The organism is Pseudoalteromonas sp. Ps84H-4, assembly GCF_024124645.1.
GTDB lineage: Bacteria > Pseudomonadota > Gammaproteobacteria > Enterobacterales > Alteromonadaceae > Pseudoalteromonas > Pseudoalteromonas lipolytica_C.
This window is the reverse complement of record NZ_JAMXSK010000003.1, coordinates 1-57,671: the sequence shown is the minus strand read 5'-3', so window position 1 is coordinate 57,671 and position 57,671 is coordinate 1. Positions and strand designations below refer to the sequence as shown.

Below are 57,671 nucleotides of genomic sequence, written 5' to 3'. Positions count from 1 at the left end.
ATTTCACCAATTCTATTACCCCATTTGTAGTCATAGAAAGGTCGTTCCCCCTGAGAGCGCCATGTAACAACACATGATGCATCAGTAGTACGACATACTGCTTCATTACTTTGTGAACCTATAACACCTGACTCAGTTAAAACGGTTGATTCAACACCATCACTATTGAATTGATTAAATTGGTCACCAAAATAAACTGTCAGGTTATTAGTGACGCCATTATAATTTAATGCATTTGGATTTAAGACTTCTGGGCTTAAGTCAAAACTGTTTTGATCTGTAACACCAGAGTATAAAGCAAGTTGAGATGACACTGCGTTAATTTGCTCAGTTAAAGGTACTAAGTGAAGTGTCCCTGCTGGGCAAATTTCATTGCTTGGTTCAGCTTCGCATAGTTCAACTTCATCTGTCCAACAAGATAAATCATCACCTTCAGGCAAGGCAGCAACATCTTCTTTAGAAACAAAACATGCTTTAACGACAAGTGGCCCAGGAACGATGCCTGAAGTCACTGTTGTTTGTACAACACCATTGTTGTCTGTATTAGCAGTTCTTTGCGTTAATTTTGCTAAACCTACTGAGTCCGTCAATTTAAAATCAATACGTTGCTGTGCAGAAACAATACCATCCGCATCAAGTAATCTGAAACGAACGACTGATTGTGTTGGTAAACCACCTTCACCAGGTGGAAGCGCAATCACTGGCTCCGAAACATCAAGAAATTGTATTGATTGAACAGCCGATACTTCAACAGGTATAACAGTAGACGCCGTAAAATTTTTGCCGCCCGTTTCAACTGTAATATTAACCACATCATTGATTGAACAGCCGTTAGCACGGTATGTTGAGCTTGCAATACCTGCTGACGATTGTACTGATGCATCAATTGTCGAGTCATTATTTGAAACACACGTAGAGTTAAATTCTACTTCTGTAGGCGTGGTAAATAAATTACCTTGCTCGTCGCGAAGGGTAACTTCAATAATAGTACTACCACCCGCTTTCAAAGGAATTGTATTGCCTTCACTATCTGTGTTTAGTCCATTATCAACTTCTAACACTAGATCAGCGATACCAACAGCAAAGTTAAGATCTGCACTTTCACCTAACGATGACACCGAAATAGTACCAGCACCGCCTGTATTTCCTGGCTGTAATTTTAAAAGTGCAACACCAAAGTTATCAGTCAGAGCTCGACCTGAAGAAGGTAATACAGAACCAAGATCAGTTGTTACATCAACCAATGAGTTAGCAACACCATCACCGCCTTGGTCATTTATTACTTCTACAAATAAATCACCTAACTCGGTTGATGAAATTGAATTAGTAATAGTACAGCCAGAAGCTTGCGAAGTTGGATCAAGCTTCACATTATTTCGATTTTGATCCCACGAAGGGTTGCAGCCTGTTAGCATTAGAACAGACACTGAGTATTGGGCAGCATCAGAAGAAGCATCATCACCATTTGATATAAAACCTACCCTTTTCGTAATGGTGTTATCATTTTCATCTGTATATGTTGCGATAACTTGACCAGCGCCTTTTGAATCGCCACTACTTAAAGTGACATTTGCTTGGCCATTTTCATCTGTTAGCGCAGTACCTAGTACGGGTGTAATTTTACCTGTGAAGTTTGTAGTAAACGAAATCAATTGGCCAGCAATTGGAGTGCTTTCATCAAGTAAAGTAGCTGTAACCGTTCCTTTGTTGTTTTTACTAACCGGGTTGTCTGAAGAGAAAGGTAAACCAGAACTGTCAACAATCGAAAGCCCTAATGAAACTGTGCCACTGCTATCACCCGTTTGTGAACCATCGGATGTGAAACCAAAAGTATCACTAAAAGTCTCTTCACCAACTATGTAGGATGCAGTAATGATACCAGCTCCTGCCGTATCACCTGCAGTGACAGTAATTGATGCAACACCATTTGAATCGGTCAAGCTAGTACCAGAAGCAGGTGTTATCAAGCCAATACTACCATCAAGACTAAAAGTTATCACTTCACCAGATACAGCAACCCCCTGATTGGTCAGAGTTGCTGAAATAGTTAATGGTGATTCGACCGTTACAGAACTCGACTCTTCATTTGTGCCCGCTGTATAACCTTTCACAGATACAGAGTAACTTGGGGTATCAGTCGTACCACCATCCCCTCCATCAAGTGAACCGCTATCGTTCTCTAACGACCCACCGCCGCCACAGGCAACTAACAATGAGCTGAAAACTATAATACTTAGCCATCGCAATAAAGGCATTGACCTCTCCCTAGTTAGCTATTTTAAATTTATTTATATATTTACCTAATATTAACCTAAAAATTGAACGAATATCATAATTTTTTTATCAGATTTACAGCGAATTAATTTAAAATATTTGTCGAATTTTCCTGTATAAAAATCTTCAGGCTGGTAGGCTATGGCGAAATTTATAAAAATATAGACTAGGTATATGTCAAAAGTACGATCTTTAAGCCTTACGTCTCGTATCATGGTAGGTATGGTACTGGGTGTGCTTGTTGGTTTTATCTTTCAAGCGATTTTAGCGGGTGAAGACGATTTCCTAATTCCACTAGGATTATTCTCTTTACCAATTAAAGCATTTTTTGTGGATGGTATCTTCCATGTAGGTGGGCAAATATTCATCGCAAGTTTAAAGATGCTGGTTGTTCCATTGGTTTTTGTATCGCTGGTGTGTGGTACATGTAGCTTAAGTGACCCTAAAAAACTAGGTCGATTGGGTGGAAAATCAATCTTACTCTATCTAGTAACAACAGCAATAGCGATCACCGTTGCTATAACACTAGCGCTATTAGTTAATCCTGGTGAAGGTATTAACCTACCATCAGATGCGACCTACAGTGCTAAAGAAGCACCTACCCTTGCACAAGTCATTATTGGAATGTTTCCTACCAACCCAATTGATGCAATGGCAAATGGCAATATGCTGCAAGTTATTGTGTTTGCTTTGTTATTTGGTGTGGCGATGGCTTTAAGCGGTAAAGCAGGTAAACGTGTTGCAACCGTGTTCGAAGACTTAAACACCGTTATTTTAAAACTTGTTACCCTACTGATGAATATCGCCCCTTACGGTGTATTCTTTTTAATGGCTAAGTTATTCACAACTATAGACTTTAAACTCATCACAAGCCTTGCCTTATACTTTGGCGTGGTGGTCTTCGCGCTCTTAATTCATGGCTTTGTAAACTATAGTATCTTATTAAAAGTATTAACTGGTTTAAATCCAGTGACGTTTTTAAAGAAAATGAAAAACGCCTGTTTGTTTGCGTTTAGTACTTCAAGTTCAAGTGCAACAATGCCTATTACCCTTGAAACTGCTAGCAAAAAACTTGGTGCTCACAACTCAGTTGCTTCATTTACGGTACCTTTAGGCGCAACTATTAACATGGACGGCACAGCAATTATGCAAGGTGTTGCTACCGTGTTCATTGCACAGGTCTTTTCAGTTGATTTAACAATTTCTGATTATTTAATGGTTATTTTGACCGCGACACTAGCATCTGTTGGTACTGCCGGTGTGCCAGGTGTTGGCCTTATCATGTTAGCGATGGTGTTAAACCAAGTAGGCTTACCTGTAGAGGGTATTGCTATCATCATTGGTGTTGACCGTTTACTTGATATGACACGTACCGCTGTAAATGTTACAGGTGATTGTATGGTGACCTGTGTGGTTGCAAAATCTGAAGGTGAATTTGATGAGGACGTATTTAACGATCCAAATGCCGCTAAAGATTTAGAAGACTATCATAAGTCGATTAAGTAATAATTTACTTATGAACGACTCATAAAAAACCCGCTTAAATAGCGGGTTTTTTATTGCCTACATACTTTTTAAAACTGAAGTTTAAGGGTTTAAGCCTTTAAAGCGCGACATTAAACTCACACCTGCTTTACTCAAACCAGTGCTTAAGCCCACCGCTAATTTATCGCTCAAATTCTTCTTAATACGGTATTTCACTTTGAAGATTTGACGCTCTTTTGCTTGGCTCAATAAAATATCATCGCTTGTTTCAATTTTATCAACTAAGCCTTTATCAAAGGCTTGAGTAGCAAACCAGTGCTCACCTGTTGCAACCATATCTATATCAAGTGAAGGGCGTTGTTCACTAACAAATGTTTTGAATAAGCCATGCGTTTCTTCTATTTCCTGTTTGAATTTTTCGCGACCTTTGTCTGTATTTTCACCAAATAAGGTTAATGTTCGCTTGTATTCGCCTGCAGTAATTTGCTCAAAGTCCACATCATTCTTTTTCAAAATTTTATTAAAATTAGGAATCTGCGCAATAACCCCAATTGAGCCAACAATTGCAAATGGTGCAGCTACGATTTCATCAGCAACACATGCCATCATATAGCCACCACTCGCCGCTACTTTATCAATGGCTACAGTCAAATGCACTCCTGCATTACGTAAGCGTTGTAGTTGAGACGCTGCAAGTCCGTAACCATGCACTACACCTCCGCCACTTTCTAGACGAACAAGAACACGATCTTTTTCTTTATCTGCAATAGTTAAAATAGCTGTGATCTCTTCACGTAAGCTTTCTACTTCGTGCGCATCTACACTGCCATTAAAGTCAATTACATATAGACGTGACTTAGGGTCTTCACTGTGTTGTTTTTTTGCGGCTGCTTTTTGTTGTTTCTGGTGAGCTTTTAACTCTTTCTTTGAAAGTGTGTTTTCGATAAAGCTTTGTTTTAAATCATCAAGCTGTTCACTTAAATCATCAATGGTTATCTCGCCCTTCTTCGCTTTAGGTTTTACTGCAGCTCCCATGATAATGGCAACAATGACAGCAATAGCGATGACAAATGTGAGGGTTTTTGCGAAAAATAACCCGTACTCATATAAAAATTCCAATCAAACTCTCCACTTATTAATTATTCGCCACAATTTACCATGCTTTAAAGCAAAAAAAAGCCACATGATGTGGCTTTTTACTTAATTGGTTATTACTTAATTAATAAGTTTCAGTTATTCAGTGACAACATCTGAGTTTGTAACCTGAAGATACTGACCACGGCTTGCTAAGAAAGTCGCAATTTGCAGTTGCATCTCAGCTGTAGCTGCTGCACTTTCTTGTGCTGTAGCACCTGAGTCAGCAGTAGCTACAGGCGTTAACACTGAGCTGTGATGACCTTTCGTGAATTTAACCACATAGCTCATCGCATCAGCAGTTGGACCTTGTGTCTCAGCAACCGTTGATAAGCCCATTAAGTTGGCAAGAGGTAAACTACCAGCAATTGGATTACTCGCCACCATTGGTGGGATAACCATATCAGCATTGTTATTTTCACCGTCACCCACGACAACACTCATGTAGACTGGTGTGCCAAGCGCTGCAACTGATGCGGCGTAGTTTGAAGGATCACCACTATCAAGCGCCGTTTGTGCAGCAAAAGCAAACTGAGTAATAATGCTTTGAATATTAGCAAGTTTGACAGTTTCACCAGCCATAGTTAGCGAACCAATGTACTCTTTATACGCACATGTAACAAAAGCTGTTTGGTTAGAAGCAAGTGAACCACAGTTAGACAGCGCTTCATTTTGAGCATAAGCACCAAACTCTGCAGATTCAGCTGTGCCTGCTGCAAGTAAAACAGAGCCTTGCACAAAAGGACCAAATGTATTTGACTCAATTAAGAAACTGGCGATACCACCGCCACCACTGGCAAGTGCAACACTCTTCACGTTGAACATTGGATCAACTTGCTCAGCTAGCGGTGCATTAGTCACAGCAACAAATGCTGGAGCAACTACAGAGCCTAATGAATGGCCTAAGAATGAAACATCTTGGGCATTTAAATCAGCAGCACCAGTAAAGTTAAGACCTAAACGTAACCCCAGTAAATCAGCAACTGATTGACGTAAGCTATCACGCGCAACTAATAATGACTGTAAGTTCATGTAGCTTAAAACTGAGCCTGTAGAAGCATTAAAGTCATCAGTACCATCGCCGTCTACATCTACACCACGCTCACCATGCATTGGGTGGTCGATTGCAGCCGTTGCAAAGCCTTGCATTGTTAATTGTGCTGTAATTGCTAGCATATCTTCTTTTTTAGAAGTAATACCGTGCTGAAGAATCACTACTGGCCAACCACCTTCAGGCATTACCAGAGGATCCAATCCTAACTGACCACGTATTGCGTTGATCACAGGTAAAATTGGTTTAGTAACTTGTACTGGAACGTTAGCAATGCTTTGTGTTTTTGGAATTGTGTTGTATTTGGTTAAGTGTTTAGTTTGATCTAAACCTAAATCACGCAGTTTTCCACCACTTAGCGCCATACATAAACCATCAGTTTCGCTGATTGGATCTGTTGGGAATGAGTCACCTGCAGTAGATGCATAGCCAAGTACAGCAACACCACTGTCGCATAGCCCTTGCCAATAAGTTGCTGATAAATCATCAACCGTTTTGCCTGTAGGCGTTGCTAAATACATAGGTAACATCACGCTACCCTTTTGATATTGCACACCACCAAATACTGGTGAAACACCTGTAATACCTTGTGATGCGAATACTTGCTCAACTGTAATTACAGGTTGCTCAGGAATTTGAACCATCGGTGTTGGTAAGGCAGGTTGCGAAAGGCTAGCTGCTAAAAGCTGCTTAACAGTACCTAGTACTTGACCTGCTGATTGCATTGTCATCGCAGCAGAGTAAATAATTTCATCTTTTGTAATTGCGCCACCTGAGGTGACTGCATTTTCGTAGCTATTAATCACCGCTTGCAGAGATTTTTGTGAATCAGTAATTAGCGGTGTTTCTTCACTAACAAGTGCATAAGTTGAAGATGGTTCGATTGAACGCCCTTCTGAGTCCATTAAAGACGTTGTTAAAACGTTTATGTAGGTGCTACCCGCTTTAAAAGGTTTAAGTGGGATCACAGCAACTGCATCACCAGAACCTTGTGTAATGAAGTCAACACCAAAAGTAAGCTCAGAAACCAACTTACAGGCAATGCCTGCAGGTACTTGCGAACAGGTTTCATCTGTTTGACTTGCGCCCATCACTACTTCAAAAATACGAACTGCACCAGGTGAACCGGCAGAAGCCATATCAAGTGAGATACCCGCAGGGAATGCTAAATCGATTTTAAACGGAGTTTGTGTTGACCAGCCATCAAGGGCACCTAGTGCAAGCTGAGGATCAGCATAGGCTGCGCGTTCAACACTAACATTGTTGTCGTCTAATTCACCCGGCATATTTAAAGTGCCATCAAGTGTACCACTCATCAGTAAGTCATTAGGTACCGAGATAACGCTATTTGCAGGGTCAAATTTAACGGTCGCGGTTGGGATGACAGGTGGGGTGTCATTTTTAACATCTTCTAATGTTTCTCCTCCACCACAGCCGGTAATGACTGACGCAATGGCTAGTGAGAGTAGCATTTTTTTCATAATTTCGCTCCGCGCAAATCTTATTGTTATTGTGTGTTCAAAGTTAAACGTAGTTGTTCTACTACCTTTATTCTAAGTTAAATTAATGTAATTAGATTATTAATAAGACATTAGACCAGTTAAAGTTAACGTAAAGTTTCAATTTTCGCCACCTTAATTTGCAATAAATTCGATAACTTGGCTTTTTGCTATGTTAAAATAGCAAAAAATCTAATTGATGGTACTTTTATGCACACTTATAAAGCCGCAGAGAATGCGCTAAAAGACAAAGTAATTCTAATAACAGGTGCGGGTGATGGCATTGGTCGCGTAGCCGCATTAACTTATGCCAAGCATGGTGCCACTGTTATATTACTTGGTAAAACAACTAATAAACTCGAATGTGTCTATGATGAAATCGTGAACGCAGGCTACCCACAGCCGGCTATCGTGCCGATGGATTTAAAAGGTGCAACAAAACAAAACTACCGCGATTTAGCCGCAACTATAGAAATGCAGTTTGGCAAGTTAGATGGTTTATTAAACAATGCAGGTATTTTGGGTTCATTAGGGCCGCTTGAACATTTTTGTGTTTCTACCTTTGAAAACATTATGAAAGTGAATGTGACTGCGCAAGCCATGATCACTAAATTTATGTTTCCATTATTGCGAAAGTCACCAAGTGCATCTGTTATTTTTACATCCTCTGGTGTTGGTCGCAAAGGCCGTGAGCATTGGGGTGCATATGCAATCTCAAAATTTGCTGTTGAAGGCATGATGCAAACTTGGGCCTGTGAAGTGGGCAAAACCAATATTCGCGTGAACTGTATCAACCCTGGTGCAACTCGCACATCTATGCGTGCTTCTGCATACCCTGGTGAAGATAGAGATAAATTAGCAACGCCAGAAGATTTAATGCCAACTTATTTATACTTGATGAGCGACGACTCTAAAGAGGTGAACGGCCAATCTTTAGATGCTCAACAGAAGTAAGCTAATAGCTAGACACAAAAAAGCAGCTTTCGCTGCTTTTTTTAATCTTTAAGCCCACTAAATAAAGCGTTTGATAATAAAATCTACTTTTACACGCTTTGCCTGACCCAAAAGTTTCTTAACAGGCGCAGGATAATCATCCATTGTCTCTAAGTCTTGCGGGCCATTTAAACGACGACAGTGCTGCAAAATAGCGTGTTTTTCGTTTTCTATTTGCTCAAGAATATTTTGCTTCGGATCGTCAATTAAAATCCCGTTTTCGATATCTAAACCCCATGCTCGTGGATTCAAATTATGTCCACTAAGCAAATGTAAACGCTTATCTGAACAAATTCCTTTTAAATGGAAAGAGTTGCTTTCATGCTTCCATAGATAAACATTTAAATTGCCATTTGCGATGTGGCGCTTCTGAGACTTTAAAAATTTAAGTAGGATTGTTTCATATAAATAAGGGAGTGCACCAATCTTACTAAAAGGCTCACTAGGAGGCAGATAAAAATCGTTCGCAGTTTTATCACCTACCACAATTGTTACTTGCTTACCTTGTTTTAGTAATCGACGTAAAGAGCGCATTAATGGTGCTGGGAAATTAAAGTAAGGCGTATAAAGTACTAATTCTTCTTCCGTGGTATCAAATAATGACTTAATCAAACGATTTAGTTTATTACTTCGACGGCCTAAGCCTAAGAAAAGACGAACACCTAATTCACCCGCACTCGCCTCTGCTGCACTTTCATAACTTGCTGATTTAAGATCACGCATTAACTGCTTTTGCGCATTTTTAATATCGTTGAAGTTAACTAGAGGTCGCTTATCAATACGAGGAACAGCCTCAGAACTTAATAAGTGTGATTCAATAAACTCTACCACTGAGTTACACAAACCAGCCTGATGCACTAAAAAGTAGCGATCTAAACGATAACGGTCGTCCTGCTGCAAATAGACATTGTTAAGACTTGCACCGCTGTACAATAAAGTATCGTCAATCACAAAGCCTTTTAAATGTAACACGCCAAAAAGCTCTTTCGCTTTAACAGGAACACCATAAACCTTTACATTAGACTGGTATTTTTCCTGAAAGTCACAATACATACTGGCATTGCCATCAGATTTTGCAGCGCCAATTAAACCTCGCTGAGCGCGATGAAAATCAACCAGTACTTTTACCTCTAAATCTGGATTAGCTAATGAGGCTTCGTGTAATGCCGTTAAAATTTCTCGACCTGCTTCATCATCTTGAAGATACAAAGCAGTTATATAAATTCTTTTTGTCGCTGAACGAATTAAACGCAATAGTTCAATGCGATACTCTTTTGCATTGGTTAAGACCTGTAAGTCTTCCGTAGTCAGCCCGAATGCGGGCTTTTCCTGCCAAAATACCATAATTGCCTGTTCATTTATTTAGCTCATAACTAAAGCTAATATCAAAATTAGCTAAAACATACCAAAAAAATATTGCTTGGTCATGAATAAACGTACTTTGAAGGCATAACAATTGAGAAATAGTTCATTTAACAAGCAAAAAGAGCAGCTTAAATCATAATGAGTAAGGATTATTTGACAGCTTTGCGATTTACCAAAAAAAATAATCGAGCCTTTTGTTTACATCCGCCTTGTTTTTCTTAGAATCGGTCGCATAGACATCGTATTGAAACGTTTTTAGGAAAAACCATGAGTGACGCTAAACACTGTAAACTATTAATTTTGGGTTCTGGACCTGCGGGCTACACGGCGGCAGTTTATGCTGCACGTGCCAACCTTAACCCTGTTCTAATCACAGGAATTCAACAAGGTGGTCAATTAACAACAACGACCGAAGTTGAAAACTGGCCTGGTGATGCGCATGGCTTAACTGGCCCTGCATTAATGGAACGTATGAAAGAGCACGCTGAACGTTTCGAAACTGAAATTATCTTCGATCACATTAACAAAGTTGATGTTACTAAGCGCCCTTTCACTTTAACAGGTGATTCAGGCACATATACTTGTGATGCATTAATCATTGCAACAGGTGCGTCTGCTAAGTACTTAGGTTTAGAATCTGAAACAAACTTCCAAGGTCGTGGTGTCTCTGCTTGTGCAACCTGTGATGGTTTCTTCTATCGCGGTCAAAAAGTTGCTGTTGTTGGTGGTGGTAATACGGCAGTAGAAGAAGCTCTTTACTTATCTAACATCGCCGACGAAGTACACGTGATCCACCGTCGCGATAGCTTCCGTAGCGAGAAGATTCTGGCTGATCGTTTAAATGAAAAAGCGGCAAACGGTAATGTTGTTTTACATTACAATCGTACTTTAGATGAAGTTCTTGGTGATGAAATGGGTGTAACTGGCATCCGCATTAAAGCAACTGACTCAGAAGAGACCGAAAACCTTGACCTTGCTGGTGTATTCATCGCAATTGGCCATAAGCCAAACACTGACATGTTCGAAGGTCAGCTAGAAATGAAAGATGGCTACTTAGTAGTTGAATCAGGCTTAAACGGTAATGCGACACAAACAAGCGTACCAGGTGTATTCGCTGCAGGTGATGTGTGTGATCACATTTATCGTCAAGCAATCACATCAGCAGGTACAGGTTGTATGGCTGCCCTAGATGCTGAGCGCTTTTTAGATAATCTATAATCTATTGCTAAATACTAGCTTTGTAAGGGGTTGTCGAAGAACAGCCCCTTTTTTATGGCTAAAATTTTGCTAGAATCATAATAAATAACAACGATAATGCTGATATGATCAAGCAACTTTATCAGCTCTCACCCGAGAGTGTAGATTTCCCAAATCCTGAATATGCCCTCGATGAGCCTGATGGTTTATTAGCTATTGGCGGTGATTTATCAGTTAACCGCATTAAACATGCTTATAAAAATGGTATTTTCCCATGGTTTAGTGATTACGAACCAATTATGTGGTGGTCACCTAGCATGCGCGGTATTATTGAGTTAAATGAATTTCATGTCAGTCGTAGTTTAAAAAAGCACTTAAAACGTGCTCCGGTTCGAGTCACTGTTAATCACGCTTTTTCGCACGTTATCAATGCTTGCCGTGAGCAACGACTCGACGCCGAAGGAACGTGGATCACAGAGCAAATGATGCATGCTTATATCGAAGCACATCATCAAAATATTGCTCACAGTGTAGAGATATGGCAGGAAAACGAACTAGTTGCTGGTTTGTATGGCATCATGCAAAATGGTATATTTTGTGGTGAATCCATGTTTCATACCATCAGCAATGGTTCTAAACTTGCGATGTGGGCATTAGTTAACTGGCTAAAAAAACACCACGCCCATTTTATCGATTGTCAATTAGAAAACCCCTATTTGATCACTTTAGGCGCAAAAGTTATTCCACGTAGAGAATTTTTAACTAGACTTAAATTAGCCCATAGCTATATCCCCACAGCAAGTATGTGGCAACCGCAAGAGTTGATTGATATTTATGACTGAGCATTTACCCGCAAGACTAGGTTTAAGCCAACAATTTGATTGTAGTTATTTACCAAATCGCCAAGAACAACTATTGGTTATTCTTGATCCAAGTTGTTATGGCCCTGATAGGTTTGAGGAACTACTTGCTTTAGGGTTTAGACGAAGTGGTGATCAGATTTATCGTCCCCACTGCCCAAGTTGTAATGCTTGTAACTCAGTGCGGGTGCTTGCACAGCAATTTACTCCTTCAAAATCGCAAAAGCGTAAAATGAATAAAGCCAAAAAGCGCTTTACTGTTAGCTATAGTGATCATGAACGTGCTGAGTATTACCCACTGTACAGTAAGTACATCACGCAAAGACACCAAGATGGCTCTATGTATCCTCCCGAGCAAAATCAATACGCGAGCTTTTTATTTTGCAAATGGCTTCCTGTGACTTTTATTGAGTTGCGTGATGAGGATCGGTTAGTCGCAGTCGCGGTTACCGATTGTATGAAGAATTCACTTTCAGCTATTTATACTTTTTTTGACCCAGATTATGAACAATACAGTATCGGCAGTATTATGATCATGGAACAAATTGAGTTTGCAAAACAACAAGCAAAAGAATTTGTCTATTTGGGTTATCAAATCGATGAATGCAACAAAATGAAATATAAAACTCAATTTTTGCCGGCACAAAAGCATATTGGCGATCAGTGGTTGGCGATTTAATTGACAAATTTGAGCCCTGTAGCTTTACTTATTGCCGTATTTTCGGCAAAATCTGCAGCGTTTAACTATTAAAGAGGTGTTACGCTAAACATGGCGAAAGAAGACGTAATCGAAATGCAAGGTACGGTCCTTGATACTTTACCAAATACAATGTTCCGAGTTGAGCTAGAAAACGGTCACGTAGTTGTGGCTCATATCTCTGGTAAAATGCGCAAAAACTACATCCGCATTTTAACTGGCGACAAAGTAACCGTAGAAATGACTCCTTACGATTTATCGAAAGGTCGCATCGTATTCCGTGCTCGCTAAGTTAGTGCGATAACGAGAAATTTAGCTTTTTGCTGCTTTGAGTGAGCAGGTGTGTTTATTACAAAGAGCTAAAAGCGTTTGTTAAATGGTGTTAAAACTAACTTAGTTTTAATTCCATTTAATAAACAAAAAGCCCAGCAATTGCTGGGCTTTTTGTTTTCAGCTAAGAATCAACTTAAGCTGTTTCTAGGCTTGTCTCAAAGTCAAAGTGAATCTTTTTATCCTTCACCGAGACCTTAACCGAACCACCATCGGCTAATTCACCAAATAAGATTGCATTTGCCAGTGGCTTTTTAAGCTCATCTTGGATAACACGTGCCATCGGACGTGCCCCCATTGCCTTATCGTAGCCTTTATCTGCCAACCACTCTCTAGCTTTAGAGGTAAGCTCAAGATTAACTGACTTCTTATCAAGTTGCGCTTGTAATTCAACAATGAATTTATCAACCACTTGCAAGATAACCTCTTTCTCAAGGTGGTTAAACCAAATGATATTATCTAAACGGTTTCTAAACTCAGGCGAAAATACCTTGTTAATTTCACTCATCGCATCATGAGAGTGATCTTGCTCAGTAAACCCGATTGATTTACGAACAGTCTCTTGCACACCAGCATTAGTTGTCATAACCAGTACAACATTTCTGAAGTCTGCTTTACGGCCATTGTTATCGGTTAATGTGCCATGATCCATAACCTGCAGTAGAATGTTGTAAATATCGGAATGAGCTTTCTCAATTTCATCCAAAAGCACAACCGCATGCGGGTTTTTAATCACTGCTTCTGTCAGTAGGCCGCCTTGTTCAAAACCTACATAGCCAGGAGGCGCACCAATCAAACGGCTCACCGCATGACGCTCAACATACTCAGACATATCAAACCGTATAAACTCAACGCCCATGCACTTAGCAAGCTGCTTAGTAACCTCTGTTTTACCAACCCCTGTTGGGCCAGCAAACAAGAACGAGCCAATCGGTTTATCTTCATTGGCAAGACCAGAACGAGATAAGCGGATAGCAGATGTCAGTGCATCGATAGATTGGTCTTGACCAAACACCAGCATCTTTAAGTTGCGATCAAGATTTTTCAGCGTTTCTTTATCACTTGACGAAACACTTTGCTGCGGAATACGAGCCATTTTAGATACAATTAACTCAATATCTGCCACACCAATGGTTTTTTTACGTTTTGATGCTGGTTGCAAACGTTGATTTGCACCAGCTTCATCGATGACATCAATTGCCTTATCGGGTAAATGACGCTCATTAATGTACTTTGCACTTAACTCAGCAGCCGCTTTAAGCGCTTTTTGCGTGTAACGAATACCATGATGCTCTTCGTAACGTTCTTTTAAGCCGTTAAGAATTTTTGTGGTATCAGCCACGCTTGGTTCAAGCACATCAATCTTTTGAAAACGACGTACTAAAGCACGGTCTTTTTCAAAGATATTTTTAAACTCGTTATAGGTTGTAGAACCCATACAGCGAAGCTTACCGCTTGAAAGCAGCGGTTTAATAAGGTTTGATGCATCCATTACCCCACCCGATGCAGCACCTGCACCAATGATAGTGTGGATTTCATCAATGAATAAAATTGAGCCAGGTTTTGCTTGTAGCTCTTTCAATAGTGATTTGAAACGTTTTTCAAAATCACCCCGGTATTTAGTACCGGCAAGCAACGCCCCCATATCAAGTGAATAAACCACCGCGTCAGCGATGACTTCTGGCACTTCTTTATTGACAATGCGATAAGCAAGGCCTTCGGCAATCGCTGTTTTACCAACCCCTGCTTCACCAACCAGTAGTGGGTTATTTTTCTTACGACGGCATAATACCTGAACCGTTCTTTCAACTTCGTTATCGCGGCCTACCAATGGGTCGATGTTACCGTCGATAGCTTGTTGGTTAAGGTTCGTTGTAAAGTTTTCGAGTTTTGTTGGTTCTTCACCCTGCACTTCTTGCACTTCTTCATGGATATCATCATGGTCTTCACCACCAAGATCGTCATCAGTTTTAGAAATACCATGCGAAATGAAATTCACAATATCCAAACGGTTAATGTCGGCTTTTTTCAGTAAATAAACCGCTTGGCTTTCTTGCTCAGAAAAAATAGCAACCAGCACATTCACGCCAGTAACTTCATTTTTGCCTGATGATTGCACATGAAATACAGCGCGCTGTAATACTCGCTGAAAACCTAATGTTGGCTGTGTTTCTCTGTCTTCTTCAAGATCAGGAATCACAGGCGTAGTTTCATCAATGAATTCTGATAATTCAACTTTTAATGCGCCCATATCAACACCACAGGCGTTTAGCGCTTCTCCAGCAGAAGGGTTATCGAGCAGCGCAAGTAAAAGATGCTCGACGGTCATAAATTCATGCCGACGCGTTCTCGCTTCGCGAAACGCCGCATTCAGAGTTAGTTCTAAGTCTTTGTTTAGCATTGGCAACCCCTTACTGAGATAATATTTTATATACCGTTGTGACGGGTTAATCGGTTCACCCTACCTTGGTATTTATTCCTGCTCACAACTACAAAGCAGTGGATGCTCGTTATCTCGTGCGTAACGATTAACTTGCTCAGCTTTGGTATGGGCTACATCGGCACTGTAAACACCGCATATTGCTTTACCGTTATGATGAACTTGAAGCATCACATCTGTTGCTCTATCGCTATCCATATTAAAAAACGTCATAAGTACTTCTATCACAAAGTCCATAGGCGTGTAATCATCATTGTTTAAAATGACTTTATATTTTCGCGGCGGCTGCAATTTTTGCTTTTCACTATCGCGAACTGTATCAATAACACCAGAATCTTTCATACCACTCATAATAAATATAGTCTTGTCTTTAGAACTCAAGCAAACTTGAATAAAAAAATAAATAAATAGTTAAAAAATAGCCCAAAACACTTGACTGATTGGCCAAATAAACTACAGTCAAAGATAGATTGATTAATCATTAGTCAGTCTAGCAAATTACACGGTTTAGAATAACTAAATTAGTCAACTTATAGAAGGATGTAGAAGTATGGCTTGTGGAAAAGTCAAATGGTTCAACAATGCCAAAGGTTTTGGTTTTATCGTAGAAGACGGCAGCGAGACTGATATATTCGCTCATTACTCAACGATTGTAATGGACGGTTATAAAACACTTAAAGCTGGTCAAGATGTAACATTCGAATTGCAACAAGGTCCTAAAGGGTTACACGCAACGAATATTGCGCCTAACGATGAGATCTCTTAGGTGAACCTATTCGAGTACCAAGCGAGCGACCTTGTTAAGATCCTCGCTTACTTCCCTATCTCCCACTGATTTTTATTTTCAACTTGAAATTCCATTTCTTTACCCCAATAGTTTAATTGTTATTAGCCCTTTAGAGCCAAGCTTGTTACACTCTTGTTGCTTAAATTTAGCTTTTTCGTCATTTTGACGTAAGGCTTTTGGCTAATTTCAAAGCTAGCTTATTTGAGCTATAAGAATTTTATGCCTTTTTGCATAATTAAAAGATCTATTTTGCAAATTGGTATTACAGTCTGTCAGCTGTGGTTATTTTGATACTCTGTATTAAGTTGCAACAGCTAACAGACTGCTTGCTGTCGTTATATCGAAATACTTATATTTAAGACTTGATATACCATAGCAGTATAATTGCATTGTTGAATATGGCTAATTAAGGGTTACTGTTAGCGCAGTTACAATCAAACATTACGCCAACTATCTAGGAATGATGATGACATCAAAAATTATCTATACTAAAACAGATGAAGCGCCAGCTCTTGCTACGTATTCATTGTTACCAATCATCCAAGCGTACACAAACGCTGCAGGTGTTGAAGTTGAAACTCGCGATATTTCATTAGCGGGACGTGTAATTGCCAACTTCCCTGAGTATTTAACTGAAGAACAACGAATTGATGATGCACTTGCTGAATTAGGTGATATGGCTAAAACACCTGAAGCTAACATTATCAAACTACCAAACATCAGTGCGTCTATTCCTCAGTTACGTGCTGTAATTAAAGAGTTGCAAGCTAAAGGCTACGCTTTACCTGATTATCCATCAGAGCCGAAAACTGATGAAGAAAAGAAAATCAAAGCAACTTACGACAAAATCAAAGGTTCTGCTGTAAACCCGGTTCTTCGTGAAGGTAACTCTGACCGTCGTGCACCTGGTTCAGTTAAAGAATACGCTCGAAACAATCCACACTCAATGGGTGCGTGGAGCAAAGATTCTCAATCTTACGTTGCAAGCATGGAAGAAGGTGACTTCTTCGGTTCTGAGCAATCAGTAACGGTAGCTGAAGCAACTGACGTGCGTATCGAACATGTTGCTGAAAACGGCGATATTACGGTTCTTAAAGCAAGCACGCCACTATTAGCTGGCGAAGTTATTGATGCTTCTTGTATGAGTGCCGCTAAACTTCAAGCTTTCCTTGCTAAAGAAATTCAAGCTGCGAAAGACAAAGGCGTGTTGTTCTCGTTACATATGAAAGCAACCATGATGAAAGTGTCTGATCCAATCATCTTCGGTCATGCTGTAAAAGTATTCTTCAAAGACGTATTTACAAAACACGCTGATCTTTTCAAAGAACTAGATGTTGACGTAAACAACGGCTTTGGCGATGTATTCTCAAAAATCGAAAGCCTAGACGCAGCTAAAAAAGCTGAAATCGAAGCTGATATCCAAGCTGTATACGACAACAACCCTGCTATTGCTATGGTTGATTCTGACCGTGGTATCACAAACCTTCACGTTCCAAGCGATGTAATCATCGATGCATCAATGCCTGCTGCAATTCGTTCTAGCGGTCAAATGTGGAACAGCGAAGGCAAATTACAAGACACAAGCTTTGTAATTCCAGATCGTTGTTACTCAGGTGTTTACCAAGCAACTATCGATTTCTGTAAAGAAAACGGTGCATTCGATCCAACAACAATGGGTAGCGTACCTAACGTTGGTCTTATGGCGCAAAAAGCTGAAGAGTACGGTTCACACGACAAAACGTTTGAAGTTACAGCAGCTGGTAAAATCCGTGTAGTAGACACAGCAGGCACAACATTACTTGAGCATGCTGTTGAGCAAGGCGATATCTGGCGTATGTGTCAGGTAAAAGATGCACCAATTCAAGATTGGGTTAAACTTGCTGTTAACCGCGCTCGCGCAACTAACACACCGGCAGTTTTCTGGTTAGACGAAAACCGTGCACACGATGCTGAATTAATCAAAAAAGTAAACGCGTATCTGCCACAACATGATACTGATGGTCTTGAGATCCATATTTTAGCACCGATTGAAGCGACTAAATTCTCATTAGAGCGCATCAAAGAAGGTAAAGACACAATTTCAGTAACTGGTAACGTTTTACGTGACTACCTAACTGACTTATTCCCGATTCTTGAGCTTGGTACAAGTGCTAAAATGCTTTCAATCGTACCACTTATGAATGGTGGTGGTTTATTCGAAACAGGTGCAGGTGGTTCAGCGCCTAAGCACGTTCAACAATTCGAAAAAGAAAACCACTTACGTTGGGATTCTTTAGGTGAGTTCTTGGCGCTTGCAGCTTCTTTAGAGCATCTAGCGGTTAATACAGGTAACAAGAAAGCTCAAGTACTTGCTGATACACTAGACAAAGCTACAGGTACTTTCTTAGCTGAAAACAAATCACCTTCACGTAAAGTGAAAGAGATTGATAACCGTGGTTCGCACTTCTTCCTTTCATTATTCTGGGCACAAGAACTTGCTGCACAAAATGATGACGCGGAATTAAAAGCGCAATTCACGCAAATCGCTACTGATTTAGAAGCTCAAAAAGAGCAAATCATCACTGAGTTGAACGATGCACAAGGTTCAGCAATGGATGTGGGTGGTTATTTCCAACCAAATGATGAGCTTGCATTCAAAGCAATGCGCCCAAGCACAACATTTAACGATATTTTAGCAAAATTAGTGTAATTCGTTAGAACTCGCTAATCTTCTAAAAAATAAGAGAGTTATCTCGATTGCTGAGGCTCTATGAGCCTTAGCAAAAGAGCAACTCTCTTTTTTATACCAATTCGCTTAATTAAACCGTCTACTTTGATGCAAAAAACTGGCTGATAACAAAACACAAACTTCGTTATCTACTTGTTCTCGAAAATTGCCTCAACATTGTGCTAATTACTACATCCATACAGTCATAAATAAGTAATTTTTAAAGCTGTTAAAAAGCTTTAATCTCTTAAATGATTAAGCATGACTGCCAACTGATATTATTCCTTCCACCTAGTCAGCTGTTCATAAACCACAACATATAACAATGGCTTCGATTCAGTTTTAACTTATAACTAAGCGTTTGCTGTTTTCGCCTTTTTGTTTTTAGCCATACATTTAGCGCGTTTAATGGCAGATTTTTTTGATGCTTTCTTTTGCGCTATCTTGAGCACTATGGCCTCTTTTAGTTGCTTTTTAGCTGCTTTAAGACGTTTTTGAGCATTCTTAGCAAGACTTTCAGCTTCGTTTGCTTTATCAACGGCTGCTTGGGCTTGTTCAGCAGCCTCTTTTGCAATCGCAGCGGTTCTTTGTACTTCTTTTTTACTTTTAGCGAGGCTCTTCTCTAACTTTGCTAGGCGCTCGTCATACATTGGATCTGTAATTTCCATTTCACTCTCCTAATCTTAACGTTGAGATATTTTTGTTGGTTCACCAACAATTAATGGGTCAACTTGATCAACAATTTCATGGTCTTTGCCTGGATAATCTAAACAACTTAAAAAGTGACGCATGCAGTTAATACGACCACGTTTTTTGTCATCAGAACGAATTTGAGTCCACGGTGCGTCTTTAGTATGGGTATGAAACATCATGGCGTCTTTTGCTGCACTGTAGTCATGCCATTTGGCTAATGATGCCATATCAACCGGGCTCAGTTTCCATTGCTTTAGAGGATCGTTTTGGCGTGATTTAAAGCGTCTAAATTGCTCTTCTCTACTCACAGAAAACCAATATTTAAATAATTTAATACCACTGTTAACTAACATGCGTTCAAGCTGAGGTGTTTGCCGCATAAATTCGAGGTATTCTTGGTCTTCACAAAACCTCATGACCTTCTCTACGCCAGCGCGATTATACCAAGAACGGTCAAACAAAATTATTTCTCCCTTTGCAGGTAGATGATTGATATAACGTTGAAAATACCATTGATCACGTTCACGGGTAGTGGGTTTTTCAAGTGCTACAACATGCGCCCCACGCGGATTTAAGTGCTCCATAAAGCGCTTTATTGTTCCACCCTTTCCTGCTGCGTCACGGCCTTCAAATAAAATAACAATTTGTTGGTTAGTCTCTTTCACCCAACCTTGCATTTTTAATAGCTCAATTTGAAGTTCATGTTTATGGCGCTCATACTCTACAACGTCCATTTTACGCTTGTATGGATATAGGCCATCAGCATTCCATTTTAAATTTGGGTTCTTTACATTTAAGTCAAATACAACATCCTGTTTAGTTTTTCCCTTACTTACTTTTGTAGGCTTAATTAATACTGATTCGACGTTTACTGTCTGCATGGCAACTCCTTTTTAGTAAATATTTACGTACCTTCATTAAGAACTGTATATTTTTACTTTATGCCAGTTGCAGCATTATTTATTGATCTACATCTATTATTTATCGATATAGAAAAACCTTAAAAATATTTAATTTAGTTATTTTTTACTAACAACACCAAGGAGTATATTTAATAATTTTTAGTTAGTTTTAAATTAGCAAACAAAATTACTAACATTAAATATGTCAAGAACATAAGTAATTAATAAATAATAATTAAATTTCACACCTTAAGATCTTTTATTGTAAGAAAACTACCTAAATTAGTTGAAGCTATATTTTTTTACTCATTATTTTTATCTTACCTAACTTAAAACCAACAAAATAAGAGTAGTAAAGAAAATAAAAATAGAGAAGATAGTATTAGAACAATACTTGTTGATGAAAGGGTTAATTAAATATAAAAGCAAGCTAAAATAAATGAGGGAGCATAAAAAGCTCCCTCATATAGCACACTTTACATACGCACAGGGCATGTTGTTGATGCAGTTATTTAACAATCCATGGGGTTGCGCTGATCAACCGAGCACTTGTTTGCAGTTTTGTTTGATTGTCTTGCCAATCATCAGTCACCATTATTGCACAACGGCTTTGCTTGCAATTATCAGCCTCTGATATTGCCACATTTTCATCCGCAAATTTAAGCACAACTCCCTGTTGCTCTGGCAACAAAAACCACATTAATTTACTGACGAAGAATCCTGATAAATCAGATAGCAATTCATCAAACTCTTCATTTAACTTATAAAGGTTTGCTTTTGTCAGTGCAAAGTCACTCAGGTTGGTTGCTTCAATTTGTAGCTTTAATTGGCAATCATGCTGAGGATTCTCAGGTTGTACGACAATTACCGCCTTATCTGTATCGAGTTGTTTATCAAACGGTAGCAACAACTGGGCTTGATCTGTATAGGTAAGATCAAATTCTTGTTGTTCTGTTATTATTTTCCCTGACTTAATTTTGCATACATCATTTGTAGCAATGTCAGATAAATAAAAGTTTACTTGCGCGTACTGAAAGTCACCTTTGTTAACCACTTTAAGGCGGTCATAAAAGCCATCGTATGCAACAACAAACTCGCCTGCGGTTGCTGATCCTACAGAAGCACCTAAGGTAGCGGCAAACACTACCGCCTTGAAACATGACATAACTTTATTCATCAAAATATGCTCTGTTTTGATTTATCATTGTGTTTAACTCTTCAATGTAAGCTTCTCGTCGCTCAGAATAAGATAACAAGCCCTGCGTTAAAACTGTGGCTTCAATAGGCTTTTGTTGACGGCGTAAATCTGCTCTGATTGAACGTAAATCTTTGTATGCCGCATGAGTATTAATGTTTTTAAAGTAAGAGCTTACAGCAGCTCTTACAGACTTAAAAGCCGTTACTTCATGGGCAGCTTCATCAGCACGACGGCGTGGTACCATACCGCAACCTTTTTTGTAGCACCACTGACCAAAAAAGTTAAGGCCAATTCGCGCAAATCGCGATGTTCCCCAAGCCGATTCATTCGCAGCCTGCATCAAAGCAAGTTCTTTTGGAATAATATCAACACGGCGTAATGCCTGGGATAGTGACAGTACATCAATCGTCGTCGGCAGCTTATAACTGGTAAGGATTTTCTTTATATCTGATTTTTGTTTAACTGTTAAAGGCTCATTATATTCCAGCATCATGCGAGCTATTTCTAATGTTGCTCTTTGCTGCAAAATTTTCTTATTTTCAGCCTCAACATGCGGGCGTATAAAATCAAAAAATGCATGTTTCTTCTCTTTTACATCACTGAACGCAGCAAAATCAGGGAGTTTAACATTATGTAATGGCTTCTCTTTTTTTATAGTTTTCTGGCTGCCCTTGCTAGTTGCAAGGTCTTGTGAAGATACGTCAACATCACTTTCATTATCTATAAAAGGTGACAACAGTGCCCAAGTAAAAAAGGCAGCTAGTAAAATTTGAAAAACGTATTTAAGCATGTATTCTCTCAAGTAAACTACTACTCATGTGCGGTAACATCACACACATACAAAGGCGGAGTATATCAAACAAGCCAATCTTTGGCGAATTCGGTGCTATTTTTTTCACCTCAATCGTATTTAAAAAGTCTCATAATACATTCAATATACTCGCAATTTTCAAGCGGTTGCGTATACTTTCATTAACTCAGTCGCGAAACCATAGGCTTTTTTATTATGTGCCAACCTTGGCAAGCACGAATTATAGATCAACAAAAATATCGTCCCAATGACAACCGCTCACCATGGCAAGTTGACCGCTCTCGAATAATCCATGCCGCTGCTTTCAGACGTTTACAAGCAAAGACTCAAATTATGGGTATTGGCTTAAACGACTTTTACCGTACTCGCCTAACCCACTCTCTTGAAGTTGCACAAATCGGCAGTGGTTTGCTGCGCCATTTAAAAAAACAGCACCCTGAATTTGAACACTTCCCGAGTGGCAGCTTGCTCGAAACCTTATGTCTTGCTCACGACATTGGCCATCCACCTTTTGGTCATGGTGGTGAAATAGCTTTAAACTACATGATGCGCGAGCATGGTGGATTTGAAGGCAATGCGCAAACTTTACGCATTGTTTCTAAACTTGAACCCTACAGCAACGGTTATGGTATGAACCTAACGCGCCGGACTTTGTTGGGATTTATCAAGTACCCTGCGTTTATTGATGATGTATGGCATACCATCCCACCATTATCTGATACGCGAAGTTTCATAAAAGCCGATCACTGGCGACCGGCTAAAGGGCTTTACAAAGATGATAACGATGTTTTTAATTGGATTATTGCGCCGCTATCACAAAATGACAAAGCATTATTGACTAGCCACTACAAGGTGGATGAGTTTAGGTCTAAAACTCATTATAAGTCTATTGACTCTGCAATAATGGAATTGGCAGATGATATTGCCTATGCAGTTCATGACCTAGAAGATGCGATTGCCACTGAAGTACTAACGTTTGCTGATTGGCAAAACCATGCACTTATTCAGTTACAAGAACTCAATTCACCTTGGTTAACAACTCATTTAAGTGCAATTACCGCAAGGCTTTTCTCACATCATGAATATGAACGCAAAGACGCCATTGGTGAGTTAGTAAATACATTTATTATCCATGCCTCTTTAGAGGTACAAAATAACGAATTCGAATCAGAGATTTTACAATATACTGTTAGCCTGCCTGATGAGTTTTCAAAAATACTCAATGTGCTCAAACAATTTGTATTCAAGCGTTTAATTCGTGAACCTAAAATGCAACAGGTTGAATTTAAAGGTCAAAACCTGCTTATAGAATTATTTAGCGCTTTTGCTAGCGACCCGATGCGTTTATTACCAGAAACAACTCAAGAGATGTGGTTAAACGCACACAACAATAACGGTAATGCAATGCGGGTGATCTGTGATTACTTATCAGGTATGAGTGACGAGTATGCATATAAAACCTATCAACGATTATTTTTACCCTCAGCCTAACTATTTTTTGAACAGCTAAATATTATGTTCTAAAATTAAGTAGGTTATTTTAGCAAATAACCTACTAATTCTTTATGGATTTTAGCCAATCTGCTTACCTTATGGGCAGCTTGAGACACGAATACTTTGATGAGCTTTGTAGGTATTCCTGCTCAATTTGACCCTAAAGTAATGTGGGCTGGTTTTATTAAACATGGATTGAAATAATGCTCAAAAAACACCTGCTTCTTGGTTTATTAGTTGCTAGCCCATTTACAGGCTATGCGGCAGAATCACTTCCTGATCCACTACTTGAAGAACGCGGCATAATCATAAAAGATGCCACTCATTTTGATTGGATCCGACTTAACTCTGGTGAATGGCTCAAAGGTGAGCTCGTTTCAATGTACGATAAGGAGCTCGAATTCGATAGCGACGTACTCGATACCCTGATGATCGACCGCGAAGATATCTACATGATTATTTCTGAACGTCATCACACAGTTCGTTTTAATGATGGTGAAGAACTCAGCGGCACACTAAATATATCGGGTGGTTATGTAAAAGTAGGTGATGCTCCTGCTAAGTATCGTTATCGTGATTTAGTCTCTATCGCTCCGTCAATTGATAGTGAGCTTAGTGCTTGGACAGTAAAAATATCATTGGGCGCCGACCTATCTCGAGGTAATACTGATCAAACTGAATATTCAGCCAGAGCCGATATCAAACGCAGAACAGCGTCGAGTCGCTTTTTAGCTGAGTTTTTAGGGTATCGCACCACCAGCGATGAGCAAGTCACTAAAAATAACATACGAGCAAATGGAACCTTCGACTGGTTTTATACGCAAAAAATGTATTTTCGCCCTATTTTCTTTGAATACTATCGTGACCCATTTCAAAACATTGCCAATAAATACACTGTAGGTGCTGGTGTAGGTTATTACGTAATGGATACCGACAAAATTGAGTGGGACTTTTCAACAGGTCCTGCTTATCAAAAAACAGAGTTTGATACCGTTGCAAATGGTGAAGATAAATCAAATTCTTCAATGTCTTATTTTGTTGGCACTAATTACGAACTGGAAGTAACCAAAAATATCGATTTTAGTTTTAACTATCGATATTTGACGGCTAGTGAAGACACTGGTGGCGATTCACAGTATGCAATGGCAAGCTTTGAAATAGACGTTACTGATGACATTGATTTTGATATTTCATTAGTCTGGGATTATCTATCCGACCCGATAGCCGATGAAAATGGTGTAGTCCCCGAAAAAGAAGATTACAAAATGATTTTCGCACTGGGTATAGATTTATAGCAATTGCTATAAAAACGCCGAGCTTAAGCTCGGCGTTTTTATTTTATTTGAGTAAATATTATCTTATAGCGATTTAACACCCATGTTGTATAAGGTAAAGCCATAAATATCAGCGTATTGATCAATAATTTTACTGGTTGGTGTTCCTGCACCATGACCTGCATTTGTTTCAATACGAATTAGATACGGATTTTGTTTCGCACCTTTTTCTTGTAGCTCAGCCGCAAACTTAAATGAATGCGCAGGCACAACACGGTCGTCATGATCCCCTGTTGTCACTAACGTTGCAGGGTAGCTAACACCTTCTTTAACATTGTGAACTGGCGAGTAGCCTTTTAAGTACTCGAACATTTCTTTACTTTGCTCACTGGTGCCGTAGTCATACGCCCAACCAGCACCGGCAGTAAAGGTGTGATAACGCAACATATCTAATACACCTACAGCAGGCAGTGCTACTTTAAATAGCTCAGGGCGCTGCGTCATAACCGCACCAACTAATAAGCCACCATTAGAGCCACCACGTACCGCTAGGTAATCAGGTGAGCTGAATTGTTTTTCGTTAAGGTATTCTGCAGCAGCAATAAAATCGTCAAAAACATTTTGCTTTTTAAGCTGTGTACCATTTACGTGCCACTCTTTACCGTATTCACCACCACCACGAATATTAGCAACAGCATACACGCCACCATGCTCAAGCCAAGCGGCAACAGTTGGGCTATAGCTTGGTGTTAAACTTACATTAAAACCACCATAGCCATATAAAATTGTTGGATTTTTACCGTTAAGCTCAGTGCCTTTTTTATATGAAATTATCATCGGAACTTTAGTGCCATCTTTTGATGTGTAGAACACTTGTTCAGATGTGTATTGTTCACTATTAAATTGAGCGCCCGACTTGCGATATACATCAGACTGGCCAGAATCAACATTAAATGAATAAATGTTACCTGGTGTGGTGTAATTGGTAAATGAATAATAAAGCGTTTCAGCGTCGTGCTTACCGCTAAAGCCATATGCGGTGCCCACACCCGGTAAACGAATGTCACGCACTAGTTTACCTGACTTATCGTACTGTTTTACTTGCGAAATCGCATCAACCATATACTTAGCAAAGAAATAGTCACCGCCTTTTGAAATACTAAGTACATGGTCAGTTTCAGGAATTAAATCTTGCCAATTTTCTGGGCTTGGATCAGCGGCATCAACTGTCACTACACGCATATTTGGCGCATTTAAGTTAGTCACTAAATACAGTTTCGAGCCATCATTATCAATAATTGATGTATCTGAATCTGTGTTATCTAGAATGGTTACTAACTTGCTGTCAGGCTTAGTTAAATCTTTGATAAACAGTTTATTACCTGATGTTGAAGTACTTGCAGCAATTATTAGGTATCGATTATCACGCGTGACCTCAGCGCCAATATAACGATGTTTCTGTGCTTCTGTACCACCATAGACTAATTGGTCGTCAGCCTGTGCTGTGCCTAACTTATGATAATAGACCTTATGTTGATCTGTTTTTGCCGACAGCTCACTCCCTTTTGGCTTATCGTAGCTTGAATAATAAAAGCCATCGTTACCAAACCACGAAATACCGCTAAACTTAACATCGACTAATGCCTCTTCAATAGGCTGTTTAGTCGCTGTATCAATAACGATAATTTTACGCCAGTCACTACCACCTTCAGAAATTTGATAAGCAGCTAAACTTCCATCTTCAGTAAAAGTTAAGCCCGACATTGAGGTTGTGCCATCGGCGCTAAAAGTATTTGGATCTAAAAACACTTCAGCTTCAGAGTCACCTTTTTTACGGTAAACCACATACTGATTTTGCAAGCCATCGTTTTTATAAAAGTAAGTGTACTCACCCTCTTTAAATGGCGCTGTGACTTTTTCATAGTTCATCAGCTTTTCAAGTGTGGTTTTAAGCTCATCGCGATAAGGAATATTTTTAAGATAAGAAAAGGTAACGTCATTTTCGGCTTTTACCCACTGCGCCGTTTCTTCGCTCATGTCGTCTTCTAGCCAACGATACGGATCGGCTACTTTCTGGCCGAAGTACTCATCAACAACATTGCCTTTTTTCGTTTCTGGATAATTCACAGCAGCTTTAACCTCTGCAGTTTTTATAGTTTGTTCTGTTTTTGTTGGGGTAGATTCACTACACCCCGTCAGTGCAATAACAATTGCACAAGCAAGCGCTTTTTTAATCATAATAATTTTACTTTTTAGTTATTGTTAACAAAATGAAAGTAAAGTTAATACAAAAGAATGTCTAGTTATTTGCGGTCAAACACAGGAAGCGCTGTAAACCAATGTAAAAACAAAAAACCACGCAATAGCGTGGCCTTTAATTTTTCGCAATAGTAAACACTGTTTGCGTAATTATACTTTTGTTAACCAGCCATGAGTATCTGCTGATTTGCCCCATTGAATATCATTCAATGCTTGGCGTAATTTAGCGACTTTTTCACCTGGTTCACCCGACCCTACTTTAAACTCTTGGTCGTTATGAATAAGCGTGCCAACCGACGTCAGTACCGCAGCGGTACCCGATAATGCAGCTTCAGTGCCCGGCTTAGCAGCTCTTTCAAGCAACTCAGACACAGTAAAGTTACGCTCAGATACAGTCATACCTAAATCTTTCGCAATCGTTAAAATACTATTACGGGTCACACCGTGTAAGAATGTGCTATCAAGTGCTTTTGTGATGATTTCATCACCATCGATTAGAATAAAGTTCGCAGCACCGGTTTCTTGAACATCGCCACCTGGGCAGAATAAAATTTGGTCAGCTTTATGCTCAGAGCGAGCTTGTAAGATTGGACCTAATGCACTTGCATAGTTACCACCACTTTTAACCATACCCATGTGAGGTGCACAGCGCATGCCGTCTTCTTCAAGTAATACACGCAGTGCAGTAGCACCACCTGCAAAGTAATCACCCACTGGCGAAAGCAATACATAAAGCAAGGAACTCATTGACGGTGCAGCGGCTTTACCAATTGCGGCTTCTGTACCAATGTGAGTTGGGCGAATATACATAGACCCCGGCGGTGCTGGTGTTTCGTCTGCATACTCTTTAACAATGTCTTTGATCATTTGCTCAAGCATGCTTTCGTCAAAGTCAGGTAAGTTTAGTAATTTAGAGCTTTGCTTCATACGAGCAATGTTAGCATCCATACGAAAGATATAGACCGAGCCATCTTCGTGACGAAACGCTTTTAATCCTTCAAAACAGGTGCTTGAGTAATGTAATACGTGTGCACCCGCATGTAATTCGATTTTATCAGATGGGACCAGCGCGCTTTCACTCCATGAGTTATCAGCAAAACGTGCTTGGATCATTTGTGGCATAAATACAGTACCAAATGCGGCCATTGTTGTTCTCTCTTGTTTGGACTACTTTTGCCCCATTGTATGCTAATCCATCCCTGTTTAACCATAGCAAACTAGTGCCTTTTCTCGATAAAAACGATAAAAAAACGTTCACCTGGTATAAAAAATGCGCAACTCATGTGCGCATTGTTTAATGATAATTATTTATACGCTTACTAAGCGAAATTACCTGTAGTTCATTTTTGCTGTGAGGCGATTAAAAAAGCCCGGGAAAAAACGCTTTATAGTCGGTGCTAAACCACTTATTCCTTCACCAATCACAACTTCATCTTTCTCGGCTTCAATGGCTTTAATCATTTTTGCAGCCGCTTTTGCCACATCCATGCCGTTTTCGATTGATTCTTCGGGTTTATTTTGTGGCTTACCTTGGCCATCTAGCGAGTTATGGGCAATTGCAGTTTTAATTGAACCTGGGCAAATGGTTAAACATTTTATATTTTTGTCGGCTAACTCTGCTCTTAAGCAATCCATAAAACCCACTACCGCGTATTTAGAACCCGAATAACCTGTTCTGAACTTTGAACCGACTTTACCCGCTACACTGCTAATTGAAACGACCATGCCCATACCCTGTTCAACCATTTGCGGTACTACCGCTTTGGTTAAAGCTATTAAACCAAAGTAGTTTACTTCCATCAGTTGGCGATACACAGTGAATTCATTTTCTAAAAATAAACTGCGCTGCGACACTCCACCGTTATTGATAAGCACATCAATGCGGCCAATTCGCTCAATCACTGCGGGCATATCTTCAAGTAAGGCTTCAGGTTTTGCCAAATCTAGCGCAACCACATGATGATTGCCACCGAGCCTTGTATTTAGAGCGTTGAGTTTTTCTTCATTACGAGCAGACAATATCAGCACTGCGCCCTTTGCAGCTAATTGCTCACAAAGTGCTTCACCAATTCCAGAAGATGCCCCAGTTACCCAAACTGTTTTACCATTTAATTGCATATGTGTTCCTTTTTATTGTTGTTATGCTTTGTTAGGGCCTGCATGTTGTTCGATATGTTCAGCAATATCTTTATAAAAACCAAGCATAATCAAAAACTCTGCTAATACAAATAACGGCCCTATGACCAAACCAATTAAATCATCAACAAAGGCTGGCTTTTTACCTTCAAAATAATGGCCAACAAACTGAAATACCCAACCTACAACAAAACTACCAATACTTACCGCTAGCCATAATTCCACGTCAAGTGACACCACGGGCTCAGCGGCAATGCTCAACAAACTTAAGCATACAGTCATAATTAACCCCATTGATAAACTTAGCATCAAGTAATAAAGACAGCTAAGTACAATCACCACGGTTGCCAAGGAGATAAAAGCAGGCTCTGAAATAAGCGTGACTCGTTTCAATAAACAAATAATCGCAAATACAATTAATGGGATGCCAATAAAATGGGTGTAAATATTACGCTTAGAGCGGTGATAAAGAGCGTAATTTGTCAGTTGTTGTTTTAATGTTTTCATTATTTTTCCTGCCAAAATTGTGTTCAAAATTCAGATTAGCAGAAAATTCACCGTCAAGAATGTCAACTAACCGACATTTTAAAATGGCTATATTAAACTTACACATCAAACCAACGCATCGATGACCTTGCCTTTTTCAGCTTCTGGCTGCATATCCATGCGTTCACGTCCTTTTTGATATTCTTCATCAAGCATTCCTTGCAGTTCATTCATTTTTTCTTGCAGTGCTTTGGTGTCGGCACCTTGTTGCTGCATTTGTTCGGCAAGCTTTTCTATTTGCGCTTTTATTTCATCAATTTTCTCTTTATCAACCCCGAGTCGCTGATAAACCAAGGCTTCTTGCGCTTGTGCTAAAAAAGAACTGGGCTCAGACTGCTTTTGTAAAAGTTGCTGTGCTGAAGATGCAGGCGTATGCATGGCCTTCACATCATCGAGGCGAGTTGTTTGCGACAGCCTAGCAGCAGCCGAAACCTGATATGGGTTATATTGATTATGAAATGTAATTGCCACAAGTTGTCTTCCGTTTAAGCTTGATTACAACTTTGTAGCAATTTTAGTTCCAAACTAGCATTGAGATTGTAATTTTTCGATGTCAATTACTTCAATTGATTGATATTTAAGATTAATAATTGAATCAGCTTGTAGGGATTGTAATATTTGATTAATGGTTTGCCGTGTTAAATAGGTCATATCGGCAAGTTGTTGCTGGGTAAGCGGCAAACAGCTTTGGAGTGACGACTGATAAAGCATACATAACCGCTTACTCACCTTTTGCTTGGCCGTGAGGAGTGCGTGATCTTCCAAGGAGTCAAACAGGCTTCGCACTTTATCGGTAAGCAACAGCCCAAAATCATGCCAATAAGCGGGATGCTCTTGTAATAACTGAGTTAATGCCCGCTCAGGCACGTGTAGTAGCCGTACCGCAGTTTGTGCATACACATCGTGGGTGCGTCGACCGCCATCAAACAAAGCAACTTCACCAAACCACATAGCACTGGTTACAAAACTAAGCACCGCTTCTTTGCCTTGGCTATTAACCCCAGAAACTCTAAGCACGCCATTAATAACACAATACAGACCGGTATTTTCATCACCACGCAAAAACAATGCATCACCTGCCTTTAAGGTGATTAATTTAGCATTTTTAACTAGCTTGTCTTTAAATAATTGTGTGCGATTTTTAAACCATTTGTCTTGGTTAATTACCGAAAGGTCTTGTTCATTCAAGTGGTTATACTTTACATTGATGTAGTGCATATATCCAAGCCATCTCAAAATGCAGAATTCAGCGTTTCACAGGTGCTTAATATCAAGGCGTTACTTTGCAAGAATGGCATTCCCTTTTAAGAAGTAACAACGATGAGAGTAAGTGCCTGTGAAGCGCCCAAAGGGTTGGTTTAAAAGCGATTTATACTGCGTTAATGGTTTTAACAATAGAACATCTATTACTTCTAATCAATGCTTTACCTAAATCGCTTTTAATTCCAACTGAAACTAGTATTTTGAGATTGTTTGGATATCTAAATAATAAAAGGATACGGGATGTTAAACAAACTACTTTCGACCAGCCTACTTCTCAGTGCGATTTCGACCCCTGCATTTGCTAGTGATATTAATACTGAACTTAAGTCTGCCAATAAAAGCGTCAGCGAAAAGGTCATTAAATGGCGCCGTCATTTACACCAATATCCAGAGCTTAGTAACCGTGAGTTTGAAACAGCCAAATACGTGGCTAAGCATTTACGTTCATTAGGCCTTGAGGTTCAAACAGGTGTAGCTCATACCGGTGTGGTTGCCAAACTTAAAGGGGGCAAAAAAGGTCCGCTTATTGCGCTACGTGCTGATATGGATGCACTCCCTGTTAAAGAGCAAGTAGACTTACCTTTCGCGTCAACGCAAACAACAGAGTACAAAGGCAATACCGTTGGCGTAATGCATGCCTGTGGTCATGATAACCATGTGGCTATTTTAATGGCGGCCGCTGAGTCTTTAGTAAAAATTAAAGATCAACTAGCAGGTGATATTCTGTTTATTTTTCAACCTGCTGAAGAAGGTGCACCTGATGGCGAAGAAGGTGGTGCTGAGCTTATGCTTAAAGAAGGCTTATTTAAAGAAAAGCCAGAAGCCGTGTTTGGTTTACACGTAACCAGCTCACTTAATACCGGACAAATTGGTTATCGTGAAGGGCCGCTAATGGCCAGCGCCGACAAGTTTACAATCACAGTAAAAGGCCGCCAAACTCACGGCTCACGTCCTTGGAATGGGGTTGACCCAATTGTAGCTTCATCACAAATTATTATGGCAACACAAACCATCGCTTCTCGCCAAGTTGATGTGACCAAAGCGCCTTCTGTGGTTTCATTTGGTGCCATTAATGGCGGTGTGCGTAACAACATCATCCCTGATGAAGTTGAAATGGTGGGCACAATTCGTACCTTTGACCAAGAAATGCGTGCTGACATAAAAAAACGTTTAGCTAAAACCGCTGAGATGGTAGCTGAATCAGGTGGCGCAGAAGCACATGTTCACATTGACCATGGTTACCCAGTAACAGTGAACGATGTTGAATTAACCAAGAAAATGACACCAACACTTGCTGGTGTAGTTGGTAAAGAAAACCTGATTACAACACCACTTATCACAGGTGCCGAAGACTTTAGTTACTACGCCTTAGAAACACCAGGCATGTTCTTTTTCTTAGGTGTCACACCAAAAGGTCAAGATGCAGTTACAGCACCTAGTAACCACTCACCACACTTTTTTGCAGACGAAAAAGCTTTACAGCTTGGCGTAAATGCAATGACGCAATTAGTGGTTGATTACCTAAAATAATAATAATTTTCTTACCGGCGGGTGACATCACTACCCGCCCTATTTTCTTAGCTGTTCAGCATCAATAAAGTTCATTTTGCTAGGGTTTAGTTACTATAAACAGGTAAGGAAGCCCCATGACATCAGAATACTTTCATTTTTTAAGCATTATCGGTGTAGCGTTTTTTGCTATTTCTGGCACTTTGCTGGGCCATGAAAAAAGTGTCGGTGGTTTTGGTGTGGTGGTGGTTGCCACAGTCACAGCTCTGGGTGGTGGCACACTTCGAGACATATTGCTTAACAAACCAGTATTTTGGATAGCTCAGCCCGATTATTTGTACGCAACTTATATAGCCATATTCGCCTCTATCTTATCTATTCGTCACTTACCCGATTTAAGTAACACCACTATGCTATTAATGGATGCCGTGGGGATGGCTATTTTCAATATTATTGGTATCGAAAAGGCATTGATTGGCGGCGCAGATATGATTGTTGCCATCACCATGGGTATGACCACGGGTATTTTTGGCGGCCTGATGCGTGATGTGATCTGCCGAGAAGTGCCTCTGGTAATGGGCGAAGAACTCTATTCAACCGCTTGCTTATCTGGCGGGTTAACTTATGCGGCTTTATTCACCCTTGAGGTGAGTTATATTTGGTGCATTATTGGCGCATTTGCTGTGACGGTATGTTTAAGATTAGGCGCCATACACTTTGGCTGGCAACCTAATCTGTTTCGTAAAAGCAGCTTTAAACGCTCTTAGCAGGTCATATAAATACAGCCATCGAGTGGCATGTCCGCTGGATACTGGGTTTGTATAAAACCCAGTTTTTCATAGGCTGTTTTAGCAAGGGTATTGTGGCTATACACAAACAACGACAAGCTATCGCACTGCAACTGCTGTTTGCCCTGCTCTCCTAGTAAGTTTATCAACACTTATGCAAGACTTTTGCCACGTTCACTTGGCGCGATAACTAGCCGCCCTAAATGACAACGCCCTTCACGTAAGTAGTATTGCCCAAACCCTAATATGCGGCCTTCGTCATTAACCAGCGCGTAAGAATTCAGCGTATCTAGGTTTAAATCTGTTTTAAAGCTTTGCTTATCAAATGGGTAATTAAAAAAAGGCCCAGACCAAATACGCAGTTCAGCCTCTGAGTTAAACCAACCCATTAACTCGTTGAGTTGCTCACTCGTTACTTTAACTAGCTTCATGTTTTAACCTATCGTATAAACCTGATGCACGAGTAACAGATTTATTCATCGCCATAAGCAATACATTTTTATCGGCCACCAGCTCAAATGTGGTTTTCGCGCGGGTGATCCCCGTATAAACCAATTGCCTGTTAATGCCCTGATTAGCCTGTTTTATTGGTGGTAAAATCATTGCAGTGTAAGCAAATTCAGAGCCTTGCGACTTATGAATTGTCATGGCATACACTTTATCGTGAGCAGGTAAACGTGCGGGCGAAAAGGCGCGAATATTTTCTTGTTCATCAACAAACATGGCTTTTAACTGACCTTGCTCATCATGCATTAAAATACCTATGTCGCCATTAAACAATTTTAGCTGGTAGTCGTTTTGGCTGATCATAATTGGCATACCCACATAATGCCTTTGATAAGGCGAGATTAAACCTTGTTGAGCCAGTGCTTTTTCAATACGTTGATTAAGGCTATTTACACCGTAATCACCCTCTCTGACGGCTGCCAGTAACTGATAATGCGCAAATGCTTTATGCACACTTGCAACACTTGCCCCTTGCTGGATAAGTTGCAAATAATCGTGGTATTGCAACGCCGCTTGTTTCACAAACTGCTCTATCGGTTTACTAATTACGCTGTAATTAAGTTTAAGGTCTTTAAAGCCACCTTGATTAATCGTTTGCTCTACATAGCCCAGTAAGCCTGTGTTATTGGTATTTACAGCTTGTGCTAATTGACCAATGCCGCTGCTGCCATCAAAACGATAACTTTGCTGTAAAAACGCAATACAATCGTTAAGTACAAAATGACTGCTCGCCGCAGGTATCTCGCTCTGATTATTAAAACTAACGCGATTAAGCTGCGCTGCTCTTTCACTGCTGTAAGCAGGCATTTTGCCAAGCTCTAACCCTTGGCATAGGTCGCTAAGAATACTGCCCGTATCAACCGAGGCTAATTGGTCTTTATCACCCAGTAAAATAAGCCTTGCATGGTTCGGTAATGCCTCGATTAGTTTTGCCATAAGTGACAAATCAACCATCGATGCTTCATCAATGATCAGTACATCTAAATGCAGCGGGTTACGCTTGTTATGGCGAAACTTATTGGTATGCGGAATAACGCCCAGTAAACGGTGAATCGTTTGCGCGCTGTCTGGAATAAGTGGCGCGATATTATCAGGGATCATAGTGAGCTTTTGCTTTGCCCCTAAAATCGACTCTGTTAAACGAGCTGCCGCTTTACCTGTCGGTGCAACCAGCTTTATTGTTAGCGGTGCACTGGCATACAAGGATTGTAATATGGCCAGTAGCTTAGTTACCGTGGTGGTTTTACCGGTACCCGGGCCACCGGTGATCACACTAAAGCCTTTTGTTGCAGCGATCGCACAGGCTACTTTTTGCCAGTTTAATGTTTTAATAGGATCGCTTGGGCTGGTTGTATGTTCACTGCTAGGAAAATACACCTCAAGCAATACCGTTAATGCGGCTTCATCTAGGGTGAGCTCTTTCGTTGCTAGATGATGTAAACGCGATGCCAGTGTGGTTTCGTATTCTGCCAAACGGGCAAAGTAAAGTTTATTCGCAAACAATAGCAGTGGTTTGTCGTCCCCGACACACTCAGCATTCATTAGTTTATTAACGGCCTCAGTAAGGCCAAATTCTGATGCAAACGGGGTTAAAACATCAGGGGCTGCGATGCTGGCATCAGCTAAGCTTTGCTGTTTAATTTCAAACGGATTTTGCCAGTTTATATTCACGAGCTCTAAACAGCTGTGCTGACTTTGCTGCGCTACCGCAAGTAATAAAATCAGGTAAAAAACCTCACTGTGCGCTGCATCGTTATTCTCTATCAACGATTGTGAACCGGCTACTGTTTCTGTACCAGTCAATAGTTCAGCGAGTTTCACATCAACTAAGCGAATACGTTTTGCCTCCAGTAAATAACTCAGTAATGGCTGCGTTTTAATCTCTGTGGCAGGTAACACTGAATCGCTTTGGGCATGTTCTGCTGATTGTTCTGGCTGCTTATTCATTGGCTCGTTTTGCTCATGGTCATCAAAGCCGAATGTCATTTGACTCATAGCATGGCTCCTTGTGCGAATAGGCTATCAAGCTCAGTTATTTGCTGTTTTGTTAGCTGATTAAAATACACCCCTTGCCCTTCGCTCATACCACGTAAGAAGGTGTAGTAAACACCGCCTAAATGCGTGTCGCTATCGTAATCTTGAATACGTTGTTTTAATAAACGGTGCAGTGCTACGGTATAAATTAAATACTGCAAATGATACTGATGACTGGTCATGGCTTGTTCTAGTTGCTCATGTTGGTAATCAGCCGCACTGTTGCCTAAAAAGTTCGATTTATAATCAAGAATATAATACTTACCCTGCCAGCAAAATATTAAATCTATAAAGCCTTTTAGTAAGCCTTGTACCTCACTAAAGTCGAGCTGCCCAGGTAAGTTAAAATGTTTTACCAACACTTGGTTAAGCTTATCGCTTGAGAGCGATAACAGCGGTAAATTAAATTCCATTTCGACCAAACAGGTATCAGGCTCAAGTACTGATAAACTAAGCCCTTTATCGTTCAATGGGCAATTCAGCGCAGCAAGGAGCCACTGCTCGGTCATTTCCTGCCAGCTATCATCAATATGGTATTTTTCGAATAACTTTTTGATCACTTTATCAAGTGCATGGTCATCTTGTTCGCTGGCCGGGCGCTTTAACGCATAAGGGTCGGTAAAGTCTAATCGCTCAAAAATTTCATGCAAACAACTACCCGGCTTAGCCCCTTTAGGGAAGCTGTAAGGAGTTAAAGCATTGGCATTTTGGGCTAAAAACTCATCTTTTTCGTGGTCTTCATCACTGCGGCCAAGTTCAATATGATCAGTATGCTTTTTCAGCGTTAAGCTACTAAAACTGGTTGAGCGCCAATCACGCTGAATGTCTGCTTTTACAGTATTAACTTGATATTCTTGCTCACTGTCAGCGCCAGCAAATGTTAACTTTTCAAGCTCATCTGCTTGGCGAAACGCCTCATAGTGCATGTGCGCAGAACCTTCACAAAATTGTTGTAACAACGCGCGCCATTCATCGCCCGATTTGATCTCTAACCCTGCAAATAATACGTGGCCAATGCTGGTACTTTGAATACCAGGGCGAGCACTACGACCTTGCGAAATGTTATACATACCCACAGAACAAAAATGCACGGCACGAGTCAGCGCCACATAAAGTAAGCGTAAATCTTCAGCCAAGCGCTCTTGCTCTGCTTTTTGCATTGCGTCGTCACTTTTAGCAAGGTCATAAATCAGCTTACCGTCTTTATGATAAAGAGCTTCTTTGCTTTCGCGATAACCACAGGCAAACGGCATGAATACAATCGGGTACTCTAAGCCTTTTGAGGCGTGCATGGTGACAATTTTCACCAAATTAGCATCGCTTTCTAAGCGTACTTGCACCGCTTCACCATCTTGTTGACTAACTTTTTGTGCAAACCAACGCAGCAACCTGTGGGTGCCCTCAAGCTCAATTTGCTTTTGCTGTAAGATTTCCCCTAAATGGCGGAAATCGGTGAGCCAGCGCTCAACGTTGTAACCTAAGCCTTGCCAACGCGCTGCGAGCTGATTATGGCTTAATAAACGCTCGAGCATCGCCATAGCGCCTTGTTTATGCCAAATATGAGCAAGCTGAGCAAAAAAGTTTAAATGTTCTTGCCATGCGCTTTCATTTTCGTGAAGCTCATAAATACGGTTGTAGCTTAAGCAAAACAATGGCCCAGCAAGCACACCACGCAGTAATGATTCATCATACTGTCCATGCAATGCCGATAAAAAGTTCAGTAAATGATGACTAAGCTCTTGGTTAAAAACACTATCTCGCGATAAATACACACTGGCAATGGCGGCTTCTGCCAGTGCAGTTTTCATCAGCTGTGCTTCGTTTCGGTCACGCACTAACACACAGATATCAGCGGCAGTAAGAGGTTTTCCTGCAATGGTTGCAGCGCCTGCATCAGCTTGCTTGAGTAGCTCGGTGATTTTTTTCGTATATTGCAAAGCCAATGCTTGTTGAGCCACCCCTTTGCTAGTTGGCTTGTTGTTGGCTTCGGCGTATTCATCAACAAAAACCGAAAATTCAAATGCACTTGGCATTTCACCGTTTATTAAAAACGCTTTGTCTTGCTGTTTTCCCTTCGCATTAACCTTTTGAAATGGGATTGCGTCGTTATAAATAAAGCTATTGTCATTTTTAGAAAATAAGCGGTTTACGCTATCAACAACCCCTTCACTTGAGCGATAGTTGGTATCTAGGGTGTATTGCTTGTCTTTTTCAACGGCTTGTTTTGCGCCAATATAAGTAAAAATATCTGCACCACGGAAACCATAAATAGCCTGTTTTGGATCACCTATCATGGCAAGGGTGGTGTTTTTAATGCCATAAATACGGCTAAAAATGCCATATTGAACTGGGTCGGTATCTTGGAATTCGTCAATCATGGCAACTGGAAATAAAGCCGCAATTTTTTCACTTAATGCTTGGCCTTGCTCACTTAAAAGCGCCTGATGCAAGTTACTCAGTAAGTCATCTGGAGTAATAACGCCTTGTTCTTGCTTGCGTTTAACTAATGCATTTGCGACCCATTTAGCTGCGTATTGCACTATCGCAATATTCAATCCGTTATTGATAAGGCTACTAAGTTGCGCCATTTCATCAAACCGAGCCAGCATTTCGTGACTGAGTAAGCTGCCGTTTTTCTTATAATTTGCAGGGTCGCTTAAATTCTCTGTGCTCCACACTTCAAACGAGTATTTACTCGTACCAAATACAAAAAACAACTCGTCATTGTTTAAGTATTCTTCAAGCGCTGCAAGGCTGTTTTTTCGCCCTGGGGTTTTTGAGCCACTTAAATCAGACGCTTTTACAGCATTAATAAACTCACTCTCACGGCACGCCTTTTTAAATGCCGGGACTTTTGCCACAAAGTTATCGCGTGCTTGCCATATATCGTCAAGGTCATACTCGGGGGTGATTGTTGCCCCTTGTTTATTGAGTAAACTCACTACCTGTGAATACAGTGACGCAGGCACTGGGAAAATATCGGTAATTGCTTGCGTGCGCTCTTTTGATTGTGGGTAAACAAAAGCACGCCAAAAGTCATTAAGGGTTTCTTGAATAAGCTCACGCTCATCTAAAATAAACTCTAAGTTAAACGCCACCCCTGATTCAAAAGCATGTTGTTTCAGCATTCGCTGACAAAAGCCATGAATGGTGAATATGGCAGCTTCATCCATCGACTTTGCCGCAGCGTCTAGCAAATCAAATGCGGCGTGTTTGTCACTTACCTCGTCAATTACTTGCTCAATCAGCTCATCATCGGGCTTTTTGCCAAGCAGAGCATCTCTGGCATTGATTATACGCGCTCGCACACGGTCTTTAATTTCTTGGGTGGCGGCCTCAGTGAAGGTCACCACTAGGATTTGCTCAACACTAAGCGGCGTATTTAATTGTTGATCTTCCCCGGTCGCTTTTTGTAAGCCCAACAAATACCGTAAATACAAACCTGTGATTGTATAGGTTTTACCTGTACCGGCACTGGCTTCAATAAGGCTTTGCCCACACAGCGCCATACTCATTGGATTAAGCGTTTGCATGATCGGCCTCCTGTGCTAATTCAACGAGTGGCGATAACAGCAGCTCGCTCCATTTTATAAACTCTTCTTCACAGTCTTTAAGGCTCTTTATGGTTAAACGAATATACGGATTTTCACCCTCACCCATGCCTATGTATTGCGGCGCGAATTTATTGTTTGCTTTGACCATATCTTTATCTGTTTTTATGTACTCGTAACCACTGACCGGAAAGAACGCCACTGGGCGAGTTAAAAGCGTTTCATAAAGCGAGAACCAATCGTTTAAATACTTGCGGGCATCGTTTTCTGACAAGGGTGAAAAACTAATTTGCTTGTCTAAACCAAGAATAAGGGTTTCAACTGGCTGGCCCATTATTTGCGCCGCTAAATGATGCACAAAGCCACGAATAACATCTTTTGCTTTAATACTGGCGGTGCGATAAAACACCTGTTTTTGACCATAAATATGATTTAACCAACCTTCTAGTGTGGTATTGGCAATTTTAATATTTACTTCAACGGGTAATGCTTCATCACCTTGAATATGTGCTTTCACTTGCCCTGCAAGCGCATCAACTCGGTGCTGCATACTTTCAAATACAAGATCGCCAACATGGGCTTGAGGTAACTCACCGCGCTGCATTATTTGCGCTTGGTTCAGAGGAATTTCTTGAATGCTGGCTTCGAGAATTTCGTCTAGGTAAAAGTAGCGACGTAATGCGTCTAAACTAAATGGCTCTTCATCTTTAGCAATATCGTTAAATTGCGGCAAGCGTAAACCCAAACTTTGCTGATAAAAGCTCTCGTGCGGCTGGCAAATACTACGAATAAACTGAGTTAACTCAACACTGCTTTCTGGCTGGACACTAAGCGCTTGCTGAGGTTCAGGGTTAACAGCTTGAGTTGGCATCCACACTGGGTTATAGCTGTGTAATTGTGTGGCTAGCGGTTTGTTTGCTTTTTGCTCGCCATCAGTTTGGTTTTTATTACCTTCTTTGTTAGTGGTCAGATAATAAGCCGGATTAAATGGCTGTAAGTGCTGATAATTAATTAGCGCCTCTGGTAGCTTTAAGTGAGTGTCTTGATCAGCAAATTCAAAACTACGGGCTATGTATTCCAGCAGTTCGCTCACTAAAGTTGAAGGCATTCTTGGTTGGTTATCAAAACAAGAACGACCAATATAACTGATGTATAAATTCTCACGGGCACTTAAAATCGCTTCTAAAAACAGGTAACGGTCATCAAGTTTGCGAGAGCGGTCGCCTTTTTGGCGTTTTGAGAAAGGCACTAAGTCAAAACCAATTGGCTGAACGGTACGCGGATAATCCGCATCATTTAAACCTAGCATGCACACCACTTTAAATGGCACCGCACGCATTGGCATCAACGTACAAAAGTTAACTTGGCCCACTAAAAAGCGCTGCCCTACGCCTTTTTCTTGAATACCTTGTTTAACCAAGTAACTCACAATACGCTGCGAAACGGCTTGTTGGTAATCGCCATTATCATAATGCTTAATCAGTGTATCGAGCACTTTTTGCAGTACTAATAAATCCCAGCTTTGTTCACCTTCATCACTGTATATATCGCTTAATAACTCTTTTAGAATTTCTGCCTTTTCATTAAGCGGTGCATCAGCTTGCAGCTTGGCTTTATAACGGGCCAGTATATCAATAAATTCAATGAGTTTATTTAAGGTATTTAGTGCCATACCTTCAACTTCATCGGCACTGTAAATCCCCGAGAAAGGCAGTTGTTCATCCCGTTGTGCAACACCTAATAACAAACGGTTTAAGCCATGTTGCCAGGTATTTAAATCTATTGCGGGTAAGCCAAAACTGTTTTTGTGAGCGGCATCTAAACCCCATTTAACCCCAACGCGTTCAAGCCAAAAACCTATTTGCTCATACTCATGAGCTTCGAGTTTAAATTTTTCGGCAATTTGCGTGACTTGCAGTAAATCAAGAATGTCAGATACACCAAAGCGTGAGTATGGTAAATCAGCTAAACTAGCAAACGAACTAAGCACCGGTTTTTCTTGCTCTATGGCTAAATCGGCTAACGCATAAGGGATAAAGCGTCGCCCCTCTGCACCACCAAACACTGCCTCAATATACGGGCTATATGTGCCAACATCCGGCATCATTACAATAATATCTTTCGGTGTTAGTGCTTTATTTTCATTGAATAAATTAAGCAAGTAATCGTGTAGTCGTTCTACTTCACGAAGTGGCGTGTGACAATCGCTCAGCACAATACTGGTGTCATCAGCCTGAATCGGCAATTTGCCTTCGTCATTAATAAACCATTCTTTATCAGGCGTTAGTGATTCACCTTTAAATGCTAATTGGTAAATTTCAGACTGAATTTGCGATAGCAAGCTTTGATCAAACTCGTTATCGAATCCGTCAAGCCACTGCGCGTCTAGTTGTAGTAACTGCTCAAAATAATCTCGGCCTAATTTACCCCACGACGAGAGTAACGGGTTACCAATAAAAAAGTACTCGTGTTCAGGGTTTTTAGCGCTGTCTTCAAGCGCTTGTAACTGCGGGCGTTTGGCATATTTAGCAGCAATCTTGGCTGCTGTTTTTTCATCGAGTGTGTCGCCCCAGTAATGTTCACTTGGGTTAAAGAAAAACAAAAACACCTGCGTTTTTTTCGCAATGGCCTGAAATACTTCAAGCTGGCTGCTAGCAATTGCAGAAATACCAAATAAACTAATACGCTCAGGTAATAGGCTTGCGTCCATTTTTTCAAGGGCTGCAAGGAGTTTGTCTTGCATGTTGGCACGGTGATATTGGCTTTGCCCAAGTTCTTTACTGTGCGCCACCAGCTTGCGCCAAAGATCCGGTTGCCATGGCGCAATGCCTACATCAACATCATCAAGTTCATTGATGCCCTGCTCCCAAGTGGCAATCCAATTAGGGCGATACATTAAGTATTGGTCATAAACGTCGGCAATTTTCTCGCACAAGGCAAAGGTTTTTTGCCCTTCGCTATCACCCTCTAAATAGGTTTTCAGTGGTAAATACAGCGGCTCATCAATGCAGTTTGGTAAAATCGCAAACAGCTTCCAAGCAAGGTTAGCTTTGTTATACGGTGATTCACTGGGTACATCAGGCAATAATTGTTGGTAAAGCTGCCAAATAAAACTCGAAGGCAGCGGAAAATCGACCTGAGCGGCAATCCCTAAGTGTTCGCTTAAACCTATTTTTAGCCACTGCGACATACCCGGTGACTGCACGAGCACAATTTCTTTTTTAAAGGGGCTCGTTAATGGATTAACTTTAAGAAGAGCGTGAAACCGCGCTTGCAGTGCTTCCATGCGATTTGATTGAATTATATTCAGCACTCTACACTGTCCTTGCTTGAAACTAACTAATTGACACAGTGTAAGATATTTTAATTAGATGGGATAGAGAGAAATACCCGCAAACAAGGCTTAATTCCATGTTTGCCATGAGCTGCGGGTACGTATTACGGGTATGCGCTACAGGCAATATTTACTGGTATGGACTTATCGTCGATAACGCAAACTCGGTGTGCATTATCTCATCACCCTTGATACCTTTAAGCGCAATACGAATGGTAGGATCTGCTTTTTGCCAATCGATTGTTAAATCGCCGTAGTTAACCTCATGAGTGTAATCACCAACACGGTGTTTATTGGGGCTAACATCTTTCCACTTTTCTGTTAGTCCAGAGCTGGTCATCTCATAAAGTGGGTAATCTAGGTTTTGTTGATACTTAGACAACTCCCCCCAGTGGGTATCGCCACTGACAATAATCACACCATTTACTTTATGCTTTTTAATAAGCGCAAATAAACGCTCACGATCAGCCGGATAATTTGCCCATGACTCCCAGCCTGTAAAATCAGCCAATAGCTGTAAGCTTGAGGCAATGATTTTTATCTTTTCGTCTGACTTAAGCTCTTGCTCGAGCCATTGCCATTGTCTTTCACCAAGCATAGAGGCGTTTTTATCGGTTGTTGGGCTATAAGGCCCTTGTTTTGCAGGTTTTCGTTCAAGCTGATAGGTCATCGCCGATACGTGATTCAACGGTGCGCGATTAAAACGCAGATCAGGCATGATCACCTTTACTGTTTGTTCACCTTCACCGTAAGTGTACGAAGTGTAAATACCATCTTCACGAGTCCTGCGAGCAGAATCCGCAGGCTCTTGCCAAAAATCGAGCATGATTTTTCGTGACTGCTGTTTTTTGGGGTATTCACTGCCAGCGTCATTTTCGCCATAATCATGGTCATCCCACATGGCTATTATCGGGGTATTCGCACGTAATGTTTTAAAGCCCGGCTTTTGTCCTAAGCGTTGATATTTATCGGCAAGTACCGACATATCTTCGGTATCACCATAAATGTTATCGCCAAGGAACATAAATAAATCCGCTTGCTCTTTGTTGATGGCATCAAAAATTGGAATAGCTTTATCTTGATGACCACATGAGCCAAACAAAATTTTACTTGGCGCAGCAATCGCACTCGCACAACTAACCAGCATTAACCCAGATAAGGTGCTTCTAAAAAAACTAAGCGTTACACTCATTTTAAAATCTCCTTAATCGGCGCCGCCATTTTCGGATTAACTTGCTGACTATTTACACCTAAAATGCTCAGCACAGTTGCCGCTACTTGTGCTTGTTTAAGCTCATTTTTGGGCTTTATTAAGCCTGTTGCTTTTATATCTGGGCCGATGGCTGCTAGCCAAATGTGTTCAGAGCCAACAATACCATTTGGAAAGTGCTTAATAGCTTGCTCTGAACGTGCCAGAGCACGCTTCGAACTATGATGCTGCCAATCATCAGCATGGCTGCCACGGCCATGATCGGTGGTAATGATCAATGTGGTATTGTCTTTATAGCCCGGTGTTTGTTGAATTGTTTGCCAAAGGTCACGAATAAACGCATCACTTTGTTTAGCCGATTTTAAGTAGGCATCATATTTACCGTTATGAGCAAAGTCATCGGTTTCACCCAAGCTAATAACCAGCAAACGCGGCTGTTTATTTAATAAATATTGTTTGGCAAATCGGTAGGTAAAGCTGTCGAGGCGAACATTGTGCCAAGGGCTTGGAATTTCGCTTTGCATTTGGTTTAGCAGAGTCACTTCGGCTGATTTCACCGCATCAAAAGATTCAAAGCCAGCATTAACAAAAACTCCACTTCGTTCGCGATTTACAATATAAGGAAACACATCCCAGCTACCAAAAAGCGCGGTTTTACCTTTAAACTCGGGTTGAGAATTTAAACTCTCTAAAATTGTTTTATTGTGGTTAGGCACTTTATCGTTGCTATCGATATTTTCATCTACAATGCCGGTTAATATTTCACTGTAACCTGGGTATGAGAAATACCACGGGTTTCTTACCGACATAAATGAACCTTGAGTTCTATCACCAATCAAAACGCCCTGCTTTGCCAGTGTTTCGCTAAAAAATGGCATTAACGCTTGTGTACGCTGTGCTTGGTCATCTCGCCAAAAAAGCGCCTTTAGCTCATCTGTATCTGCAACAAAATCAGTGTTATCAATTAAGTTTTTATCTGCACCAGAGAACACTTCTTGCCAGCGAAGTCCATCAAGAGTAACGAGCACAACATTGTCGGCAGCTTTACTGTTTAGGCTTAAAAAAGATGCTGCGACCACTGCCGTCGCTAAAATTATTTTTTTCATATATCACCTGCTAAAAAGCCCATCAAAGATGGGCTGTTTAAAACGTCGCTTATTAATTAGAACTGCGCAGTAAGTGTTAAAGCTGCGGTACGTGGTGCACCAATAAAGTAGGTTGAACCATTACCTGTACCACCCGCAAGATATGATTTATCAAACAGGTTATTAACCACAAATGCAAGGTCAAGTGATTTAAACACACCCGAATCAAGGCTCGTGTTATAACCAATGTTTAAATCAACCAAGGTGTAGCCATCAACCTTGTTACGTGTACGGGTTTGTTCATCAGTCCATGCACCTAAACGCTCACCGGTGTATTTAGCCGATAAACCAAAGCGGAAATCACCACTGTAATAATCTGCTGATACCACAAATAAATCTTGTGCTGAGTCAATCACTTCATCACCCGCTTTAAAGCTTGCAGATGCTTCATCATGTAACTCACCATCGCCGTTATATGCACTTGGATCGTTCGATTGATACTCAGAGTTATTGTAGGTATACGATGTGTAAAGGTTCCATTTGTCAGTCAGCATATAGCTTGCAGAAAGCTCCACACCTGTTGACTCAATACCGCCTACGTTGATGTAAGAACCGTTCGTGCCAATCGTGTAGTCAATACCATCGGTATCACTGCCCGGGGCAATAAAGGTAATACGGTTATCAAATTCGATGCTGTAAGCCGTTGCCGTTAAACGTAAACGGTCATCACTGTAACGCACACCTAGGTCGATGTTTTCAGCTGTTTCAGGTTCAATTTCGGTCAGTGTTGATGAATCGCGTTCAAGTACGCCATCTTTAATTGCCGCAAAGTTTTCGCTGTAACTGGTAAATAACTCTGTGCTTGCAGATAGCTGATACAACACACCGCCGCTGAATAGTACGTCTGAATCACTGTCGATTTTATCTGAATATTCATCTTCAAAATGGTTATAACGCTGCAGTTCAACAAGATACTGTTTAGCACCTAAATTAAGTGTGAAATCGCCTAAACTGATTGAGTCTTGCACGTACCATTTGAATGTATCTGTTTCAAACGTGTTCTTGTACTGTGTCCAATAAGGTGTTTGGTCAAAATGATGATAGACACGGGCATCAATAACTTTATGCCAGTCACGTGATTCATCGCGGTCTGTTTGTTCAAACCAAAAGCCGGCTTCAATATCATGATTGCCAAGCGTTACTTGGTACTCACCGGTCATACCTAAGCGGTCTTTTTTGTAGTGAGTATGACGATACGACATAACCGGAATGGCATCATCTGGGTAACAGGCTGGGTTTAAGCCGGGGCCAGATGACCATGGCCACTCTAAACTTGCCGTACAACCTGCAGCAGGTGCAAGTGGATTACCGTCGCTATCTGTAAAGCCATAGCTGCCTGCGTTTTCACCACCAATTGTTGTTGGGTTACCATCGCCATCAACTGGTGACGTTAAATAAGGCGGGATCCAATCACCACGACCCGAGTTTTTATGGTAGTAAGGCGACAAGCTTAAGTTTGAAGTGGCACCTAATGCGTAATCAAACTTTACATACGCAAGGGTATTTTCACGCAATGTACCCCAGCCCTCAGCAAACATTTGATCAAAATGCGGCACGCCAGTCCAATTCCAAGTTAAACGATCCCAATCAGGGTTTTGTTCAAACTCACTAATGCTGATGCTGTTATAGTTAATTTCGTGAACATCATCATACGAAACACGACCCGTTACGGTTAGGTCGCTAAAGTCTGATACAAACTTAGCTTCGATATGCTGGTTGTCTTTACCACCATTGCTGCCATCGCCAATCCAGCGGCTAGTGTCTGTTTGCGAATAGCTAATATAGGCTTGCGTGTTATCAAACACAGTGCCGGTTTCGTGCTTAACAAAGTAACGGCTAGCATTGTGATCGCCCGTTGTATAAGCAAACGTGGTGCTTTGCTCAGTACTCGGTTGTGCACTCACAAAATTAAATGTACCGCCTAGCGCTTCGAGTGATGCAGAGGCAATATCAGACGTACCTTGCCCTACTTCAACCGTTGCTAAGTTTTCGCTGTCAAGATAACGGTTTGCTTTTGCGCCGCCACCATAGTTAGAACCGCCATTAGGAATACCATCAATCGTCATACCTAATTGCTGTTGATTACCATCGATACTAAAGCCACGCATAGTAATGGTGGTTGACCAATCGTCACCACCAAATGCATCACCTTCGTTGATGCTAATACCCGGTAAGTTATCAATCACGGCTAACACACTTGATACTGAACTTTGTTGCTCAAGCATGGCAGGTTCAATGACGTTATTTGCATAACTGGTTGGCTTTGCAACAACGGTAATTTCTTCAATTTCGTTATTGGTGTTTGCATTTGCCGATGTTGCTAAAAGCGTTGCGATTACAAGGCTTAGTTTTGTTTTTTTAGTTACTGTGCTCATTGTTTTTCCAAGGTTACGTATATAAAAGCGGGCACAGTATGCAGAGCGTGTATGACATTTAGGGTCAAAATTTTTGACACAACAGTTAAACAATTAATGCATTTTCATGGCAGATTTAAGACTCAACTGTTTAATAAATAAGAAAGTATTAGAAAAACGCCCAGTCAAATTAACTGGGCGCTTGTTGGTTGGACAATATTATTAGATTTGCTTAAATCAACTCAGCCAGCATTTCTTCGCTATATGGTGTTAACGCTTCACCATTTTTAACTTTACTGATGTAATCTGGGTTCGCAATGAATGGGCGACCAATCGCAATTAAATCAAATTGGTTGTTATCGATAGCTTGATTTGCTGTTTCAAAGCTATAGCTACCTACCCCTACCAAGGTACCTTTATAAGCACCACGCATATATTCAGACGCCGACTTATTACCTAAACTTGCAAAGCGCATGCTGTCATCAAAGATACCAACATGTAGGTACGCAAGGTTACGTGTTTCAAGTGCTGGTAATAGATAATCAAATACTGCTTTATCACCGTCGCTTTCAGTCATATTAAAATACGCACCTGGCGATAAGCGTAATGCTGTTTTATCTGCACCAATGGCTGCCACTACAGCATCAACAACTTCAAGAGCAAAACGTGACATGTTTTCTGGTGTTTGACCGTATTGGTCTTCACGTTGATTGGCAGCAAAGTGTAAGAATTGATCAATCAAGTAACCATTCGCACCATGAATTTCAACGCCGTCAAAACCCGCTTCAATTGCATTTTCAGCCGCTTTTGCGTAGTCAGCAATTAAACCTTGGATGTCTTCGATGGTTGCAGCTTTTGGTGTCACGTAAGTTAACTCGCGCATTCTTGGTACCGAACCCTCTACACCAATTGCTGATGGTGCCAGTACATCACCACCAAAAAAGTGAGGATGAGCAACACGACCTACGTGCCAAAGCTGAGCAAACATTTTGCCGCCTTTCGCGTGCACAGCATCGGTCACTTTCTTCCAACCTTGAATTTGTTCACTGGTAAATAGACCCGGTGTATTTGGGTAACCTTGAGCATCTGGGCGAATAATCGTTGCTTCGCTAATAATTAAACCGGCATCGGCACGGCGCGCATAATAATCAACCATCGCTTGGGTTGGAACGAGGTTATCGTCGCTCATACAGCGTGTAAGTGGGGCCATTAGTACACGGTTTTGCAGCTCAATACTGTCGTTTAGTTTAAATGGAGAAAGTAAATCGGTTGTCATGGTTTTATCCTTATCTTGAACATACATTCAAGATAAGGGCGAAACATACTAACTTCAAGGTTTATTTTGAATATTCGTTCAAGATTACGTAAACTTCGTTTATAAATCGTGAGGAGCCTTAATGAGAACTGCTGAATTTGATACTGAATTTGTACTACGCCAAGCCATGCATGCCTTTATGCAACATGGCTATGCGAAGACCAGTATGCAAAAATTAAAAGAAGTGACTCATCTTCATCCGGGCTCTATTTACGCGGCTTATGGCAACAAAAAAGGCTTATTTTTAGCCGCTACTGAGCAGTATCAAAAAGACAGAAACCAACAATTTACTGCCCTTTTTAATGACCAACAATCAATTTTATCGACCCTCAAACATTACTTAACTGTGATTGTTGATGAATGTATTGAAGGTGAAGTTGCCAAGGTATGCTTGCTTACAAAGAGTATTTCTGAGGTTGAAGGCAATGATCCACAAATTTGTAGTGTGTTGCGTGGTAACCTTAATGCCTACGAGAATGCCCTCGCCGAACAAATTCAAAAAGCCCTTGATAACAACGAATTTAAAAGTAGTAAGCCAGCTCAACAGTTGGCGCGCTTTTTAGTAATGGGTATATACGGTATTCGTACCTATGCACTAACAAATCAAGATCCAAAATCTCTGCAACAACTTGCTGACGATCTATTCGCTGCATTAGTAAATTAATTTAGCTATTAACTTTACTTGTCATATTTATTTATCACCTTATGATTAAGGTGTAGCTGTGTATAACTAAAAGAGTGAGCCTGTCATGAATAATGCAACTGCTAAACGTGTTGAAACTGAGTTTGATGCTGTACTCGCCTTAGGCGCAAAGAAACGACTCGCTTATATGTTTGAAACGGTTCAAGAGTTTAAACAAGTGTGGATCCTCAATGATGAACATGGCTGTGTCATGCTCTCTAACGAAGACGACGACTGTGTTCCTGTATGGCCTAGCCGCGAGTTTGCACAAAGCTGGGCAACCGGTGAATGGCAAGATTGCGAGCCCAAAGCGATTCCAGTAAAAGATTGGTTAAGTCGCTGGACACCCGGCCTTGAACAAGATGACTTACTGATTGCGGTGTTCCCAACAGATCAAGACGACGGCACCATTTTATTCCCCGACGAGTTTGACTCACAACTGAGAGTGCCGAAAAAACGATTTTAAATACAAGGGAGCCATGCGCTCCCTTTTTTATGCTATTTGTTGTAAGCGCAGTGCTGAAATATCTTTTATCGGTGGCTTACCAAAAAAGCGAGTGTACTCGCGGCTAAACTGGGATGGGCTTTCATAACCCACTTTTAAAGCTGCAGAGCCTACATCTATTCGCTCATTGAGCATTAGTTGTCTTGCCGCTTGTAGCCGTAAGTTTTTTACATACTGCAATGGGCTCATTTTTACTACATCACGAAAATGCAGCCTGAATGTTGACGGGCTCATGTGTGCATCACGAGCCAAATCATCGATTGAAAATTGACTAGTAAAGTTTTCTTTTAACCAACATAAGGTTTTGGCGATTTTTTGATGGGCAGAGCCAGACATCACAATCTGTCTTAAATAAGGGCTATGCGGACTATTTAACAAACGCAATATGATTTCTTTTTTAATTAGTGGCGCAAGATTAGCTTTTAAATGTGGCTCATTGTCGAGTTGAATTAGCCTAAGCAAAGCATCAAGTAAGCCGTTATCAGTATCAACCACCGACATAGCTTGATGTTTAGGGAACTTATCTTGCCCTGCAAACTCCATTTCAGCAACAATATGGCTTATTTCATGAGCATCTAAGCGTAGATATAAGCCGTAAAATGGCTGCTCTTTACTAGCACGAGTAATATGTGAGGCAACAGGCACATCGACTGAGGTCACGAGTGATTGGCCGTCAGTGTAATCATAACTATGCTCACCTAGTACCACTCGCTTTGCGCCTTGCAAGCTAATGCCCAGTCCTAATTCATACACGCAGGCCATCGGCAATGAAACTTCGCTTCGTCTGAACACCAATAACTCTGGAATAGCTGTTTCAAAACTACCATCTGCAACCGCTATCGCTTTCACTGCTTCTAATAATGCCTGACGCATTTAGATTACCTCTAATAAATACTCCATTAAGTGTATCACCGTAATTTGAGGTTAGGACCATTTAAGGTAACAGTTCGTTGCTTTAGGCAAAAATTACATCATTTATGGCAAGCAGAAACCGCCATCATCGACCATAATGTATTTTCAATTTTTCGATTACATACTCTATGTAATCAGCCACTGCTACAAAACTTCAATATATTCAATACCTAAAATCAAAAGAGAAATTATGACCCCAAATAACACGGATCTATTTGTGTTTGTCGCGATCGCTGCTTTGGTAACCGTTCATGACAAGCCTTTGTTAAAACGAGCATGTCAGCACGCATTGAATGATGGCGTATCAATGCAAGAGTTGTGTGATATTTTACCGCATATTAGTGTGTATTCTGGGGTGCCAAAAGCATTGTTGGCGCTAGATATTTTAAACTCGCTTGATGATATTCAAGGTTCAAATTCGCTGCTTATCAAACGCACAGAGCAGCAACTAAAAACCGCACTGACATTGGGTCAGCTGCCTTTTGACAAAAAGCAGCAAAACAACAACGTGTTTGAGCTTGCCTCTTTAGGTGCATTATTTGCGTTAGACGATGCCAGCAGCTTAGTTAGTGAGCAACTAAAGCGCTGTGTAATACTTGGCTATAGCCGTGAACAACTTGAATTATTAGTAATAGAACTTGCCAGAAAGGTCAGTAGCCACATAGCCATGCGCGCTAAATGTTATCTCGAAAAGCACTTTGCTATGGTAGGTTAATAAAACCTGCCAAAGCGCAATTTTCCTCATTGACTTTAATTCATGTAACAACTTTTTGTTTCCTCATATCGTTTGGCAAAGTAACTCTGAAAAACCTTCAAACAACTATACTGTAGAACATTGAATTTACTTAATTAACCATCCTTAAGTTACGAAAAATATAAATTAAACTAAGATGAAAAACCTATGATTTTGTCTATATTTAAGAAGATATAACTTAAATAGTGAATTGTATTAATGAAATCAACGATTTTGGGAAAGCTCAACTTTTTTAAAAGTAATGGGTTCACATTGGTAGAGCTTATGGTGGCTATATCAATTATAGGGATCTTATCCTTAATCGCCCTACCTAATTATCAAAGCTATGTAAATGAATCTAAAGCAGCTACCTTGTTATATAGAATCCATTCTATAGGGCTTGCATATCAGGATGTTATAGCAACTTCACCAGATGCACTGGCAAAGCCAAATGAGCTTTCAAGTTCAAGTTTTGGTCAAGCCCCAAGCTATTTACCAGGACTTGCCAGTCAGTTTTATGAAGAGTTTGATATTGGATTTTCAGCTCAATTAGTTAATCATTCTGGGTTTTTTAATTTTACCGGTCATGAGGCTTTTCCTGTTTTATTTTTAAAAGCAAATAGTCAAAACGGTTTAAATGTACTTAATGCCTTAGATCACATAACTGAGTTAAAACACTCTTTCGTGACTCCTAATATTATGATTATTGCGTTAGCAACACCTTATGAGACACACCAAACAAATAAAGAACCTTTAGCTGCAAATTCAAACCTTCCCAAAATCAATCAACCACCTAAGTTAGCTAATGCTGGGACTAGCAAGCAACCTGAAGCAAGTAATAATGGTAACCCCCAACTTCCTGATGCAAGTAACACAGGTAACACCCCACCTCCAGATAGAAGTAGTGGTGATAGCAACACGGGTAGCCAAACGAGTACAAGTACAGAAACTAGTACCAATGGTGATTCAGAATCGGGCAGTCGAAGCAATGCTGGTTCTAACTTGAATTGGCCTCCGGGCTGGGTAAAACACCCTGAACAACATGAAGGTCAGCAGCACGGCCATCACGAATAAGTAACTAGGAAGATAAAAATGATTTCAACCAATAAACGATGGCAAGAAAGTATCGCGCAAGCGATGGATGAAACGCAAAATACTCAACGAAATAAAAATCGATCTTTTATTGTTTTACCGAGCTGGCTTCCTTATGCAACATATATTGCTTTTGGGTTTTTGTTAGCAAAAGCACTAGTTATCGGTCATGAAACTCACCCTGTAAATTATGACAGAGATTATCAAACGGGCAGCTCAGTAGCATTATTAATGATTGCAGAAGATGTTGAACATTACCGCACAACTTACGGAGAACTGCCAGATGATTTACCAAGCCCTATTGCATCTGTTATGGATGTAACTTATGAAAAAATTACCAACGAACATTTTCGCCTAACCATTCCACATGGTAATTCAACAATTACGTTTGATGCCAAAGACGACAAAATATATATGGAATGAGTATGGCTGATAAACATGAGGTACACAGAAGTAATGCCACTTTTAATTGGCTAAAACGATTTTGCATTGAAAAATCAACTAACAGCAATATTAATATTGAAGAAATGTATAACGGTGAATCTGCGATTTCAGCATGGAAAAGTGCAGAGGCAATTTTGCAAGTCGACAGCAAAATATTAACTGAAATGATTGCAAAGAGTTACCAGTTAGAGGTTGCAAAACCTCCTACCAATGTGCCGGAAGAATTGCTTCATTATGTTTCTCTTAAAGTAGCCAGAGAGTATGGCATTTTTCCTGTGGACTTTACTGATGACTTATTAACAGTTGCTTCACCCCACCCATTTGATACTGATATGGAAGCAATGGTTGAATTTTTAACGACCCTGCATGTTAAGTCAGTATTGGCATCACCCGAGCTCATAGCAAAATGGACAGAAATGTTTTATCAGGAGCAAATGCTATCTGAAAATGACATTATTATAAAAACAACCCAACTTAAAACACGAACCAAACGAAATGAGCCCGACTCTTCAAACTCAGCCATCGTTAAAATTGTATCTGAAATGCTGTTAGAGGCATTTATATTTAAAGCCAGTGATATCCATATAGAACCCTTTAATAATGGCGGCATCGTTCGTTACAGAGTAGATGGCATGTTAAGGGTCATATCAGAATTACCTGCACAAGTTTTTATCCCAATAATACAAAGAATAAAAGCATTAGCTGGCCTTAATTTAGCAAAAAAAATGGTCCCACAAGATGGTAGTGTGAGTTTAGAGCTTAAAGGCCAAGATGTTGACCTACGGGTATCGACATTACCTGTTAAAGGGGGAGAAAAAGTAGTCATCCGCCTGCTAATCAAATCTGTTGTAAACAAGTTAGATGATATTGGTTTACAACAGCAAGAGCTCGACACATTTAAAAACTTACTGCAAAGTAGCGAAGGTATCTTTGTGATAACAGGCCCTACCGGGTCAGGAAAAACAAGTACACTTTATGCTGCCTTAAAAGAATTAAACTCACCCGAAAAGTGCCTTGTTACAGTTGAAGACCCTATAGAATATGAAATTGAAGGTATTGCCCAAGTTAATATTAATCCTCAACAGAACCTTACCTTCTCCAGCGCCCTCAGAAGTATTTTAAGACAAGACCCTGATGTAATATTGATGGGTGAAGTTCGCGATGAAGAAACCGCAGAAATGACCTTTCGCGCTGCAATCACCGGGCATTTTGTAATGACCACCTTACATACTAGTGATGCAATTACGACTATTTCAAGATTAATAGGCTTAGGTGTGTCACGGCCTATTATTGCCGACTCTTTAAAAGGTGTTGCAGCACAGCGCTTAATTAGAAAACTATGCCCTAGTTGTAATCTAAGTGGCCCATTGGCCACAGATACCCATGGCAAACGCTTTAAAAGCATCTTTCCTGATATAAATATTATGTCGCCATCAGGTTGCGATGAGTGCGATCACACTGGTTACAAAGGACGCATTCCTCTGTTCGAAATAATCACTATAGACTATCAACTAGCCGATGCAATTAGAGCTGGAGAGAGTACCAGTACGTTAAGAGAGGTTGCAGCTCAAAGCGGTGCGAGGTCTTTATATAAAGTGGCCTTAGAAGCATTATCAAAAGGCCTCACTTCAGCAGAAGAAATAAACAGAGTATTAGGACAGTCTTTTTGGAAAGAGTGTGAAAGAATTAACAGCTTGGATAATTAGACTAGCTAAAATACGCCTTTAAACCATTTGAGAATAATTAAAGTAAGCTTGGTAGATAAAGAAATGGCGGTGACGGAGAGATTCGAACTCTCGATACGTTGCCGTATACACACTTTCCAGGCGTGCTCCTTCAGCCACTCGGACACGTCACCTAAGGCGCTTAGAGTTTAGCGCGGCGTTATAGTATGAAAACAACCCTACAGACGCAAGGGCTTTTTAAAATAGTGTAGTTAAGTGATTAGTAATCAAACAAAAAAGGCAAGGTAGACACCTTGCCTTTTGTATATAGTCAATTCGTTGTTAACGCTGAAGCGTTGCTGAGAACTCTAACATACGGTTAAGCGACTTTAATGCGCCTTCGCGTAAGTCCATATCAACAAACACTTCTTTACCTTCTGGGTCTGTCAGTGCTTCTTCAATCGCTTTTAAGCCATTCATTGCCATCCACGGGCAATGTGCACAGCTTTTACACGTTGCGCCTTCACCTGCTGTTGGTGCTTCAAAGAATTCTTTCTCTGGGCATAACTGCTGCATTTTGTAGAAAATGCCACGGTCAGTCGCGACGATGAACTTTTTGTTGTCCATGGTTTGCGCTGCTTTGATAAGTTGGCTTGTTGAACCAACTGCATCTGCTAAGGCTACAATCTCCGCAGGTGACTCTGGGTGAACCAATACAGCCGCATCTGGGTGTAAGGCTTTCATATCCTTAAGTGCTTTGGTTTTAAACTCGTCATGAACGATACAGGCGCCATTCCACATGATCATGTCAGCACCTGTGTTCTTTTGAATATAAGAACCTAAGTGTTTGTCAGGACCCCAAATGATTTTTTCGCCTTGCTCATCTAAGTGCTCTACGATCTCTAGGGCACATGAAGAAGTCACTATCCAATCAGCACGCGCCTTAACTGCAGTTGATGTATTTGCATACACTACTACTTTGCGATCTGGATGCTGATCACAAAACGCAGAGAACTCTTCGATTGGGCAACCTACGTCTAATGAACAGGTTGCAGCAAGTGTTGGCATAACAACTGTTTTATTTGGCGTAAGGATTTTTGCTGTTTCGCCCATGAAGCGAACACCCGCAACCACAATTACATCTGCGTCGTGCTTAGCGCCAAAACGCGCCATTTCTAGCGAGTCAGCAACACAACCACCTGTTTCTTCAGCAAGCGCTTGAATTTCAGGATCAGTGTAATAATGGGCAACAAGAACGGCGTTCTTATCTTTCAATAATTGTTTGATACGTGCCTTGTACTCGGCTTGCTCGTCTTTAGATAACGGAGCTGGCTTTGGAGGGAAGATATAATCTTCAGGCATAATTTGTTCAGCTAGACTCATTTCTCGACCACTTAGTCCACAGTGCATTCATGGCGCGAATTATACGAGAATCTTAAGCTAAAGAACAGTATTGCTGTGCGCTGTTAAGATAAATAAAGGATAACTTAGATAGAAAAGGTAAGTAAGAGATGGTGGGTCATGATGGACTTGAACCATCGACCAATGGATTAAAAGTCCACTGCTCTACCAACTGAGCTAATGACCCGCTCTGAATATTTAGATGCGTAAATCCGCCGATGTGAGATACCATTTTTAGAAATGGTGGGTCATGATGGACTTGAACCATCGACCAATGGATTAAAAGTCCACTGCTCTACCAACTGAGCTAATGACCCGCTCTGGATATTTAGATACGTAAATCCGCCGATGTAAAATACCATTTAAAATGGTGGGTCATGATGGACTTGAACCATCGACCAATGGATTAAAAGTCCACTGCTCTACCAACTGAGCTAATGACCCGCTCTGGTATTTAGTGCGTAAATCCGCCGATATAAGACCATTCGAAGAATGGTGGGTCATGATGGACTTGAACCATCGACCAATGGATTAAAAGTCCACTGCTCTACCAACTGAGCTAATGACCCGCTCTGTCGCTTAATTAAAGCTGCGTAAATCCGCCGATTTGAATAATACCATAAAATGGTGGGTCATGATGGACTTGAACCATCGACCAATGGATTAAAAGTCCACTGCTCTACCAACTGAGCTAATGACCCGCTCTGGTATTAAGTGCGTAAATCCGCCGATGTGACCATTCAAAGAATGGTGGGTCATGATGGACTTGAACCATCGACCAATGGATTAAAAGTCCACTGCTCTACCAACTGAGCTAATGACCCGCTCTGCTGCTTATAAAAGCTATACGTAAATCCGTCGATTAAAGATTACCATTCTAATAGAATGGTGGGTCATGATGGACTTGAACCATCGACCAATGGATTAAAAGTCCACTGCTCTACCAACTGAGCTAATGACCCGCTCTGATGCTTATAAAAGCTATACGTAAATCCGTCGATTAAAGATTACCATTCTAATAGAATGGTGGGTCATGATGGACTTGAACCATCGACCAATGGATTAAAAGTCCACTGCTCTACCAACTGAGCTAATG

Annotated in this window: 43 protein-coding genes, 8 tRNA genes and 1 pseudogene (1 of these 52 running past the window's edge); 18 read left to right on the top strand and 34 right to left on the bottom strand. The window is 40.6% G+C overall.

The features are described from left to right. A protein-coding gene (locus NH454_RS04970; RefSeq protein ID WP_253038381.1) for a hypothetical protein crosses the window boundary here: on the bottom strand, positions 1-2,255 show its 5' portion. It extends 1,072 nt beyond the left edge of the window; 2,255 of the gene's 3,327 nt are visible here — the first part of the coding sequence; it begins with the start codon at positions 2,253-2,255; its stop codon lies beyond the left edge, outside the window. 193 nt (positions 2,256-2,448) lie between these two features. Between NH454_RS04970 and NH454_RS04965 the strand changes: the two genes are divergently transcribed. Then, positions 2,449-3,780, top strand: a complete 1,332-nt coding sequence (locus tag NH454_RS04965) for a dicarboxylate/amino acid:cation symporter (protein ID WP_135924966.1) — start codon at positions 2,449-2,451, stop codon at positions 3,778-3,780. Positions 3,781-3,861: 81 nt separating this feature from the next. Here the strand turns inward: NH454_RS04965 and sohB are convergent, their stop codons facing one another. Continuing rightward, entirely contained in the window at positions 3,862-4,878 is a 1,017-nt protein-coding gene (gene sohB, locus NH454_RS04960) for a protease SohB (protein ID WP_253038379.1), read from the bottom strand. Between the two features lie 114 nt (positions 4,879-4,992). Then, entirely contained in the window at positions 4,993-7,425 is a 2,433-nt protein-coding gene (locus NH454_RS04955) for a VolA/Pla-1 family phospholipase (protein WP_135924971.1), read from the bottom strand. Positions 7,426-7,653: 228 nt separating this feature from the next. Between NH454_RS04955 and NH454_RS04950 the strand changes: the two genes are divergently transcribed. Then, positions 7,654-8,397: a YciK family oxidoreductase gene (locus tag NH454_RS04950; protein WP_135924973.1), complete on the top strand. Its 744-nt coding sequence runs from the start codon at positions 7,654-7,656 to the stop codon at positions 8,395-8,397. A 57-nt stretch (positions 8,398-8,454) separates the two neighbouring features. On the opposite strand, the gene pssA is transcribed toward NH454_RS04950, so the two are convergent. Next, on the bottom strand, positions 8,455-9,780 hold the full coding sequence (gene pssA / locus NH454_RS04945; protein WP_138558710.1) for a CDP-diacylglycerol--serine O-phosphatidyltransferase: 1,326 nt from the start codon (positions 9,778-9,780) through the stop codon (positions 8,455-8,457). A gap of 288 nt (positions 9,781-10,068) precedes the next feature. Here pssA and trxB point away from each other — a divergent pair, with 288 nt between their 5' ends. The 4 genes from trxB to infA all read left to right on the top strand — a co-directional run bounded on the left by trxB (position 10,069) and on the right by infA (position 12,846). Further along, entirely contained in the window at positions 10,069-11,019 is a 951-nt protein-coding gene (trxB, locus tag NH454_RS04940; protein ID WP_135924978.1) for a thioredoxin-disulfide reductase, read from the top strand. A gap of 104 nt (positions 11,020-11,123) precedes the next feature. After that, positions 11,124-11,840: a leucyl/phenylalanyl-tRNA--protein transferase gene (gene aat / locus NH454_RS04935; RefSeq protein WP_135924981.1), complete on the top strand. Its 717-nt coding sequence runs from the start codon at positions 11,124-11,126 to the stop codon at positions 11,838-11,840. Beyond that, complete coding sequence (locus tag NH454_RS04930; protein ID WP_135924983.1) at positions 11,833-12,537, top strand: arginyltransferase; 705 nt, start codon at positions 11,833-11,835, stop codon at positions 12,535-12,537. Before aat ends, NH454_RS04930 begins: the two co-directional genes overlap by 8 nt. A 90-nt stretch (positions 12,538-12,627) precedes the next feature. Then, positions 12,628-12,846, top strand: coding sequence for a translation initiation factor IF-1 (gene infA / locus NH454_RS04925; protein ID WP_002962494.1), 219 nt, complete (start codon positions 12,628-12,630; stop codon positions 12,844-12,846). Positions 12,847-13,021: 175 nt separating this feature from the next. Here infA and clpA read toward each other — a convergent pair whose 3' ends face one another. Together clpA and clpS are read right to left on the bottom strand one after the other, a co-directional pair. Next, positions 13,022-15,286, bottom strand: a complete 2,265-nt coding sequence (clpA, locus tag NH454_RS04920) for an ATP-dependent Clp protease ATP-binding subunit ClpA (protein WP_135924985.1) — start codon at positions 15,284-15,286, stop codon at positions 13,022-13,024. Between the two features lie 72 nt (positions 15,287-15,358). Continuing rightward, the gene (gene clpS / locus NH454_RS04915) at positions 15,359-15,667 is read right to left on the bottom strand and encodes an ATP-dependent Clp protease adapter ClpS (protein WP_171040478.1); all 309 of its coding nucleotides are present in this window, start codon (positions 15,665-15,667) and stop codon (positions 15,359-15,361) included. A gap of 208 nt (positions 15,668-15,875) precedes the next feature. On the opposite strand from clpS, the gene cspD reads away from it, so the two are divergent. Together cspD and NH454_RS04905 are read left to right on the top strand one after the other, a co-directional pair. Continuing rightward, entirely contained in the window at positions 15,876-16,091 is a 216-nt protein-coding gene (gene cspD, locus NH454_RS04910; RefSeq protein ID WP_036968098.1) for a cold shock domain-containing protein CspD, read from the top strand. Positions 16,092-16,578: 487 nt separating this feature from the next. Continuing rightward, the gene (locus NH454_RS04905; RefSeq protein ID WP_199526362.1) at positions 16,579-18,801 is read left to right on the top strand and encodes an NADP-dependent isocitrate dehydrogenase; all 2,223 of its coding nucleotides are present in this window, start codon (positions 16,579-16,581) and stop codon (positions 18,799-18,801) included. A 371-nt stretch (positions 18,802-19,172) separates the two neighbouring features. Here the strand turns inward: NH454_RS04905 and NH454_RS04900 are convergent, their stop codons facing one another. The 4 genes from NH454_RS04900 to NH454_RS04885 form a co-directional block, all read right to left on the bottom strand. Continuing rightward, positions 19,173-19,487 (bottom strand): hypothetical protein, encoded by a 315-nt coding sequence (locus NH454_RS04900; RefSeq protein WP_253038378.1) that lies wholly within the window; start codon positions 19,485-19,487, stop codon positions 19,173-19,175. 15 nt (positions 19,488-19,502) lie between these two features. Further along, positions 19,503-20,393 (bottom strand): polyphosphate kinase 2, encoded by an 891-nt coding sequence (gene ppk2 / locus NH454_RS04895; protein ID WP_253038377.1) that lies wholly within the window; start codon positions 20,391-20,393, stop codon positions 19,503-19,505. A 529-nt stretch (positions 20,394-20,922) separates the two neighbouring features. After that, on the bottom strand, positions 20,923-21,591 hold the full coding sequence (locus tag NH454_RS04890; RefSeq protein ID WP_253038376.1) for a DUF2987 domain-containing protein: 669 nt from the start codon (positions 21,589-21,591) through the stop codon (positions 20,923-20,925). Next, entirely contained in the window at positions 21,584-22,402 is an 819-nt protein-coding gene (locus tag NH454_RS04885) for a glucosaminidase domain-containing protein (RefSeq protein ID WP_253038375.1), read from the bottom strand. The genes NH454_RS04890 and NH454_RS04885 overlap by 8 nt, the downstream gene beginning before the upstream one ends. Before the next feature lie 216 nt (positions 22,403-22,618). Here NH454_RS04885 and NH454_RS04880 point away from each other — a divergent pair, with 216 nt between their 5' ends. Together NH454_RS04880 and NH454_RS04875 are read left to right on the top strand one after the other, a co-directional pair. Beyond that, positions 22,619-23,914, top strand: coding sequence for an anti-phage deoxyguanosine triphosphatase (locus NH454_RS04880; RefSeq protein ID WP_135925001.1), 1,296 nt, complete (start codon positions 22,619-22,621; stop codon positions 23,912-23,914). A 206-nt stretch (positions 23,915-24,120) separates the two neighbouring features. Continuing rightward, entirely contained in the window at positions 24,121-25,212 is a 1,092-nt protein-coding gene (locus NH454_RS04875; RefSeq protein ID WP_235382469.1) for a DUF481 domain-containing protein, read from the top strand. A gap of 63 nt (positions 25,213-25,275) precedes the next feature. Here NH454_RS04875 and NH454_RS04870 read toward each other — a convergent pair whose 3' ends face one another. From NH454_RS04870 to NH454_RS04845, 6 genes and pseudogenes are all read right to left on the bottom strand, one after another. After that, positions 25,276-27,429 (bottom strand): prolyl oligopeptidase family serine peptidase, encoded by a 2,154-nt coding sequence (locus tag NH454_RS04870; protein ID WP_253038374.1) that lies wholly within the window; start codon positions 27,427-27,429, stop codon positions 25,276-25,278. A gap of 171 nt (positions 27,430-27,600) precedes the next feature. Then, positions 27,601-28,602, bottom strand: a pseudogene (locus NH454_RS04865) (branched-chain amino acid aminotransferase); the annotation flags it as partial. Between the two features lie 177 nt (positions 28,603-28,779). Continuing rightward, positions 28,780-29,568 carry an SDR family oxidoreductase gene (locus NH454_RS04860; protein ID WP_138557155.1) on the bottom strand — a complete coding sequence of 263 codons (789 nt, stop codon included), beginning with the start codon at positions 29,566-29,568 and terminating at the stop codon, positions 28,780-28,782. Positions 29,569-29,589: 21 nt separating this feature from the next. After that, positions 29,590-30,093 carry an Mpo1-like protein gene (locus NH454_RS04855; RefSeq protein ID WP_253038373.1) on the bottom strand — a complete coding sequence of 168 codons (504 nt, stop codon included), beginning with the start codon at positions 30,091-30,093 and terminating at the stop codon, positions 29,590-29,592. Between the two features lie 105 nt (positions 30,094-30,198). Further along, positions 30,199-30,603 carry a hypothetical protein gene (locus tag NH454_RS04850; RefSeq protein ID WP_253038372.1) on the bottom strand — a complete coding sequence of 135 codons (405 nt, stop codon included), beginning with the start codon at positions 30,601-30,603 and terminating at the stop codon, positions 30,199-30,201. Between the two features lie 54 nt (positions 30,604-30,657). Continuing rightward, positions 30,658-31,350, bottom strand: coding sequence for a Crp/Fnr family transcriptional regulator (locus NH454_RS04845; protein ID WP_253038371.1), 693 nt, complete (start codon positions 31,348-31,350; stop codon positions 30,658-30,660). A 285-nt stretch (positions 31,351-31,635) separates the two neighbouring features. On the opposite strand from NH454_RS04845, the gene NH454_RS04840 reads away from it, so the two are divergent. After that, on the top strand, positions 31,636-32,925 hold the full coding sequence (locus NH454_RS04840; protein ID WP_253038370.1) for an amidohydrolase: 1,290 nt from the start codon (positions 31,636-31,638) through the stop codon (positions 32,923-32,925). Between the two features lie 116 nt (positions 32,926-33,041). Then, on the top strand, positions 33,042-33,671 hold the full coding sequence (locus tag NH454_RS04835; protein WP_253038369.1) for a trimeric intracellular cation channel family protein: 630 nt from the start codon (positions 33,042-33,044) through the stop codon (positions 33,669-33,671). A gap of 173 nt (positions 33,672-33,844) precedes the next feature. On the opposite strand, the gene NH454_RS04830 is transcribed toward NH454_RS04835, so the two are convergent. From NH454_RS04830 to NH454_RS04795, 8 genes are all read right to left on the bottom strand, one after another. Further along, complete coding sequence (locus NH454_RS04830; protein WP_253038368.1) at positions 33,845-34,123, bottom strand: GNAT family N-acetyltransferase; 279 nt, start codon at positions 34,121-34,123, stop codon at positions 33,845-33,847. Beyond that, positions 34,110-36,146: an exodeoxyribonuclease V subunit alpha gene (gene recD / locus NH454_RS04825; RefSeq protein WP_253038456.1), complete on the bottom strand. Its 2,037-nt coding sequence runs from the start codon at positions 36,144-36,146 to the stop codon at positions 34,110-34,112. The genes NH454_RS04830 and recD overlap by 14 nt, the downstream gene beginning before the upstream one ends. 44 nt (positions 36,147-36,190) lie before the next feature. Then, positions 36,191-39,766: an exodeoxyribonuclease V subunit beta gene (recB, locus tag NH454_RS04820; RefSeq protein ID WP_253038366.1), complete on the bottom strand. Its 3,576-nt coding sequence runs from the start codon at positions 39,764-39,766 to the stop codon at positions 36,191-36,193. Continuing rightward, entirely contained in the window at positions 39,753-43,097 is a 3,345-nt protein-coding gene (gene recC / locus NH454_RS04815; RefSeq protein WP_253038364.1) for an exodeoxyribonuclease V subunit gamma, read from the bottom strand. The genes recB and recC overlap by 14 nt, the downstream gene beginning before the upstream one ends. A 151-nt stretch (positions 43,098-43,248) precedes the next feature. Beyond that, a complete protein-coding gene (locus NH454_RS04810) occupies positions 43,249-44,265 on the bottom strand; it encodes an alkaline phosphatase D family protein (protein WP_253038454.1) in 1,017 nt (338 codons plus the stop codon). A 41-nt stretch (positions 44,266-44,306) separates the two neighbouring features. Next, the gene (locus NH454_RS04805) at positions 44,307-45,434 is read right to left on the bottom strand and encodes an alkaline phosphatase family protein (RefSeq protein WP_253038362.1); all 1,128 of its coding nucleotides are present in this window, start codon (positions 45,432-45,434) and stop codon (positions 44,307-44,309) included. Positions 45,435-45,490: 56 nt separating this feature from the next. Then, positions 45,491-47,848 (bottom strand): TonB-dependent receptor, encoded by a 2,358-nt coding sequence (locus NH454_RS04800; protein ID WP_253038360.1) that lies wholly within the window; start codon positions 47,846-47,848, stop codon positions 45,491-45,493. A 211-nt stretch (positions 47,849-48,059) separates the two neighbouring features. Beyond that, the gene (locus NH454_RS04795; protein ID WP_138557142.1) at positions 48,060-49,103 is read right to left on the bottom strand and encodes an alkene reductase; all 1,044 of its coding nucleotides are present in this window, start codon (positions 49,101-49,103) and stop codon (positions 48,060-48,062) included. Between the two features lie 121 nt (positions 49,104-49,224). Between NH454_RS04795 and NH454_RS04790 the strand changes: the two genes are divergently transcribed. Continuing rightward, the gene (locus NH454_RS04790; protein ID WP_135925039.1) at positions 49,225-49,806 is read left to right on the top strand and encodes a TetR/AcrR family transcriptional regulator; all 582 of its coding nucleotides are present in this window, start codon (positions 49,225-49,227) and stop codon (positions 49,804-49,806) included. An 85-nt stretch (positions 49,807-49,891) separates the two neighbouring features. After that, the gene (locus NH454_RS04785; protein ID WP_135925041.1) at positions 49,892-50,290 is read left to right on the top strand and encodes a DUF2750 domain-containing protein; all 399 of its coding nucleotides are present in this window, start codon (positions 49,892-49,894) and stop codon (positions 50,288-50,290) included. A 27-nt stretch (positions 50,291-50,317) separates the two neighbouring features. Here the strand turns inward: NH454_RS04785 and NH454_RS04780 are convergent, their stop codons facing one another. Beyond that, entirely contained in the window at positions 50,318-51,202 is an 885-nt protein-coding gene (locus tag NH454_RS04780) for an AraC family transcriptional regulator (RefSeq protein WP_135925043.1), read from the bottom strand. A gap of 229 nt (positions 51,203-51,431) precedes the next feature. On the opposite strand from NH454_RS04780, the gene NH454_RS04775 reads away from it, so the two are divergent. The 4 genes from NH454_RS04775 (at position 51,432) to NH454_RS04760 (ending at position 55,216) form a co-directional block, all read left to right on the top strand. Further along, the gene (locus tag NH454_RS04775) at positions 51,432-51,956 is read left to right on the top strand and encodes a carboxymuconolactone decarboxylase family protein (RefSeq protein ID WP_253038358.1); all 525 of its coding nucleotides are present in this window, start codon (positions 51,432-51,434) and stop codon (positions 51,954-51,956) included. 237 nt (positions 51,957-52,193) lie between these two features. Beyond that, on the top strand, positions 52,194-53,048 hold the full coding sequence (locus NH454_RS22320) for a prepilin-type N-terminal cleavage/methylation domain-containing protein (protein ID WP_290442519.1): 855 nt from the start codon (positions 52,194-52,196) through the stop codon (positions 53,046-53,048). An 18-nt stretch (positions 53,049-53,066) separates the two neighbouring features. Continuing rightward, complete coding sequence (locus NH454_RS04765; protein ID WP_253038357.1) at positions 53,067-53,489, top strand: hypothetical protein; 423 nt, start codon at positions 53,067-53,069, stop codon at positions 53,487-53,489. Between the two features lie 2 nt (positions 53,490-53,491). Next, positions 53,492-55,216 carry a GspE/PulE family protein gene (locus tag NH454_RS04760; RefSeq protein ID WP_253038356.1) on the top strand — a complete coding sequence of 575 codons (1,725 nt, stop codon included), beginning with the start codon at positions 53,492-53,494 and terminating at the stop codon, positions 55,214-55,216. Between the two features lie 64 nt (positions 55,217-55,280). Here NH454_RS04760 and NH454_RS04755 read toward each other — a convergent pair. The 9 genes from NH454_RS04755 to NH454_RS04715 all read right to left on the bottom strand — a co-directional run bounded on the left by NH454_RS04755 (position 55,281) and on the right by NH454_RS04715 (position 57,537). Beyond that, positions 55,281-55,368 (bottom strand) — tRNA-Ser (locus NH454_RS04755). Positions 55,369-55,516: 148 nt separating this feature from the next. After that, on the bottom strand, positions 55,517-56,557 hold the full coding sequence (gene nadA, locus NH454_RS04750; protein ID WP_135925056.1) for a quinolinate synthase NadA: 1,041 nt from the start codon (positions 56,555-56,557) through the stop codon (positions 55,517-55,519). A gap of 129 nt (positions 56,558-56,686) precedes the next feature. Continuing rightward, a tRNA-Lys gene (locus NH454_RS04745) sits at positions 56,687-56,762 on the bottom strand. Between the two features lie 54 nt (positions 56,763-56,816). Then, positions 56,817-56,892: transfer RNA gene (locus NH454_RS04740), tRNA-Lys, on the bottom strand. A 51-nt stretch (positions 56,893-56,943) separates the two neighbouring features. Next, positions 56,944-57,019 (bottom strand) — tRNA-Lys (locus NH454_RS04735). Between the two features lie 49 nt (positions 57,020-57,068). Next, a tRNA-Lys gene (locus NH454_RS04730) sits at positions 57,069-57,144 on the bottom strand. A 56-nt stretch (positions 57,145-57,200) separates the two neighbouring features. After that, positions 57,201-57,276 (bottom strand) — tRNA-Lys (locus NH454_RS04725). A gap of 47 nt (positions 57,277-57,323) precedes the next feature. Further along, a tRNA-Lys gene (locus tag NH454_RS04720) sits at positions 57,324-57,399 on the bottom strand. A gap of 62 nt (positions 57,400-57,461) precedes the next feature. Beyond that, a tRNA-Lys gene (locus NH454_RS04715) sits at positions 57,462-57,537 on the bottom strand. Positions 57,538-57,671 lie beyond the last annotated feature (134 nt).

Bases quoted from the DNA above. Each gene is read 5' to 3' on its own strand.
- infA (WP_002962494.1), top strand. From the start codon at position 12,628: ATGGCGAAAGAAGACGTAATCGAAATGCAAGGTACGGTCCTTGATACT.
- ppk2 (WP_253038377.1), bottom strand. From the start codon at position 20,393: ATGCAGACAGTAAACGTCGAATCAGTATTAATTAAGCCTACAAAAGTA.
- NH454_RS04835 (WP_253038369.1), top strand. From the start codon at position 33,042: ATGACATCAGAATACTTTCATTTTTTAAGCATTATCGGTGTAGCGTTT.
- NH454_RS04760 (WP_253038356.1), top strand. From the start codon at position 53,492: ATGGCTGATAAACATGAGGTACACAGAAGTAATGCCACTTTTAATTGG.
- trxB (WP_135924978.1), top strand. From the start codon at position 10,069: ATGAGTGACGCTAAACACTGTAAACTATTAATTTTGGGTTCTGGACCT.
- NH454_RS04795 (WP_138557142.1), bottom strand. From the start codon at position 49,103: ATGACAACCGATTTACTTTCTCCATTTAAACTAAACGACAGTATTGAG.
- NH454_RS04885 (WP_253038375.1), bottom strand. From the start codon at position 22,402: ATGCTTAAATACGTTTTTCAAATTTTACTAGCTGCCTTTTTTACTTGG.
- aat (WP_135924981.1), top strand. From the start codon at position 11,124: ATGATCAAGCAACTTTATCAGCTCTCACCCGAGAGTGTAGATTTCCCA.
- NH454_RS04805 (WP_253038362.1), bottom strand. From the start codon at position 45,434: ATGAAAAAAATAATTTTAGCGACGGCAGTGGTCGCAGCATCTTTTTTA.
- NH454_RS04955 (WP_135924971.1), bottom strand. From the start codon at position 7,425: ATGAAAAAAATGCTACTCTCACTAGCCATTGCGTCAGTCATTACCGGC.
- NH454_RS04890 (WP_253038376.1), bottom strand. From the start codon at position 21,591: ATGAATAAAGTTATGTCATGTTTCAAGGCGGTAGTGTTTGCCGCTACC.
- NH454_RS04880 (WP_135925001.1), top strand. From the start codon at position 22,619: ATGTGCCAACCTTGGCAAGCACGAATTATAGATCAACAAAAATATCGT.
- cspD (WP_036968098.1), top strand. From the start codon at position 15,876: ATGGCTTGTGGAAAAGTCAAATGGTTCAACAATGCCAAAGGTTTTGGT.
- pssA (WP_138558710.1), bottom strand. From the start codon at position 9,780: ATGGTATTTTGGCAGGAAAAGCCCGCATTCGGGCTGACTACGGAAGAC.
- NH454_RS04900 (WP_253038378.1), bottom strand. From the start codon at position 19,487: ATGGAAATTACAGATCCAATGTATGACGAGCGCCTAGCAAAGTTAGAG.
- NH454_RS04870 (WP_253038374.1), bottom strand. From the start codon at position 27,429: ATGATTAAAAAAGCGCTTGCTTGTGCAATTGTTATTGCACTGACGGGG.
- NH454_RS04840 (WP_253038370.1), top strand. From the start codon at position 31,636: ATGTTAAACAAACTACTTTCGACCAGCCTACTTCTCAGTGCGATTTCG.
- NH454_RS04780 (WP_135925043.1), bottom strand. From the start codon at position 51,202: ATGCGTCAGGCATTATTAGAAGCAGTGAAAGCGATAGCGGTTGCAGAT.
- NH454_RS04765 (WP_253038357.1), top strand. From the start codon at position 53,067: ATGATTTCAACCAATAAACGATGGCAAGAAAGTATCGCGCAAGCGATG.
- clpA (WP_135924985.1), bottom strand. From the start codon at position 15,286: ATGCTAAACAAAGACTTAGAACTAACTCTGAATGCGGCGTTTCGCGAA.
- NH454_RS04855 (WP_253038373.1), bottom strand. From the start codon at position 30,093: ATGAAAACATTAAAACAACAACTGACAAATTACGCTCTTTATCACCGC.
- NH454_RS04810 (WP_253038454.1), bottom strand. From the start codon at position 44,265: ATGCTGGTTAGTTGTGCGAGTGCGATTGCTGCGCCAAGTAAAATTTTG.
- NH454_RS22320 (WP_290442519.1), top strand. From the start codon at position 52,194: ATGAAATCAACGATTTTGGGAAAGCTCAACTTTTTTAAAAGTAATGGG.
- NH454_RS04800 (WP_253038360.1), bottom strand. From the start codon at position 47,848: ATGAGCACAGTAACTAAAAAAACAAAACTAAGCCTTGTAATCGCAACG.
- NH454_RS04775 (WP_253038358.1), top strand. From the start codon at position 51,432: ATGACCCCAAATAACACGGATCTATTTGTGTTTGTCGCGATCGCTGCT.
- NH454_RS04905 (WP_199526362.1), top strand. From the start codon at position 16,579: ATGACATCAAAAATTATCTATACTAAAACAGATGAAGCGCCAGCTCTT.
- clpS (WP_171040478.1), bottom strand. From the start codon at position 15,667: ATGAAAGATTCTGGTGTTATTGATACAGTTCGCGATAGTGAAAAGCAA.
- recB (WP_253038366.1), bottom strand. From the start codon at position 39,766: ATGCAAACGCTTAATCCAATGAGTATGGCGCTGTGTGGGCAAAGCCTT.
- NH454_RS04965 (WP_135924966.1), top strand. From the start codon at position 2,449: ATGTCAAAAGTACGATCTTTAAGCCTTACGTCTCGTATCATGGTAGGT.
- NH454_RS04785 (WP_135925041.1), top strand. From the start codon at position 49,892: ATGAATAATGCAACTGCTAAACGTGTTGAAACTGAGTTTGATGCTGTA.
- NH454_RS04930 (WP_135924983.1), top strand. From the start codon at position 11,833: ATGACTGAGCATTTACCCGCAAGACTAGGTTTAAGCCAACAATTTGAT.
- NH454_RS04860 (WP_138557155.1), bottom strand. From the start codon at position 29,568: ATGCAATTAAATGGTAAAACAGTTTGGGTAACTGGGGCATCTTCTGGA.
- NH454_RS04790 (WP_135925039.1), top strand. From the start codon at position 49,225: ATGAGAACTGCTGAATTTGATACTGAATTTGTACTACGCCAAGCCATG.
- NH454_RS04950 (WP_135924973.1), top strand. From the start codon at position 7,654: ATGCACACTTATAAAGCCGCAGAGAATGCGCTAAAAGACAAAGTAATT.
- NH454_RS04845 (WP_253038371.1), bottom strand. From the start codon at position 31,350: ATGCACTACATCAATGTAAAGTATAACCACTTGAATGAACAAGACCTT.
- recD (WP_253038456.1), bottom strand. From the start codon at position 36,146: ATGAATAAGCAGCCAGAACAATCAGCAGAACATGCCCAAAGCGATTCA.
- NH454_RS04830 (WP_253038368.1), bottom strand. From the start codon at position 34,123: ATGAAGCTAGTTAAAGTAACGAGTGAGCAACTCAACGAGTTAATGGGT.
- NH454_RS04875 (WP_235382469.1), top strand. From the start codon at position 24,121: ATGCTCAAAAAACACCTGCTTCTTGGTTTATTAGTTGCTAGCCCATTT.
- nadA (WP_135925056.1), bottom strand. From the start codon at position 56,557: ATGAGTCTAGCTGAACAAATTATGCCTGAAGATTATATCTTCCCTCCA.